Origin of the sequence: Nonomuraea indica (assembly GCF_002850745.1) — a bacterium.
Classification (GTDB): domain Bacteria; phylum Actinomycetota; class Actinomycetes; order Streptosporangiales; family Streptosporangiaceae; genus Nonomuraea; species Nonomuraea indica.
Window position 1 is genome coordinate 279,460 of record NZ_KZ559470.1, and the last position, 45,085, is coordinate 324,544.

Consider the following 45,085-nt stretch of genomic DNA (forward strand, 5'->3'; position numbering starts at 1 on the left):
GGGTGAACGCCCGCGCGGCCCCCGCGCTGATGCGGACCCGGAGCACGGCCGGCTCGGGCGCGTCGAGATCCTCCTCGTCGACGATCTCCTGCGCTTCGATGACGACCTGCGACGTCTCCGGGTCCCACGCCAGCGCCATGGTGCCGACCCGGAAGTCCTCGGCCAGGGGCACGTCGAGGGGGCCGTCGTCGGCCAGGTCGGCGGGTGCCAGGGCGGGCACGTGGGCGGTGCCCCCGCTGCGCCGCAGCACCTCGTCGAGCAACTCGTCCAGCCTGCCCGCGAGTGCGGCGACCTGGAGTTTCTCCAGCGCGACCGTGGTCAGTCTGCCCTCGGCTCTGGCCTGCAGAAAGAAGGCTCGGGCGCCCGGTTGCCCCAGGGCACCGGCCACGAACCTCTCTGGTGGGTCGTAGTCGAAGACCGGCATAGCCTGACCTTACGTGGTCCCGGGTCCGCCGCCGACGGCGGCATCGCTCCCGGTGATGTTTTCTCCCCCGTCTTTCTCCTCCGAATCCTCGGGTAGCCGCAATTCCCCCATATCGTTAAGCCTGCTGAGAAAGGGACGCAAGGGGGCATAGCGAATGACGGTGAGAGCGCCTGGATCGGCGGTTATCCGCTGAAAATGATCGAGGTGCAGGCCCAGGGCGTCGGCCACGATCGCCTTGATCACGTCCCCGTGGCTGCACACCAGGTAGACAGCCTTCTCCCCGAGGCGGCGGTTCCAGTCGCGGACCGCGGCCACGGCCCGGTGCTGCATGTCGGCCAGCGACTCCCCGTCCGGGAACGTCGCCGCGCTGGGGTGGGCCTGCACGACCTGCCACAACGGGTCCTGGGCCAGTTCCTTCAGCGGCCGCCCGGTCCACTGTCCGTAGCCGCACTCGACGAACCGCTCGTCGATGCGTACGTCCGTCTCCCGTCCCTCGGCGACCGCGCGCGCCGTCTCCACGCACCGCTCCAGCGGGCTGGAGACGATCGCGTCGAGCCGGACGCCGGCGACGCGTCCGGCGAGCGCGGCGGCCTGGGCGCGGCCCGCGTCGCTGAGATGGACTCCGGGGGTGCGGCCGGCCAGGACCGGCCCGGTGAGCGCGGTGAGCCCGTGGCGGGCGAGAAGCAGCGTCGTCACGGGCCCAGTGTCGCAGGCGAGGATCACGGCGTTTCACCGGCCCGGACGGTAACCTGGCGGGACCATGCAGCAACGCTATGTCGGCCGTAGCGGCCTGTCGGTGTCCCGCCTGGGGCTCGGCACGATGACCTGGGGGCGCGACACCGACGCCGAGGAGGCGTCGGCACAGCTCCGCACGTTCGTGGACGCCGGCGGCACGCTCGTCGACACCGCCGACGTCTACACCGGCGGCGACGCCGAACGCCTCCTCGGCCGGATGCTGCGCGACTCGGTGCCCCGCTCCGAGCTGGTGATCTCCACCAAGGCCGTGGTGACCCCGTTGGGCCGCCGGCCGCGCGACGCCTCCCGCCGCCACCTCATCGCCGCCGTGGACGCCTCCCTGGCCCGGCTCGGCGTCGACTACGTCGACCTGTGGCAGCTGCACACCTACGACGAGGAGGTGCCGCTGGAGGAGACGATGGCCGCGCTGGACGCGATCGTCTCCTCCGGCCGCGCCGTCTACGCGGGCGTGTGCGACTACACCGGATGGCAGCTCGCCGCGGCGGCGGTCACCCAGCGCGCCGTGCCCGGGCGCGTCCCCGTCACCTCGGCGCAGGCCGAGTACTCCCTGCTCGCTCGCGAGCCCGAGCGGGAGCTGCTGCCCGCCGCCGAGCACGTGGGCGCGGGCGTGCTGGCCTGGTCGCCGCTCGGCCGCGGGGTGCTGACCGGCAAGTACCGCACCGGCGTCCCGTCCGACTCGCGGGCCGCGACCCCGCACTTCGCCGAGTTCGTCCGGCCCTACCTCGACGAGCGCAGCCGCCGGGTGGTCGAGTCGGTGATGACGGCCGCCGACGGGCTCGGCGTCTCCCCGGTGGCGGTGGCGCTGTCGTGGGTGCGCGACCAGCCGGGGGTGGCGGCGGCCATCGTCGGCGCCCGCACCCGCGGCCAGCTCGCCGGGGCGCTGGCGGCCGAGGAGGTCGTGCTGCCGCGCGAGATCCGCGAGGCGCTCGACGACGTCTCCTCCCCCGACTGACGGCCCCGACTGACGGCCCCGGCTGACGGCCCCGACGACGTGCGCCCAGGCGAACGAGAGTCGGCCTCGCGTGTCACTAGTCCATACCAGATCGCGCCATTGACGAGAAACACCTGCCTCTCACGCTCGATGTCCGTAAAGATTTCCTTTGGAAGGCGAGGCGGGAGGGGACCGATGGGGAGCAGGACCGCGATCTCGGCTGGGGTCCTGGCGGTGGCGCTGGTGGCGATACCGCTCGCCCTGCCGGCTTCGGCGGCCCTGGCGCGCGACTGCCCCAGCGGCGGCGGCCTGCTCGGCGGCGTGACCGACGCGGTGTGCGACACGGTCGGAAAGGTCACCGGCACGGTCGACACGCTCACCGGCGACACGCTCAAGCCCGTCACCGACGGCCTCGACGACACGACCGGCAAGGTGCTCGGCAAGGTCGGCGAGGTGGCTCCCACCAGCCGGCCCGACAGCGGCGCGCGGTCCGCCGAGACCGGCGCCGAGACCGGCACCCGCCCGTCCGAGCCGACCCTGCTGCCCGAGCCGCTCCCCGACGTGTGCCTGCCCGTGCTGTCCTGCGCCGCCTACCGGCGCGGCGCCGGCGACCCGGCGACCCCCACGCCCGAGGTCTCCAGCTCCGCCCCCCGGCCCGCCCGGTCGTCCGAGCCCGACGACGACGGCAGGATGGAGCGGCGCGAGCGGGAGGAGACGGCGGTGGCGCCGCCCACCGGCGCTCCCCGCCATCCCGACAGCGAGCCGCACACGCTCAACTCCGAGCCGGCCGGCGAGCCGGTCACCGACGAGCCGACGGCCGACCCGGACGACGCGCGCATCGAGCTGCTGTGGCCCAACCCGCTCGTCAAGGACCTCACGCTGCCGCTGGGCGACCGGGAGGTCGTCCGGCCCAGCACGCCGGCCTCCGACGTGCTGGGCACGTCGCTGACGATCGCGCTGCTGGTGTCGGCCATCGCCGCCACCCGCATCGTGCAGCAGCGCCGCCAGCGGACCGAGCAGGCGGAGTCCATCCCCTTCGAGCCCGCCCCGGCCAACACCGGCCGCCACCGCCTGGCCTGACGCCCTGCCGCCCCTCGGCGGCTCACGCCCCACGAAGCACGCGGTCCCGGCGCACGCTCGTCCGTCCGGTCACCGCCCCCGGCTCCACGGGCTGGTCGTCGACCACCCGTACCCCCGAGCGCTCCGAGACGGTCATGGGGCGCAGCGACAGGACGGACCGAGCCCCAGAGCCCGGAACGCCCATAGCCCCCGGAACGCCGGTAGCCCCCGGAGCGCCCGAAGGGCCGGGGGCAGGGCGTGTCCCGCGTGCGCGCGGAGGCGCGTGGACGGGGCGGCGGAGCGCCGTGCGGTGGGGCCCGCCGCGTGTGGCGTCCCGGCGGGGCGGCGGGTCAGGCGCCGATGGCGTGCACGCCGCCGTCGACGTGGACGATCTCGCCCGTGGTGGCGGGGAACCAGTCGGACATCAGGGCGACGCACGCCTTGGCGGCCGGGACCGTGTCGGACAGGTCCCAGCCGAGCGGCGCCTTGTCCGGCCAGCTGTCCTCGAACTCCTTGAAGCCCGGGATGGACTTGGCGGCCATGGTGCGCAGCGGGCCCGCGGCGACCAGGTTGACCCGGATGCCCTGCTTGCCGAGGTCGCGGGCGAGGTAGCGGGAGGCGGACTCCAGGCCGGCCTTGGCCACGCCCATCCAGTCGTAGACCGGCCAGGCCTTGGTGGCGTCGAAGTCGAGGCCGACGACGGCGCCGCCCTCCTTCATCAGCGGCAGGCAGGCCACGGCCAGCGACTTGAACGAGTAGGTGGACACGTGCAGGGCGGTGGAGACGTCGTCCCACGTGGTGTTGAGGAAGTTGCCGCCGAGCGCGGTCTGCGGCGCGAAGCCGATCGAGTGGACGACGCCGTCGAGGCCGTCGACGTGCTCGCCGACGCGGGCGGCGAGGGTGTCGAGATGCTCGGTGTTCTGGACGTCGAGCTCCAGGACGGGCGCCGGCTGCGGGAGCCGCCTGGCGATGCGCTCGACGAGGCTCAGCCGGCCGAAGCCGGTGAGGACCACGGTGGCGCCCTCCTCCTGGGCCAGCCTGGCGACCGAGAACGCGATCGAGGCGTCGGTCAGCACACCGGTGACGAGGATGCGCTTGCCTTCGAGGATGCCCATGGTCAGTGCCCCATTCCGAGTCCGCCGTCGACCGGGATCACGGCACCGGTGATGTAGGAGGCGTCGTCGCCCGCCAGGAAACGGACCACGCGCGCGACCTCGCCCGGCTTGGCCTGCCTGCCGAGCGGGATGTTCTTGACGATGGCCTCGGAGTCGAGCCCGGCCGTCATGTCGGTCTCCACGAAGCCGGGCGCGACCACGTTGACCGTGATGCCGCGCGAGCCGTACTCGCGGGCCATGGAGCGGCCGAAGCCGATCAGGCCCGCCTTGGAGGCGGCGTAGTTGGTCTGGCCGGCCGATCCCGACAGGGCCACGACCGAGGAGACGAGGATGATCCGGCCGCGCTTGAGCTTCATCATCGGCCGGATGGCGCGCTTGGCGACGCGGTAGGCGCCGGTGAGGTTGGCGTCGAGGACCTCGGTGAAGGTCTCCTCCTTCATCATGGCGAGGAGGGTGTCCTTGGTGATGCCGGCGTTGGCGACCAGCACCTCGACCGGGCCCTGCTCGGCCTCGACCTTGTCGAAGGCGGCCTCGACGTCGGCCGTGCTGGTGACGTCGCAGCGCACCCCGAACAGCCCTTCCGGGGGCTCTCCCGATCGGTAGGTGACGGCGACGGCGTCGCCGGCCGCGGCGAGTTCGCGGGCTATCGCGAGGCCGATGCCGCGATTGCCTCCGGTGACGAGAACAGAGCGTGCCATGGCACCAGACGCTATCTCGTACCGGCCGGTAGGCGCTTGTCCGGGTGGCACAAGATCACAGGGTTAGGATCGTGGACATGCGCCAGATCGATCCCGACTTCCTGGAGCTGCCGCTGCGGCAGCTGGCCGACGCGGCCCTGCAACGCGCTCGCGACCTCGGTGCCGAGCATGCCGACTTCCGGCTCGAACGGGTCCGGTCCGAGACCCTGAGCCTCTACGACACCCGGCTCGAAGGCGCGATGGACGCCGACGACCTGGGCTACGCGGTGCGCGTGGTCAAGGGGGGCACGTGGGGGTTCGCCTCCGGCATCCTCCTGACGCCGCAGGCGGCCGCCGCGGTCGCCGAGCAGGCGGTGCGGGTGGCGGAGGTCAGCGCCCCCATCAACCGCGAGCCGATCGAGCTGGCCCCCGAGCCGGTGCACGGCGAGGTGACGTGGGTGTCCTCCTACGAGGTGGACCCGTTCACGGTGCCGTCGGCCGACAAGGTGGCGTTGCTGGCCGAGTGGTCGGCGGGGCTGCTGAAGGGCGCCGACCACGTCTCGGCCCGGCTGCACCAGGTCAAGGAGCAGAAGTTCTACGCCGACACGGCCGGCACGGTCACCACCCAGCAGCGGGTGCGGCTCCACCCGAGGCTCAACGCCATGAAGGCGGCCGACGGGCGTTTCGACGACATGTCGACGATCGCCCCGCCGGTGGGCCGCGGCTACGAGTACCTGACGGGCACCGGCTGGGACTGGGCGGCCGAGCTGGCCGAGCTGCCCGAGCTGCTGGCGGAGAAGCTGGCCGCGCCGTCGGTCGAGGCGGGCGAGCACGACCTGGTGATCCACCCGTCCAACCTGTGGCTGACCATCCACGAGTCGATCGGCCACGCCACCGAGCTGGACCGGGCGCTCGGCTACGAGGCGGCCTACGCCGGCACCAGCTTCGCCACGTTCGACCAGCTGGGCGAGCTGGTGTACGGCTCGCCGCTGATGAACGTGACCGGTGACCGCACCGTCGAGCACGGCCTGGCCACGATCGGCTACGACGACGAGGGCGTGCGGGGGCAGTCGTTCGACATCGTCCGCGACGGGATCCTGGTCGGCTACCAGCTCGACCGGCGGATGGCGCTGCTGAAGGGGTTGGGCCGGTCCAACGGGTGCGCGTTCGCCGACTCGCCCGGCCACATGCCGATGCAGCGCATGGCCAACGTCTCGCTGGCCCCGGCGCCGGGCGGCCCGTCCACCGAGGAGCTGATCTCCGGCGTGGAGCGCGGCCTGTACATCGTCGGTGACAAGAGCTGGTCGATCGACATGCAGCGCTACAACTTCCAGTTCACCGGGCAGCGCGCCTACCGCATCTCGGGCGGCAGGCTGGCCGGGCAGGTGCGCGACTTCGCCTACCAGGCGACCACGACGGACTTCTGGCAGTCCATGGAGGCCGTCGGCGGTCCGCAGACCCACCTGCTGGGCGGCGCCTTCAACTGCGGCAAGGGCCAGCCCGGCCAGGTCGCGCCGGTCAGCCACGGCTGCCCGTCCGCCCTGTTCAAGGGTGTCCGGATCCTCAACACCGTGCAGGAGGGTGGAAAGTGAGCATCACCGACGGTTCGCCGTCTCCGCAGGAGATGGTGGAGAGGGCTCTGAAGCTGTCCACCAGCGACGGCTGCATCGTGCTCGCCGACGAGGGCTCCACCGCCAACCTGCGCTTCGCCGGCAACACGCTCACCACCAACGGTGTCGCCCGCTCCGCCCGGCTCACCGTGATCGCGATCGAGGGTGACCGCGTCGGCGTGGTGTCGCGCGCCGCCGTACGGGCCGACCAGCTCGCCGACGTGGTCGCGGCGGCCGACCGGGCGGCGCGCGAGGCGCAGCCGGCCGAGGACGTCCGCCCGCTGGTCGAGGGGGTGCCGGCCAGCCCGTCGTGGGACGAGCCCGTCACGCCCACCGACATCGGGGTGTTCGAGGGGTTCGCGCCCGCGCTGGGCGAGGCGTTCGCCGCCGCGGAGGCGGGCGGCAGGAAGCTGTACGGCTTCGCCGAGCACTCCAGGACCACGACGTTCCTCGGCACGTCGGCCGGGCTGCGGCTGCGCCACGACCAGCCGACCGGCCGGCTGGAGCTCAACGCGAAGTCGGCCGACCTCAAGCGGTCGGCGTGGACGGGCGTGGCGACCCGTGACTTCGCCGACGTGGACGTGGCGGGCCTCGACTCGGCGCTGTCGCGGCGGCTGGAGTGGGCCAAGAACCGGATCGACCTGCCGGCCGGCCGCTACGAGACGCTGCTGCCGCCGAGCGCGGTGGCCGACCTGATGCTCTACATGCTCTGGTCGGCGGGCGCCAGGGACGCGCTCGACGGCCGGTCGGTGTTCGCCCGGCCGGGCGGGGGCACCCGGGTGGGCGAGCGGCTGGCCACCCTGCCGGTGACGCTGTCCGGTGACCCGTCGGCGCCGGGCATCGAGTGCGCCCCGTTCGTGGTCGCGCACGCCTCCAGCCGCGAGTCGTCGGTGTTCGACAACGGGCTGCCCCTGTCGCCCACCGACTGGGTGAAGGACGGCACGCTGGCGGCGCTGCTGCAGACCCGCCACTCGGCGGAGCTGAGCGGGCTGCCGGTGACCCCGATGATCGACAACATGATCATGACGGGTCCGGAGGGCGGGCGGTCGCTGGAGGAGATGATCGCCTCCACCGAGCGGGGGCTGCTGCTGACCTGCCTGTGGTACATCCGCGAGGTCGACCCGCAGACGCTGCTGCTGACCGGGCTGACCCGTGACGGGGTCTACCTGGTGGAGCACGGCGAGGTCGTGGGCGAGGTCAACAACTTCCGCTTCAACGAGAGCCCGGTCGACCTGCTCGGCCGGATCACCGAGGTGGGCGCCAGCGCGCAGACGCTGCCGCGCGAGTGGAACGACTACTGGACCCGGGCGGTCATGCCGGCGGTGCGGGTGCCGGACTTCAACATGTCGACGGTCAGCCAGGCGAGCTGACCGGGCTCGCGGCGGCTGCGATCGCGAAGGTGTGGACGCGGCTCCACCGCTGCCCGGTGACGATCCGGGCGGTGCCGGCCTTCAGGTCGTAGACGACCGACCAGCGGGTGTGCGGCTGGGCGACGCGGCGCAGCAGGCCGAGGGCGTCGGCGCGGGTGCCGATGCCCTCGGTGAGCGTGCGGTAGCGCGTGTCGGCGAGGCGGGCGCGGCGGTCGGTGCCGGCCATCGTGATGTTGGTGAGGACGCGGTCGTCGATCACGTGCATCCGGCCCTGCCCGTACTCGACGACCGCCGAGCGGCCCGAGCGGTCGGCCAGGAGGTAGTGCACCTGGGGGCCGCCGGTGAAGTCGACGTCGTAGCGGCGCATCAGCGTGAGGGCCTCCTCCACGGTGGCGGCGCGGTCGAGGACGAGGCGCATGATGCGCACGCTGCTCACCCGGGCGCGGCCGGGTGTGCGGGCCGGGAGCTCGGCGTCGGGCGTCTGGGCGAGGCCGACGGCCAGGCCCTGGTCGTTCATGCCGTCGAAGGGCGACAGGACGGCGTGGCCGAGCCGCCTGCGGTCGGCCGCGTCCTTCAGGTCGGCCGGGCCTGTGCCGCCGAGCAGGTAGGACACGTCCACGACGCTCAGGGAGGCGTGGCCGTCGGGCGGGTCGGCGCGCACCACCATGGCCGGGTTGGGGTCCCAGTCGAAGTTGCGGCCGAACTCCGCGCCCCGGTGGAACAGGGAGCAGGCCCAGCCGTCCTCGCCGCGGCCGAGTTCCTCGTCGGTGAGCGGCGCCTCGATGTCGTAGCCGCCGTGGTAGGTCATCTCGTACAGCGGCAGGTCGTCCACCTGGCGCAGGCTCGCGATCGTGCGGGCGCGCTCGGCGGGCGTCTGGCGCAGCAGCGAGGCGCTCCGTTCGGCCTGCCGCGGCGCGGGGGTCGGGGGCGGGCCGCCCGTGGGTGAGCCGCTCCCGGGCGCGCAGGCGACGGCTGACGGCACGGTCAGGATCAGCGCCGCCAGCAGCGCCGCGGTGGGGGAACGCATGGTCGCAGTGTCCCGTCCTGGGCCCGGCTTGTCAGCTCCCGTACGGGAAAGGCCGCCTACCGGGCCCGGCCGGTCAGGCGTCCTCGAGCCGGAATCCCACCTTCATGCCCACCTGGAAGTGGGCCACCTCCCCCGCGTCGATGTGCCCGCGGATCTCCGTCACCTCGAACCAGTCGAGGTGACGCAGCGTCTGCGCGGCACGCCTGACGCCGTTGCGGATGGCCTCGTCAACGCTCTCACCCGACGTCCCGACTATCTCGGTGACCCGGTACGTTCGATCCGTCATCTCCGCACCCTCCTTACTCGAAGGCCATGATCGCATGACCAGTCCCGCCCGTCGTGGGGGCCGTCGCAACCGGCATGTCCGAGGTCTACCGTGGGAAGCATGAAGTGGGGACGTAGGAAGCAGGACGTCCATCAGGTCACCGACGCCCGGCCCTCGCTGAGCGCGGACATCCACAGCCGCGAGATCCGCTACCTCATCAAGATGGGCATCCGGACGATCTGCCTGATCCTGGCGGTCGTGGTGCCGTTGCCGTGGCCGTACCGGCTGCTGTTCATCGCCGGCGCGGTCTTTTTGCCATACATAGCCGTAATCGGGGCCAATGAGAGGGGAAGGGATGCTCCTCCCCCGACCTTTCAGACCCCTGGAGCTAACCAAACCGAGATACCGATGCACCGACGCGAGATCGGGTCGTGACTAAGTCTTGACGCATCCCATGGGTTGTAGGTGTACGCTTTAGCCAAGCACTCCGGTCCCCCGTCGGAGTGCTGGTGCCGGCGTTCCGGGCCCCCGTCGGAACGCCGATGAAGCGACGCCGGGTGGTTTGCCCCCGTAACCACCCGGCGTCGCCCTTTTCCGGGGTTGATCCTTCTCGCGGACGATCGTTCCGTCGCCGCGACCCCGTCCGATAGGACTGCTTTCCCGAAATCGTTTACCTGCCGGCGCGTGCGAAATTCACAGGAAACTTTCAGGTTCGGACGGGGCTTGACATCGCGAGTTGAACCTGGTGTCAGTCTCCTGTCAGAGTCTGGGCGGTCGCCTCACCCCAGTTGGCCGCCAACGTCTTCAGCCGCGCCACGGCGTCCTGCGGCGCGGTGCCGGCCCCCTCGGCGAGGCCGAGCAGATAGGCGGTCAGCGGCGCGGCGGGCCGGGCGACGCCGTGCGCCACGTCCTTGGTGAGGTCGAGGATCAGGTCGCGGTCGACGCGGGCCGGGTCGACGCCCAGCTCCTTGCAGGCCAGTGCGGTCCACTCGTTCAGCACGTTCATCGGGGTGCCGGCGCGCGCCCGGGGCCGTCGGGGCCCGGGAGGCGCACCTCCTCCTGTCGTCGGGAAGGGACACGGGACGTGTCCGTGAGTCGGGCGTGGTTCAGGTCGTCCATTGTGTCGCAGTCGAACCAGGCCGGCTCGGGCAGCGGCACCCGGGCCGCCACGAGCGGGCCGAGCAGGCCGCGCAGCGACCGGCCCCGGTAGCGGCCGAGGGCGTCCCGCAGCGCGTCGGCGTCCCAGACGCCGAGAAGCCACTGCTCGCGCCCGTCGCCGTCGACGGCCACCGCTCCGCCGGGACGGCCGCAGGCGTCGAGGAGCGCGCCCACGTGGGAGGGGTCGAGGAAGGGCAGGTCCCCGGCCAGCAGCGCCACCCGCTCCGCCGTGACCTCGCGCAGCCCGGCTCGCAGGGCGGGCACCGGGCCGCCGCCGGGCGGGTCCTCCCGGGTGAACACGACGCCGGGCAGCTCGCGGGCGGGCCCGACGACCACCACCCGGCCGGCACCGGGCACGGCCGCCGCGACGCGCTCCAGGAGGGTCCGGCCGCCCACGGCCAGCCCCGGCTTGTCCACCCCGCCCAGCCGTCGCGCCTCTCCCCCGGCCAGGATCACCGCGTCGTACCCGCCGCCGGTTCCGTCACCCATGCCCCCACCGTACGCACAACCCGCCCACGCCGTACGCCCAACCCGCGCGTACCGTCCGCCCACCCCGCGCCGTACGCCCAACCCGCGCATACCGTCCGCCCACCCCACGCGCCGTACGTGGGGCTGGTGCCGGGGCGGGTTGTGCGGGACAGTGTCGTTCAAGATCGGTGTTTCCTGGTTCGAGGAGGCTGCGGTGCGGCTGGGGTTCAGCATCGGGACGTTGGGGCCGGTGGCGGCCGGGCACGAGGCGCAGCTCCGGCTGGTGCGGGAGGCCGAGCGGCTGGGGTTCGACTCGGTGTGGGCGTCGGAGGGCTACGGGGTGGATCCGGCCGCGACGCTGGCGTGGCTGGCGGCGGGCACCGAGCGCATCGGGCTGGGCAGCGGGGTGCTGCAGGTGTCCGCGCGGGCGGCGGTGGCGGCGGCGATGTCGGCCGCGACGATCGACCGGCTGTCGGGCGGCCGCTTCCTGCTGGGGCTCGGGGCCTCCGGCCCGCAGGTGGCCGAGGGCTGGCACGGGCGACGCTACGAGCGCCCGCTGGCGCACCTGCGGGACTACGTCGCGGTGGTGCGCACGGCGCTGGAGGGACGGCCGGTGGCGCACGACGGGCCCGAGATCACGCTGCCGTTGCCCGGCGGTGAGGGCAAGGCGCTGACGATGACGGTGGGGCCGGTCCGGCGGCCGTTGCCGGTGCACCTGGCCGCGATGGGGCCGAAGGCGGTGGAGCTCGCCGGGGAGGTGGCCGACGGGTGGCTGCCCATCCACTTCCCGCCGGAGCACGTGGCGGAGATGTCGGCGCGGCTGGCGGCGGGCGCGGCCCGCGCGGGGCGTCCGGCGGCCGAGGTGGAGGTGTCGCCGATGGTGATGGCCATGGTGGACGACGACCCCGACTACGCGCGGGACATGGTACGGCCGATGCTGGCGCTGTACGTGGGCGGGATGGGCAGCCGGGGGGTGAACTTCTACAACCGGCTGGCCGTCCGGCTCGGGTTCTCCGCCGCCGCCGAGCGGGCGCAGTCCGCGTACTTCGAGGGCGGGCTGGGAGCGGCCATGGAGGAGCTGCCGGACGAGTTGGTGGACGCGTTGTGCCTGTGCGGGGATCCGGGCCGGGTGCGGGAGCGGCTGGCCGCGTACCGGAAGGCGGGGGCGACGCGGCTGATCGTCGGCCTGAACGCGCCGACGGTGGAGGACCGGCTGGAGCAACTGGCGTGGCTGGCGGAGCTCAAGGACGGGACGGACGGGGGCTGAGCCTCCCGACGGCCGGACCGGCCCCGTGCGCGGGGCCGGACGGGCCCGGCCCCGCGCGCTGCGTCACGGCCGGGCCCGTCCGTCCTCGTCAGGCGCTGATGGGCGCCTCGGGGATGGCGCGCATCCTCGGGATGGGCGACAGCGCGAGCACGGCGATGGGGACCAGGGCGCCGACGAGGGCGGCGACGAGCACGACGGGGCGCATGCCGAACGCCTCCCCGAGGAGTCCCGCGGCGAGGGCGCCGAGCGGCGCGGGGACGAGCCCCATGGCCCAGATGGTGGCGATGACGCGTCCGGTCAGCTCCCGGGGGGTCGCCGTCTGCAGGACGGTGATGTTGTTGACGACGAAGACCTGGGTGCACAGGCCGACGAGAAGCTGGGAGACGACCAGCATGGCCACGGCGAGCCAGACGGGACCGCCGGCCAGCGGCACGAGGATCAGGGCGCTGTTGCCGACGACGGTGGACCACAGCATGGTGGGGCCGGGACCGAAGCGGTTCATGGCGCGGATGGACAGCCAGGCGCCGATGACGGCGCCGACGCCGCCCACGGCGAGCACGCCGCCGACCCAGGTGGCGGGGAGGTCCACCCCGTCCACGAGGTACGGGATGTACAGGGTCTGCAGGATGCCGATGTCGAAGAAGGAGTAGACGGCGCTGGCGATGGCGAGGGGGCGGATGAGCGGCTGGCCCATGACCCAGCCGAGCCCGTGGCGGATGGCGGTCAGCATGCCGGCGCCGCCGTCGGGCGCCGGAGGCTCCTCGCGCTTGCGGATGGTGAGGAGGGCGACGGCGGAGGCGATGTAGCTGGCGACGTCCACGAGGATGACGAGCGGGGCGGAGCGGGCGGCGATCAGCAGGCCGGCGAGGCTGGGCCCGGCCGCCTTGGAGATGGAGTCGCTGAGCTGCAGGTGGCTGTTGCCCTGCCCGAGGTGCTCGGGCGCGACGAGCGTCGGCAGGTAGGAGCGGTAGGCGATCTCGAACAGCACCCCGAAGACGCCCATGACGAAGACGACGACGTACAGCCACCAGAGGGTGAGGACGTCCAGGAGGAAGAACACCGGGACGGTGGCGAGCATGAGGGCGCGGACGCCGTCGCTGACGATGAGCACCGGCCGCCGGCGCATCCGGTCGACCCAGACGCCGACGACGAGGAAGAGGACCATCGGCAGCCGCGCGAGGGCGCCGAGGATGCCCATCTCGGCGACCGAGGCGCCCAGCATGAGGAACGCGACGACGGGCATGGCCAGCACGGTCACCTGAGAGCCGACGAGCGACAGGCTCTGCCCCGCCCACAGCTTGAGGAAGTCGTGGTTCTTCGTCAGCGTGGCGGGCTCCGCGGCGGGGTGGGTGCTGGGGTCAGTGCTGGGTGAGGCCATGGTCAGTGTGCTTCCTCAGCTCGGCGGCGGCGTGGGCGACGCGGGGTTCGTACATGACGGTGAAGCGTTCGCCGTGGATGGGCGAGATGTGCAGGTTTCCGGTGGCGACGGCGCGCCATCCCATGTCGTCGGGCGGCGCCCCCTCGGTGGTGGGTGAGAACAGCAGCAGGTCGCCGTCGTAGGGGTCGTGGCGGTAGTGGCCGACGGCGTGCGCGTTGGCGCGGAAGACGTCCACGAAGCGGCGGGCCTGGTTGAGGTCGGCCGTGTCGGGCTGGAGCGTGTCGGCGCGCGCGGCCGCGTCGATGACGGCGAGCAGCCGCTGCTCGGGGTCCATCCGGTGCAGGTCGTCGAGGTCCACCTGGACCCGGCCGCCGGCGAGGGCGTGGGTGAGCAGGACGGCGTCGTCCTCCAGCGAGGCGCGCAGCACCGGCTCGTCGGCGTCGGAGTAGAAGAGGACGACGAGAGGGACCTGGTGGCCGAGGCCGCGCAGGCGGCGGGCGACCTCCAGGGCGATGTTGCCGCCGATGCAGTAGCCGCCGAGGACGTACGGGCCGTGCGGGCGGGTGGCGAGGAGGTGCGCGGTGTAGTCGTCGACCATGTCGGCGAGGGTGGCGTGCGGTTCCTCCCCGGGTGCGAGCCCGGCGGCCTGGACGGCGTAGACGGGCTGGTCCGCGCCGAGATGGCGGGTGAGGGGGAGGTAGCGGAAGACCTGGCCGCCGAGGGCGTGGAAGAGGAAGACCGGAGGGCGGTTGCCGTGCGGGTTGAGGGGGACGATCCGCTGGGGCGGGGCGTCGTTGTCGTCGGGACGGCGCAGCTCGGCGGCGAGCCTGGCGACGGTGGGGGCGGTCAGGACGGTGGACAGGGGGACGGTGCGGCCGAGCTCCTTGCGCAGGCGCATGGTGAGGCGCAGGGCGAGCAAGGAGTGGCCGCCGAGGGCGAAGAAGTCGTCGTGGACGCCGACGGCGTCGACGCCGAGGGTGTCCTCCCAGAGGGTGGCCAGGCGGGCCTCGAAGGGGTCGCGGGGCGGAAGGTAGGGGGCGCGGCCGGCGGCGGTGTCGGGTACGGGCAGCGCGGCGCGGTCGAGCTTGCCGTTCGCGGTGACGGGCAGGGCGTCCAGGGTGATCCAGAAGGCGGGGATCATGTGGTCGGGCAGCTGCGTGCGCAACCGGGCGGCCAGGGCGTCGGTGTCGGGCGGCTCGACGCCTTCGGGGACGACATACGCGGCGAGGCGCTGGTCGTGGAGGGTGACGACGGCCGCGCGGACGCCGGGCTGGGCCAGCAGGTGGGTCTCGATCTCACCGAGCTCGACGCGCTGGCCGCGGATCTTCACCTGGAAGTCCGACCTGCCGAGGTAGTGCACCTGGCCGTCCGGCAGCCGGCGGGCGAGGTCGCCGGTGCGGTAGAGGCGGCTGCCGGGCGGGCCGTACGGGTCGGGGACGAACCGTTCGGCGGTCAGGCCGGGGCGGCCGATGTAGCCGCGGGCGAGCTGGACGCCGCCGAGGCAGAGTTCGCCGGGAGTGCCGATGGGGACGCGGTGCCCGGCGGGGTCGAGAATCTCCAGGCGGGTGTTGGCGATGGCGTGACCGATCGGGATGACGCTCTCGCCGGGGGCGCAGGGGTGCCAGGTGACGTCGACGGCGGCTTCGGTCGGCCCGTACAGGTTGTGGAGCTCGGCGGCGGGGAGCCGGTCGTGGAAGCGCTGGGCGAGGTCGGGGGCGAGCGCCTCGCCGGAGCAGATGACACGGAGGGGGCCGTCCGGCAGGTCGGTCTCGTCGAGGAAGACGTCGAGCATGGAGGGGACGAAGTGGAGGGTGGTGATCCGCCGGCCGGAGATGAGGGCGGCGAGGTGACCGCTGTCCCGGTGGCTGTCCGGCGGGGCGACGACGAGCCGCGCTCCGGTGATGAGGGGCCAGAACAGCTCCCACACGGACACGTCGAAGGAGAACGGCGTCTTGTGCAGGACGCGGTCGTCGGGGGTGAGGCCGAAGGTGTCCTGCATCCAGTGCAGCCGGTTGGCGATGGCGCGATGGGAGACCGCGACCCCCTTCGGCCGGCCCGTCGACCCCGAGGTGAAGATGACGTACGCCAGGCTGTCGGGATGCACCGCCACGTCCGGCGGCCCCACGTCCTCCGCTCCGGACGCGGCGCTCGCGTCGGCGTCGGCGTCGGTGTCGGTCTGGGTGTCGGCGCGGTGGACGGTGATGCCGGGGGGCAGCAGGTGGGCGGTGGCGGCGTCGGCGAGCGCCGCGCGGGCGCCCGCCGCGTCGAGCATGTAGGCCAGCCGGTCGGGCGGCAGGGCGGGTTCGAGGGGCAGGTAGGCGGCGCCGGCGCCGAGGATGCCGAGCAGGGCGGGCAGCAGGTCCGGGCCGCGGTCCAGGCAGACCCCGACGACGTCGCCGGGGCGCGTGCCGGTGGCCCGCAGCCGGGCGGCGAGGACGCGGGCGCGGGCGGTGAGCTGCCGGTAGGTGAGCCAGGTTCCGTCGAAGCAGACGGCGGGCGCGTCGGGGCTGCGATCGGCCTGCTCGGCGATGAGCCCGTGCAGGGTGGCGGCCGGGTAGGGGCGGACGGTGTCGTTCCAGCGGTCGATGGCGGCGCTGTCGTCCACCAGGTACGCGGCGCTGGGGCGGGGGTCCGTGTCCGGGGCCGCGGCCTGGTTCAGGGCGGTGAGGTAGTGGTCGGCGACCTGGCGGAGCTGGCCGGCGGCGAACTGGGTGCGGTCGTAGGTGAGGGTGAGGTCGAAACCGCCGTGGTGGCGTGAGCGGGTGAAGCCGGTGGTGAGGGGCAGGTCGGTCTGCTCGAAGAAGTCCTGGTCGACGATGTCGACACCGGGCATGCCCTGGTAGACGTGGAAGTCGCGGTAGTCGAACAGGACGTCGAGCAGGGGTGAGCGGCCGGCGGCGCGCTGGATCTCGAACAGCGGGTACTGCCGGTGCGGCAGGAGGGCCACCTCGGCGTCGAAGACCCGGCGGACGAGCGCGGCCCAGGTGGGCACGGCGGTGTCGACCCGCAGGGGGACGGTGTTGAGGAACAGGCCGAGGACGTCCGCGCCGGCCTCGCTCTCGGGGCGGCTGTGGGTGACCAGCCCGGTCATGACCTCGGTGTCGCCCGACAGGAGGGCGACGACGCGCAGGTGGGCGGCGAGCAGCACGGTGCGCAGCGGCACGGCGAGCTCGCGCGCCGTCCGCCGCAGCCGTTCGAGGAGATCGGGGTCGAGGGGCCGGCGCAGGACCTCGACGGTGCGTTCCCGCCCCGGGGTGTCGGGCTCGGCCGGGCGGGGGATGCGCGTGTCGGGGGCGTCCGCGACCTGGTCCCGCCAGAAGCGCTGCGCGTCGGGCGAGGCGACGGCGGCGCGCTCGGCGGCGACGAGGTCGCGGAAGGCGGCCGGCGGCGGGGTGGCGGGCAGCGGGTCGTGCCGCGTGTGGGCGTGGTAGCGGCGGAACAGCTCGGTGATGAGGGCGGCGACGCTCCAGCCGTCCAGGATGGCGTGGTGGAAGCTGAGGCTGAAGGCGAACTGCTCGCCGGGCAGCAGGTGCACGTGGGTGCGGGCCAGGGGCGGGCTCGCCCAGTCGAAGGGGCGGCGCTTCTCCTCCTCGGCCCAGGCGCGGATGCGGTCGCGGGGGCTGGGGTCGGCCGTGAGGTCGGTGACCTCCAGCGGGATGGCGGCGGCCCGGTGGACGAGCTGGAGGGGCTCGCTGAAGCCGGTCAGGTCGAACGAGGTGCGCAGGACGGGATGCCGGGCGGTGACCTCGGCGAGTGCGGCGGTGAGGGCGTCAGGGTCGAGGCGGCCGCGCAGCGTGATGGTGGTCAGGTCGTGGTAGGTGGGCGCGTCGGGCTCGTAGGCGCTGTGGTAGAGCATTCCCGCCTGGAGCGCGGCGAGGGGGTAGGCGTCCTCCAGACCGTGCGCCGTCTGGGTGGTGAGGGTCATCGCGCGCCGCCTTCCAGCATTCGGGCCAGGTCGTCGGGGTTGAGCAGGGCGAACGGGGTGGATGCCGCGGGTGGCGGTGGGGGGCCGGTCTCGGCGGGGGCGAGCCGCTGGGCGAGTTCGGCGATGGGCTGGTGCAGGAAGAGCTGTTCGAGCCGGACGGCGTAGCCGGCGTCGCGCAGGCGGGCCACGACCTTGAGGCTGCGGATGCTGTCGCCGCCGACGGCGAAGAAGTTGTCCCGGGTGGAGACGTCGGTGAGGCCGAGGACGTCGCGCCAGGCGTCCGCGACCGCGTGCTCGGCGGGGGTGCGGGGCGCGCTGGGCGGCGCGGCCGTGGCCGTGCCGGGGCGAGGCAGGGCGTTGCGGTCGAGCTTGCCGCTGCGGGTGACCGGCAGGGCGTCGAGGTGGACCCAGCTGGTGGGGATCATGTGGTCGGGGAGCTTGTCGCGCAGCAGCCCCGCCCAGTGGCCGGGGTCGGCGGGCGCGCCGGGGACGGGGACGACGTAGCCGGTCAGCCGCAGGCCGGCGCTGTCGGGTGTGGTGTGGACGGCGGCGGCGCGGACGCCGGGCAGTGCGGCGAGCGCGGCCTCGACGTCGCCGAGTTCCACGCGGATGCCGCGGATCTTGACCTGGTGGTCGGTGCGGCCGAGGTATTCGACGGCGCCGTCCGGCCGGCGGCGGGCGAGGTCGCCGGTGTCGTACAGGCGGCTGCCGGGCGGGCCGTACGGGTCGGGGACGAACCGTTCGGCGGTCAGGCCGGGGCGGCCGATGTAGCCGCGGGCGAGCTGCACGCCGCCGATCCAGAGCGTCCCCGGCACCCCCAGGGGCACCCGGTGCATCCGCTGGTCCAGGATCTCGACGCGGGTGTTGGCGATGGCGTGCCCGATCGGGACGGCGCTCTCGCCGGGGGCGCAGGGGTGCCAGGTGACGTCGACGGCGGCTTCGGTCGGCCCGTACAGGTTGTGCAGGCGGACGTGGGGCAGGGCGGCGGCGAACCGGTCGGCGAGGTCGGGGGTGAGCGCCTCGCCGGAGCAGATGGCGGTGCGCAGGCGGGGCAGCCGCTTGGCCAGGTCCGGCTCGTCGAGGAAGGCGTCCAGGAGCGACGGGACGAAGTGCACGGTGGTGACGGCCTCGCTGTCGAGGAGGTCGGCCAGGTAGGCGGGGTCGGTGTGGCCGTGCGGGCGGGCCACGGTGAGCTGCGCTCCGGTGACGAGGGGCCAGAACAGCTCCCACACGGACACGTCGAAGGAGAACGGCGTCTTGTGCAGGACGCGGTCGTCGGGGGTGAGGCCGAAGGTGTCCTGCATCCAGTGCAGCCGGTTGGCGATGGCGCGATGGGAGACCGCGACCCCCTTCGGCCGGCCCGTCGACCCCGAGGTGAAGATGACGTACGCCAGGCTGTCGGGATGCACCGCCACGTCCGGCGGTCCCGCGTCCTCGGCGGCGATCGCGTCGGCGTCGCGGTCGAGCAGCAGAGGCGTGACGTCGCCGGGCAGGTGGGCGGCGGTCCGGCCGGTGGCGATGACGAGGCGGGCTCGGGCGTCGCCGGTCATGGCCTGGAGCCGGTCGCGCGGGTGGTCGGGTTCGAGGGGGAGGTAGGCGGCGCCCGCGGTGACGACGGCGTGCACGGCGACGACGAGGTCGGGGCCGCGGTCGAGGCAGACCCCGACCACCTGGCCGGGGCCGGCGCCGAGGGCGCGCAGGCGGCGGGCGAGGCGGTTGGTCCTGGCGGCCAGGTCCCCGTAGGTGATCCAGCCGCGCTCGCCGGGCCGGCCGGGGATGTCGTGGCCGAGGGCGGCGGCGTGGGGGGTCAGCCGGGCCTGCGCGGCGAGCAGGGCGGGGAGGGTGCCGGGCCGTCCGTCGGGGGGCCGGGTGGTGGCGTTGGCGGAGGCGATGGTGCGCTCCTCCGCGGGCGTCAGGAGCGGGGCGTCCGTGACGGGCTGCCCCGGGTGGGCCAGGACGTGGCCGAGAAGCGCCCGGTAGTGGTGGGCGAAGCGCTGCATGCGGTCGTGGTCGAACAGGTCGGTGGCGTAGTGCAGGACGGCCGTGAGCCGGTCGCCGGACTCCTCCATGATCAGGTGCAGGTCGGCCTGGGTGACGCCGGGGTCGACGTCGAGGGTGCGCAGGCGGACGCCGGCGACCTCCGGAGGCGCCGGCGGCACGTTCTGGTAGGCGAACATGACCTGGAAGAGGGGGTTGCGGGTGAGGTCGCGTTCCTCGGCGAGCTCCTGGACGAGCAGTTCGAACGGCAGGCCGGCGTGGTCGTGGGCGTCGAGGACGCGTTCGCGGGTGCGGCGCAGCAGCTCGTCGAGGGTGGGGTCGCCGGCCAGGTCGCCGCGCAGGACGAGGGTGTTGAGGAACAGGCCGGCCAGGTTCTCCACGGCGGGGTGGGTGCGGCCCGAGACGGGGGTGCCGATGGGGATGTCGGTGTGGCCGGTGTAGCGGGCGAGCAGGGCCTGCAGCGCGGCGAGCAGCACCATGAACGGGGTGGCGTGGTGGCGGCGCGCGCAGGCGTGCACGGCCGCGACGGTGGGGGCGTCGATGGTGAAGGTGAGGCGGCGCCCGCGGTGGTCGGGCAGGCCGGTCCGGTGGCGGTCGGCGGGCAGGTCGAGGGTGGCGGGCAGGCCGGCGAGGGCGTCCTTCCAGTAGGCGAGGGCGGGACCGTGTCCGGAGGCGGCGGCGTGCTGCCAGGCGGCGAAGTCCCGGTAGCCGGCCGGCAGGTCGGGCAGGCCGGACGGCCGCGGCTTCCCGGTGGTGCGGGCCTGGTAGAGGGCCATGAGGTCGCGCAGCAGGATGGACAACGTCCACCGGTCGGCGATGACATGGTGCAGGGTGAGGAAGAGGTCGTGCTCGCCGGGGGCCCGGGTGACGAGGAGGGCGCGGGCGAGCGGGCCCCGCGCCAGGTCGAAGCGGTGCCGGGCCTCCTCGTGGCCCGCCGAGGCGGCGGCGCCGGGGTCCGCGGTGAGATCCCGCACGGTGAGGCGGGGCCGGTGGGCGCCTTCGCGGAGGCGCGGTTCGCCGCCGTCGCCGGTGATGACGAGGCGGAGCGCGTCGTGCCGGTCGACGAGGTCGTCGAAGGCCGCGGCGAGGGCCGCGGGGTCCAGCGGGCCGGTGAGGCGTTCGGCCCAGGCGATGTTGTAGGCGGGGTTGCCGGGGTCGAGCTGGTCGAGGAACCACAGGCGGGTCTGGGCGTGGGTCGGCGTGACGGGGCCGTCGCCGGCGCGCGGGACGGCGGTGGCGGACGCCTGGGGGGCGGCGGGGATCAGCGGGGCCAGGCCGGCGATGGTGGGGGTCTCGAAACAGCGGCGCAGCGGCACGTCGATGCCGTAGGCGTCCTTGAGCCGGGCGATGAGCCGGAGGGCGAGCAGGGAGTGGCCGCCGAGGGCGAAGAAGTCGTCCTCCCTGCCGATGTCGTCGCGTTGGAGCAGTTCGGTCCAGAGGCCGTGGAGGGCGTGCTCGGCGGGCGTACGGGGCGGCAGCCGGTGCGGTGCGGCGGTCGCGGGTCGCGGGGGCGGCGGCAGGGCGGCGCGGTCGAGCTTGCCGCTGGGCAGCACCGGGAGGGCGGCGACGGGGACGAACGCGGCCGGGATCATCGCCTCCGGGAGGCGGGCGCGCAGGTGGGCGCGCCACTCCCCCGCCGTCGCCGCCTCCTCGCCGCCCGAGCCGGTGTCCGGGCCGGTGTCGGAGGCGGTGTCCGGGCCGGTCGGCTCCACGTACGCCACCAGGCCGCGGCCGCCGGGGGCGTCGTCGCGGACGATGACGACCGCGCGGTGGACGCGCGGGTGCTCGGCGAGGACCGCCGCCACCTCCCCCGGTTCGATCCGCACGCCGCGCACCTTCACCTGGTCGTCGGCGCGGCCGAGGTACTCCAGCGACCCGTCGGCACGACGGCGCACCAGGTCCCCCGTCCGGTACAGCCGGCCGCCCGACCCGCCGAACGGGTCGGGGACGAACCGTTCGGCGGTCAGGGCCGGGCGGCCGTGGTAGCCGCGGGTCACGCCGGCGCCGCCGAGCAGCAGTTCGCCGGGCACGCCGACGGGGACGGGGTGCAGGGTGGCCGGGTCGACCACGTGGGCGGTGGTGTTGGCGACCGGGGTGCCGATGGACGCGCGGGCGTCTCCGGTGACCCGGTGCCCGGTGGACCAGATGGTGGTCTCGGTGGGGCCGTACAGGTCCCACAGGTCGTCCGTGACGGCCAGCAGCTTGGCGGCGAGCGGCGCGGGGAGCGCCTCTCCCGTGCTGACGACGCGCGGGACGCGGTGGGCGAGCGCGGGCAGGAGCGTTTCGAGGACGGAGGGGGTGGCCTGGACGGTGTGCAGGTCGCCGGCGCGGACGCGGTCGTGGACGGCGGCGAGGTCGGCGGTGGAGGCGACCACGACGGTGCCGCCGGTGGTGAGGGGGCCGAAGATCTCGGCCATGGCGATGTCGAACGACAGCGACGTGAGGAACAGGTAGCGGTCCCCCGCGGCGAGGCCGGGGCGGTCGCGCAGGTCGGTCAGCAGGTTGACGAGGCCGCGGTGGGGCACGACGACCCCTTTGGGGCGGCCGGTGGAGCCGGAGGTGTAGATGAGGTAGGCGGCCTGGTCCGGGTGGGTGGGGGGCGGGGCGAAGCCGGCGGGGCCGGCCTCGTCCGGCGGGTCCGGCGGGGCGTCGAGGAGGGTGCGGGGCAGGCCGGCGGGCAGGCGGTCCTGCAGGGCGCCGACCGTGACGGCCAGCATGGCGCCGGAGTCGGCGGCGATGTCGCCCAGCCGGTCGGCCGGATGGGCCGGGTCCAGCGGCACGTAGCAGCCGCCGGCCTTGAGCACCGCGAGCAGCGCCACGACCAGGTCGGGAGTGCGGGGCAGGCAGACGCCCACGCGGGTCTCGCGGCGCACGCCGAGCCGCCGCAGCCGCGCGGCGAGCCGGTGCGCGCGGGCTTCGAGCTCGGCATAGGTGAGCCGGCTCCCGCCCGCCGACCCGCCCGCCGTCCCGCCCGCCGTCCCGCCCGCCGTCCCGCCCGCGGTCCCGCCCGCGGTCCCGCCCGCGGTCCCGACGGCAGGCGCGGTGGCGGGCGCGGCGCCAGGCGCGGTGGCGGGCGCGGGGGGCGCGGGCTCGGCGGCGGGTCGGGTGGGCTCGACCGCGATGCCGTCGGGGGTGCGGGCGGCCTGCGCGGCGACGAGCTCGTGGACGCCGCCGCCGGGGTGGGCGGTCGGCGGCGGGCCGCTGAGGCGGAGGGTGGCGTCCCGTTCGCGGGGGTCCATCAGCGGCAGGTCCGACAGGCGCAGGGCGGGGGCGGCGACGGCCGCAGCCAGGAGCGTGCGCAGGTGGCCGGCCAGGCGTTCGGCGCGGTCGCGGTCGAACAGGTCGGTCGCGTAGTCGAGGACGCACAGCAGCGACCCGTCGGGCCGTTCCTCGACGATGAGGTCCAGGTCGAACATGGCGGTGCCGGGGTGCACGTCGAGGCGGCGCAGGGTCAGTCCTGGCGCCCCGGTGGGCAGCGGCGGGGTGTTCTGGTACGCGAGCATGACCTGGAACAGCGGGTTGCGCGACAGGTCCCGCCCGGTGGCCAGCTCGTCGACCAGCGTCTCGAACGGCAGGCGGGCGTGCTCGAAGGCGTCGAGGGCGCGTCCGCGGGTGCGCCGCAGCAGCTCGGCGAACGTGGGGTCGCCGGACAGGTCGCCGCGCAGGACGACGGTGTTGAGGAACAGGCCGACGGTCCGGTCGAGTCCGGCGTGGGGGCGCGCGGAGACGGGGGTGCCGATCGGGATGTCGGTCTGGCCGGTGTAGCGGGCGAGCAGGGCCTGCAGGGCGGCGGCCAGGGCCATGAACGGGGTGGCGCGTTCGGCGCGGGCGAGGTCGCGCAGCCGGGCGGCGAGCGGGGCGTCCAGGTCGAACAGGAGCCGGTCGCCCCGGTGGGTGGCGACGGCGGGGCGGGGCCGGTCGGCGGGCAGGTCGAGGGCGTCGGGCAGGCCGGCCAGCGTGTCGCGCCAGTGCGCGAGGTCGTCCCCATGGGGCTGATGGAGGCTCCACGCGGCGTAGTCGGCGTAGTCGACCGGCGGCTGGGGCGGGTGCGCGCCCGCGTACAGGTCGAGCAGCTCGCCGAGCAGGATGGTGATGGACCAGCGGTCGGCGAGGATGTGGTGGACGGTGAGCAGGAGCAGGTGCCGGTCGGCCGCGAGGCGGATGAGGCGGGCCCGGGTGAGGGGCCCGGAGGCCAGGTCGAAGCGGTGGCGGGCCTCGTCGCGGGCGGCGGCGTCGGCCAGGGCGTCGGCCTCGGCGTCGGTCAGGGTGTCGGCCAGGGTGTCCAGGCGCAGGGTGGGCCGGACGGGCCCGGGATGCTGGCGGGGTTCGCCGTCCTCGACGGTGATGACGTGGCCGAGGACGGGGTGGCGGTCGACGAGGGCGTCGAACGCGGCGGCCAGCGCGGCGGCGTCGAGGGGCCCGTCTACGCGGTACGCCCAGGACAAGGTGTAGGCGGGGTTGCCGGGGTCGAGCCGGTCGACGATCCACAGGCGGCGCTGGGCGGCTGACAGGGGCGCCGGCGCGGCCGGGTCGGCGCGGCGCGGGATGACCGGGCCGCCCTCCGGCCCCCGCGCGGCGCCGTTGTCCGGGCCGCCCTCCGGACCCCGCGCGGCACCGTTGTCCGGGCCGCGGTTGGCGGGGTGCCGCGCCGTGTCGGCGGGGACGGCCTGGGCGCCGGGGCCGGCCCGCCGGCCCGCCGCGAGGCGGGCCCCGAGGGCGGCGCGCTGTTCGGGGGTGAGCCGGGCCAGGCGTTCACGCGCGCGGTCCACGTCGGTCACCGGTCCTCCTCTAGCAGTTCCAGCAGGTCCGCGTCGGTCAGTTGGCGGTGCAGCACGGCCACCGCCTGCTCCTCGACGGTGGCGGCGTCGAAGACGAGGCGCAGGGGGAGGTCCACGTCGAACGCGTCGTTGATGCGGCCGATGAGGCGGACGGCGAGCAGGGAGTGTCCGCCGAGGGCGAAGAAGTCGTCGGTGGCCCCGACGCGGGGACGGCCGAGCAGCTCGGCCCAGATGGCGGCCAGGGACTCCTCCAGCGGGGTGCGCGGCGCGACGTGACCGGGGCCCGCGTCGGGGGCCGGTGGCGGGAGCGCGGCACGGTCGAGCTTGCCGCTGGGCAGCACCGGCAGGACGTCGAGGTGGACGAACGCGGCGGGGATCATCGCCTCGGGGAGGCGGGCGCGCAGGTGGGCGCGCCACTGCCCCGCGTCGCCCGCCCGGCCGTCGTGGGTGGTGAGGTAGGCGACGAGGCCGCGTCCACCGGGCGCGTCGTCGCGTACGGTCACGGCGGCGTGGCGGACGGCGGGGTGCTCGGCCAGGACGGCGGCGATCTCGTCGGGTTCGATGCGCACGCCGCGGATCTTGACCTGGTGGTCGACCCGGCCCAGGCACTCGATGGTGCCGTCGGGGTGACGGCGGGCGAGGTCGCCGGTGCGGTAGAGCCGCCCGCCGGGCGGACCGAACGGGTCGGGGACGAACTTCTCCGCCGTCAGGGCGGGGCGGCCGTGGTAGCCGCGGGTGACGCCGTCACCGCCGAGCAGCAGCTCCCCCGGTACGCCCACGGGGACGGGCTCCAGGTGGTCGTCGACGACGTGGGCGGTGGTGTTGGCCAGCGGGGTGCCGATCAGCATGGTGGGCGGGGCCGGCGGGACCCGCCAGGCGGTGGACCAGATGGTGGTCTCGGTGGGCCCGTAGAAGTTCCACAGGTCCGGGGTGACCTCGTGCAGCCGGGCGGCCAGGTCGGTGGGCAGGGGTTCGCCGCCGAGGATCAGGTGCGGGACGCCGCGGGGCAGGTCGGCGTGGACGAGGCCGGCGACGGACGGGGTGAGCTGGACCAGGTCGGCGTGCTCGGCGGCGCGGCGCAGCTCCTTGGGGACGCGGGAGGCGTCGTCCGGGGCGAGCAGGAGGGTGCCGCCGGACAGCAGCGGGGTGAAGATCTCCAGGGCGGCGATGTCGAACGACAGGGACGTCGCCAGCAGGGCGCTGGCGGGGCCGAGGCGGCGGATGACGTCGGTGACGAGGTTGACGACGCCGCGATGCGGCACCTCGACCCCTTTGGGGCGGCCGGTGGAGCCGGAGGTGTAGATGAGGTAGGCGAGGTGCCCGGGTGTGACCCGCGGCGGAGACCCGCCGTCCTGATCCCGGTACGGGTCCGGATCCTGGGGCGGATCGTCGAGCAGGAGCGCGGGCGGGCGGGCGGCGGGCAGCCGGTCCAGCAGCTGGGAGCAGGTGACGAGCAGGCGGGCGCCGGAGTCGGCGAGCAGGTGGGCGAGCCGGTCGGGCGGGGAGGCGGCGTCCAGCGGCACGTAGCAGCCGCCCGCCTTGAGCACGGCGAGCAGGGCGACGACGAGGTCGGGGGTGCGGGGCAGGCACAGCGCGACGCGGGACTCGGGACGCACGCCGAGCCGTCGCAGGCGGCGGGCCAGGGCGTCGGCGCGGGCGTCGAGCTCGGCGTAGGTGAGGTGGGCGCCGTCCACGGTGCGGACGGCCACGGCGTCGGGGTCCAGCGGCACGTAGCAGCCGCCCGCCTTGAGCACGGCGAGCAGGGCGACGACGAGGTCGGGGGTGCGGGGCAGGCACAGCGCGACGCGGGACTCGGGACGCACGCCGAGCCGTCGCAGGCGGCGGGCCAGGGCGTCGGCGCGGGCGTCGAGCTCGGCGTAGGTGAGGTGGGCGCCGTCCACGGTGCGGACGGCCACGGCGTCGGGGGTCGCGGCGGCCTGGCCGGCGACCAGGTCGTGCAGGCAGCGGTCCGGGTAGGGGGCGGCGGTGTCGTTCCCGGTGGTCAGCAGCTGACGGCGCTGCTCGGGGGTGAGCAGCGGCAGCCGCGACAGGGGCAGGGCGGGGTCCGCGGCGACGGCGGTGAGGATGAGCCGGTAGGCGGTGGCGAGACGTTCGACGGTGGCGGGGTCGTACAGGTCGGTGGCGTACTCGATCCAGACGCCGGCCCCGTCGGCGGTCCTGATGACGTCGAAGGTGAGGTCGAGCTGGGCGGTGCCGTTGGCGAACTGGCCGCGCTCGCGCATCGGCAGCAGGTTGAAGCCGACCTGGTGCAGGGGCGTGCGGCTGGGGTCGCGCCGGGGCTGGAGGGCTTCGACGAGCCGGTCGAAGGGGACGTCGGCGTGGTCGAGAGCGTCCAGGACGGTGGCGCGGACCCGGGCCAGCAGGTCGGTGAAGGCGGGGTCGCCGGACAGGTCGGTGCGCAGCACGAGCGTGTTGATGAACATGCCGATGAGCGGCTGCACCTCGGGCAGGTCGCGGCCCGCGACGGGGGTGCCGACGGCGATGTCGTGGGTGCGGGCATGTCGGGCGATGAGGGCTTTGAGCGCCGCCAGCAGCACCATGAACAGGGTGGCACCCTCGCGGCGGGCGAGCGACTCGAGGGCGTCGACGAGGTCGGCGGGCAGGTGGAGGTGGTGCTCGGCCCCGTCGTGGCCGCGCACGGGCGGCCGGGGGCGGTCGGTGGGCAGGCCGGTGTCGGCCGGCAGCCCGGCCAGGCGGGCCCGCCAGTAGGCGAGCTGCTCGGTCAGCACGCCGCCGTCGAGGTGGCGGCGCTGCCAGTCGGCGTAGTCGGCGTACTGGACGGGCAGGTCGGGCAGGCTGGGCGGGCGCCCGCGCGCGTGGGCGTCGTGGAGCTCGTGCAGCTCGGTGACGAAGTTCGTGGCGGAGCGGGCGTCGAAGACAGCGTGGTGGACGACGAGGACGAGCCGGTGCGCCGGCCGCCCCGGGTCCGGCGTGCCGGGCAGGCGGACCAGGCGGGCGCGCCAGAGCGGGGCCCGGTCGAGTCGGAACGGGGTGCGCGCGTCGGCGCGGGCGATGGCGTGGAACCGCTGCTCGGCCTGGTCGGGTGGCAGGTGGGCGAGGTCGGTGTGCTGGAGGGTGACCGGCAGGTCCGCGTGGACGACCTGCACGAGCGCGCCGTCCTCGGTGGTCAGGGCGGTGCGCAGGGTCTCGTGGCGGCGGACGATCTCCCGCAGGGCGTGCGCGCAGCGGTCGTGATCAGTGTCGGGCAGCTCGATCACGGCGTTGACGTGGTGGGCGGGCGCGTCGGGGTCGAGCTGGGTGAGGAACCACAGGCGTTGCTGTGCGTACGACGCGGGGAAGACGTATGTGCCGGTCACCCGGGGTTGCCCTCCTACTCCCCCATGGCCTCGCGCAGGCTGCGCGGGCGCATGTCGGTCCAGACCTGTTCGATGTGGTCGAGGCAGGTTTGCTTGGGTCCGTGGACGCCGGTGTCGTGCCATCCCTGCGGCAGGGGCCGTTCGGCGAACCAGATGGAGTACTGCTCTTCGTCGTTGACCACGACCTTGTAGTGGCCGTCGCGCATGTTCAGGCCCTTTCGGTGCGAGGGAGCCGGGTGATGGTGGGGCCGGTCGTGCCGGCCGGGGTGGTGCCGGTGGCGCCGGAGCGGAGTTCTTCGACGAGGGCGGCCATGCCCGCGACGGTCGGCACCTGGAACAGGCTGCGCATGGGCAGCCGGACGCCGATCTTCTTGCGGATCAGGGCGATGAGCTGCACGGCGACCAGCGAGTTGCCGCCCAGCTCGAAGAAGTCCTGTTCGACGCTGACCTGGCGGGCGCCGAGGACCTCGCCCCACAGCCGGGCGAGCGCGGCCTCCAGGTCGTTGCGGGGGGCGACGTGGTCGTCGCCGGCGTCGGGGCCGCCGTCTCCGGTCGCGGCGGCGGCGTCGAGGTCGCCGGCGACGGTGTCGTGGGTGAGGTCGCGTACGCCGGCGACGAACTCGTCCAGGCGGGTGGCGTTGACGACGACCTGCGGGCCGAGGTGGGCGGCCAGCAGCCGGCGGAAGGCGTCGGCGCCGTCGGCCGGGGAGATGCCGCGCCGGGCGCCGTCGATGTCGAGGGCGTTGCCCGCGGCGGCGGACTCCTCGTCGACGGCCGGTTCGGCGGCGGTGTGGCGGGCGCCCTCGCCGACGGTCTGGGTGACCGCCTGCTTGTCGATGCGGCGCAGCACGAAGTCGGAGATGGCGACGACGGGGTGGCCGGCGTCGTCGTAGAGGGTCAGGTCGGCGGCGAGGACCTCGTCGCCTCCGGTGTCGCGCAGGCGGGCGTGGCTCCACAGCCGGGCCGGCAGGGGGGCGTGCAGGGTGACGCGGCCGTAGCCGAGCGGCAGGTAGCTGTGCTCGCCGGTGACGGCGATGTAGGCGGTGGCCTCGTCGAGCAGCGCGGGGTGCAGCGGCAGCCGGTCGAGGTCGGCGCTGACGTCGGGGCCGGCTTCCAGGCGGGCGAGCTGTTCGCCGGCGCCGTGGTGGACGGCGCGCAGGCTGCTCCAGCGCGGGCCGAAGGTGACGAGCCCGGAGGCCGAGGCGAACGGGCTCGCTCCGTCGCCCGTGCCGTCGGCGGTGTAGGTGCAGCGGGCGCGGATGTCGGCCAGGGTGTCCGCGTGCCGGTCGGCGGGCGCCCAGGCGGCGGCTCCCCTGGCGTGCTGGGTGGTGTGGCCGGCGGCGACGCTGACGATCTCGAAGTCCATGCCGTCGCCCGCGGGGGTGAGCAGCACCCGGAGTTCGGCGGTGGCGTCGTCGGCCACCGGGAGGGGGGCGACGAAGGCGACGTCGCGCAGTTCGACCACGTGCCCGGGTCCGGGGCTGGGCACGGCCGCCTCGAACGCGGCGCGGGCGGTCTCCAGGTAGCCGGTGCCGGGCATGACGGGGACGCCGGCGACGCGGTGCTCGTCCAGCAGCCAGTGCGTGGCGGGGGCGAGGGTCCCGGTGTACCAGGGGTGGCGGCCGGTCGTCTCGTGCCGGTGGCCGAGGACGGGATGGTCGACCTGCACGATGCGGTCGCCGCGTTGCAGGGCGCGGAAGGCGGCGGGGGCGGCGATCTCGGCGGCCATGCCGACCTCGAGCCAGGCTCCCCAGTTGACGGACAGGACGGTGCCGGGCCAGGTGACGGCGTGGGCGTCGAGGTAGTTGTTGGCGGCGCAGTAGTCGACCTGCCCGAAGCCGCCGGCGACGGCGGTGACGGAGGAGCAGAGCAGGACGAAGTCGAGCGGCAGGTCGCCGAACGTCTCGCGGAGCGCCAGCGTGCCGGCGATCTTGGGGGCCATGACCTGCTCGGCGGCGTGACGCTCCTTGACCTCGGCCATGCCGCCGCCGGGCAGTCCCGCGGCGTGCACGATGCCGTCGACGCGGCCGAACCGGTCGAGTGCCTGCTCGCGGACGCGGCGCAGGGCGGCCGGATCGGTGACGTCGGCGGCGACGACGAGCACGTCGGCGCCGGCCGACTCCATGCGGCGGATGGCGGAGACGGCGCGGCCCTGCCGGTCGGCGGCGCCGTCGAGGGCGTCCCATTCGGCGCGAGGAGGCAGTCCGGAGCGGCCGATCAGGACGAGGCGGGCGCGCAGCCGGTGGGCGAGGTCTTCGGCCAGGGTGAGGCCGATGCCGCCGAGGCCTCCGGTGATGAGGTAGACGCCTTCGGCACGGAGCCGCGCGGGCGCCCGCCCGGGGTCGTCGTCGCCGGCGGGGAGCGGGAGGGGCTGGTAGCCGCGCAGCCAGCGGGTGTGGCCGCGCAGCGCGACCGGCGAGGGGGGTTCGCCGTACGGCGGGTCGGCGGGGTCCGCGGCCAGTTCGGCCAGCACGGCGTCGAGGTGGCCGAGCGCCTCGCCGGGGTCGAGGTCGATGTGGCGGGCGGTCAGCCAGCGGGCCTCCAGGGGGACGACCTTGGCGATGCCAGCGACGGTGGCGTGTTCGGGGCGGTGCAGGTCGGCGCCGGTGACCTGCTGGGTGCCCGCGGTCAGGACGTCGAGGTGGACGCCGCCCGGCTCGGCCTGGGCGAGAGCCTGGACGAGGGCGAGGAGGGAGAAGAAGCCGAGGTCCTGCGCGGCCTCGGTCTGCGGTATGCCGGCGGCGGGGGCGCCGTCGAGGGCCCAGGCGTGGATGACGCGGTCGGGGACGCCGGTGTCGGCGACGAGCCGGTCGTAGTCGTCGCGCTCGCCCGGCCGGAGGGTGACGCCGCGGGCGGGGTCGCCCGCCTCGTAGCGGTCGCCGGGGACGACGCGGACCACGTCGGCGCCGGCCGCGCGGAGGGCGTCCAGCAGCGGTTCGGCGGCCGGGCCGGCGAACGCCAGGCAGCGGGCGCCCGACAGCCGCGCCGCGAGGTCCGCGGCGGCGGCCCCGGTGACGGGCCTGGGTTCCTGCCGCCATGCCGGGACGGAGAACCACTCCTCCACCGGCAGCGCGCCGGTGCGCGGGGCGCGCGGGTAGACCAGCTCGGGGTCGAGGGGCGTGTCCACCCAGTGGCGGGCCCGCTCGTAGGGGTAGTGCGGCAGCGGCACGCGGCGGGCCGGTCCGGCGGGTGCCCCGGTGTCGAGCGGTACGCCCGCGGTCCACAGGGTGCCCGCCGCGGCGTACAGCACCTCCAGGTCCGTCCTGCCCTCGGCGGGGCCGGGCAGGCTGGGCAGCGGGGCGGGGCCGGTGCGGGGCAGCTGGGTGCGGGCCAGGCCGGTGAGCTGGCGGCCGGGGCCGCATTCGACGAGCCGCCACTCGCCCTCGGCGGCGAGGGTGGCCACGCAGTCGCCGAAGCGGACGGCTTCGCGCAGGTGGCGGGTCCAGTAGGCGGGGTCGGTGGCCTGTTCGGCGGTGATCCAGGTGCCGGTGACGTTCGACAGGAACGGCAGGGCGGGGGCGTGGCGCGCGGCCCGGGCGACGGTGTCGTGGAAGTCGGCGAGGACGGGGTCCATCATCGCCGAGTGGAAGGCGTGCGAGGTGCGCAGTTTGGTGTGCTGGACGCCCTCGCCGGTGAGGCGGGCGGCGAACTCGTCCACCAGGGGGGTGGGTCCGGCGACGACGCAGGTGCCCGGGCCGTTGATGGTGGCGATCGACAGCCCGTCGGGCAGCCGGTCGCGCACCTCGTCGGCGTCCTGCCGGACGGCCAGCATGGAGCCGGGCGGCACCGACTGCATGAGGCGGCCGCGGGCGGCGACCAGGCGCAGCGCGTCGGGCAGGTCGAACACGCCGGCGACGGTGGCGGCGACGTACTCGCCGACGCTGTGACCGATCATGGCGGCGGGTTCGACGCCCCAGGAGCGCCACAGCCTGGCGAGCGCCCATTCGACGGTGAACAGCGCGGGCTGGGTGAGCGCGGTCTGGCGCAGCCGCTCGTCGGCGTCCTGACGGGCGTCGGGGCCGGGGAACAGCAGGGTCCGCAGGTCCAGCCCGGCGAGCTCGTCGCGCAGGAGGTCGGCGCACTCGTCCACGGCGGCGGCGAAGACCGGTTCGGCGCGGTACAGGCCCGCTCCCATGCCGGCGTACTGGGCTCCCTGGCCGGAGAACAGCCAGGCGACGCGGGGGGTGCCGGCCTTGCCCTTGATGAGGCGCCGGGTGTCGGCGAGGGCGGCGACGGCGTCGGCGGGGTCGGTCGCGACGACGGCCGCGCGGTGGGGGAAGACGCGGCGGCCGGTGCGCAGGGTGTGGGCGACGTCCGCCAGGTCGATCTCGCGGTCCGTGAGGTGGTCGGCCAGGCGGCGGGCGGCGGCCTCCAGCGCGGCGGGGGTGCGGGCCGACAGCTGCAGCAGGTGGGCGGGGCGCGGCTCGGCGGACGGCAGCGGCGGGGGCGGCGCCTGCTCGACGATGACGTGGGCGTTGGTGCCGCCGATGCCGAAGCTGCTGACGCCGGCACGGCGGGGGAAGCCGTCGGTCTCCCACTTGGTGAGGGTGGAGACCACCTGGAAGGGGTTGGTGCCGAAGTCGATGCGCGGGTTGGGGGTGGAGTAGTTGAGGCTGGGCGGCAGCAGGCCGTGTTCGATCGCCAGGACGGTCTTGATGAAGCCGGCGATGCCGGCGGCCGGGCCCAGGTGGCCGATGTTGGTCTTGACCGAGCCGATGCCGCACCAGCCGGCCTGGTCGGTGCCGGCGCCGAACACGCTGGACAGGGCGGCCACCTCGATGGGGTCGCCGAGGGACGTGCCGGTGCCGTGGGCCTCGACGTAGGTGACGGTGCGCGGGTCGATCTGGGCGACGCCGAGCGCCTGGGCGACGGCGGTGGCCTGGCCTTCGGCGCTGGGCGCGGAGAAGCCGACCTTGGTGGCGCCGTCGTTGTTGATGGCGTTGCCGATGACGACGGCCCGGATGTGGTCGCCGTCGGCGACGGCGTCGGACAGCCGCTTGAGCACGGCGATGCCGCCGCCTCCGCCCCAGATGGTGCCCTGGGCGGCGGCGTCGAAGGCGCGGCAGTGCCCGTCGGGGGCGTAGATGCCGTCCTGGTGGTACTGGTAGCCCCACTCGGCGGGCATCTCCAGGGAGGCGCCGCCGGTGAGCGCCATGTCGCACTCGCCGGCGCGCAGCGCCTCGACGGCCAGGTGCAGCGCCACCAGGGAGGAGGAGCAGGCGGTGTGGGTGGTGAGGCTCGGGCCGCGCAGGTCGAGTTTGTAGGAGACGAGGGTGGCCAGGTAGTCGGGGTGGTTGCCGGTGTAGACGGCCAGGTTGCCGACGGAGGCGAACACCTTCTTGTTGGGGCGGATGTACATCCACTGGTACTCGTCGGAGCCGATGGTGCCGTACACGCCGATCTCGCCGCCGTAGCGGGCGGGGTCGTAGCCGGCGTCCTCGAGGGCGCTGTTGGCCAGTTCCAGGAACATGCGCTGCTGGGGGTCGCGCAGTTCGGCCTCGCGGGGTGACATGCCGAAGAAGGCGGCGTCCAGGGAGCCGTAGTCGGCGGCGATGGAGGCGGCCGGGACGAAGGTGGGGTCGTCGAGGAGGTAGTCGGGGACGCCGAGCTCCTCCTGCTGCTCGCGGGTGTAGAAGGTGACGGACTCGACGCCGTCGACGAGGTTGCGCCAGTAGGTGGGCACGTCGGGGGCGCCGGGCAGACGGCAGGCCAGCCCGACGACCGCGATCGGCTCGACCCCGTCGGCGGCGGTGGCGTCGTGCTCGTGGTGGTCCTCGTGGGGCGTGGCAGCGGTCATTCCTTACTCTCCCGTCTGGCCTGGGTGAGGCCGGTGCGTGGTGGGACGTGCCCGGCGCGCCGCGATCCGGCGGGCGGCACGCTGCGTTCCGGCCGGCCGGCGTTCGCCGTCGAGGTGTGCGGCCAGCGCGCGGATGGTCGGGAAGCGGAACAGGTCGACGATCGGCACGTCGCGGCCGAGCGCGGCGGCCAGCCGCGCCTGGACCTGTGCGGTGGCCAGGGAGTGGCCGCCGCTGTCGAAGAAGTTGGCGGCGGCGGAGATCCTCGGCAGGCCGAGGATCTCCCGCCAGATGCCGGCGAGGAGCCGTTCGGTGCCGGTGGCGGGTTCGTGGTCGCCGCCGGCGGCGGCCCGTGGTGGCGGGACGGGCAGGGCGGCGCGGTCGAGCTTGCCGTTGGGGGTCAGCGGCAGGGCGGGCAGCAGGACGACGTCGGCGGGCAGGGCGTGGTCGGGCAGGGTGGCGCGCAGATGGCGGTGCAGCTCCCCGGCCTGTACGGCGGGGCCGGCCGGGACGGCGTAGGCCCGCAGGACGGGCCCGCCGGGCTGACCGGCGGCGGGGGTGGCGGTGACGGCGGCGGCCCGCACGCCGGGGTGGGCGAGCAGCGCGTGTTCGATCTCACCGAGCTCGACGCGGTGGCCGCGGATCTTCACCTGGTCGTCGGCACGGCCGGCGAGGACGGCACGGCCGGCGGGGTCGTAGCGGCCCAGGTCTCCGGTGCGGTACCGGCCGGTGCCGTCGGGTTCGGTGGTGAAGCGGTCGCGGGTGAGGTGGGGGTCGAGGTAGCCGCGGGCCAGGCGGCGGCTGCGGATGACGACCTCGCCGAGTTCGCCGACGGCGGCCGGCTGGCCGCCGGGGGTGACGATGAGCAGTTCGGCGCCGTCGACTCCGTGTCCGGCCGGCAGGGGGTCGCCGCTGCCGGGTACGGGCTCGGCGATGTCGTGGACGGCCTGCACCTGGGGGGTCTCGGTGGTGCCGTAGGTGTTGAGCAGGCGGGCCGTGGGAGCGATGTGCCGGAAGCGGGCGGCGTCGGCGTGGGTGAGCCGGTCGCCGCCGAACAGGACGAGCCGCAGGTCGGGCAGCGGTTGGCCGGCGGCGGTGAGGAGGGTGGCGAGCTGGGGGGTGAGGTGGGCGGCGGTGATGCGGTGCCGCCGGAGCCAGCCGGCCAGCCGGGCGGGGTCGCGGACGGTGTCCTGGGCGGGCACGAACAGCCGGGCGCCGAGGGTGAGGGGGGTGAAGGCGTCGCGCAGCAGCGGGTCGTGGGCCAGCCCGGCCAGCAGGGCGAACCGGTCGTCGCCGGTGAGGTCGTGGGTGCGCGGGTACCAGTGGAGGAAGCGCGCGAGGGGGCCTTCGGCGGTGACGACGGGTTTGGGGTCGCCGGTGGTGCCGGAGGTGAAGGCCAGGTAGCCGCGCCGGCCGGGCGGCACGGCGGGGAACGCGCCTTCGGTGTCCGGGGGTGCGGCGCCCGCGCCCGCCCCGTCCACCGCCGCGGGGCCGTCCGTGGCGAGGGGGATGCGCGGGAGCCAGGCCAGCTCGGCGGGCGGGGTGAGGCCGTGGCAGGTGATCAGGGCGCGGGCACGGGCGGCGCGGGCCTGGGCGGCCAGGCGGGCGGGGGGCAGCGCGGCGTCGAGCACGGCCCATCGGGCGCCGGCGGCCAGCACGCCGAGCAGCAGCGCGGGCAGGTCGCTCTGCCGCGCCGCGAGCACCGCCACCGTGTCCTGCTCGTCCTGCGCGCCCGTGACCTTGTCCGGTCCGTCCTGCACGCCCGCCACCGTGTCCGGCCCGTCCTGCACGCGCGCGACCTTGTGCCGCTCATCCTGCGCGCCCGCCACCGTGTCCTGCTCGTCCTGCGCGCCCGTGACCTTGTCCGGCTCGTCCTGCGCGCCCGTATGCGGCTCCCCCGCTCCCCCGGGCCGCAGGGCGGTGGTGACCGCGGCGCCGGCCGCCCTCGCCAGGGCGGCCAGCTCGGCGTAGGTGAGGTCCCCGCCCTCGCCCGTGACGGCCGGCCGGTCGGGGTGGGCGTTCGCCTGCCGCAGGAAGCTCTCGACGAGGCCCGGCCCGTCCCACGGGGGCAGAGCGGCGCCGCCGTCGGGCAGCGCGGCGGCCGGCGGGGCCGGCCGGTCCCCCGCTCCCGCGTGCCCGTCGAGGGGGCGCAGGCGGGCCCGGCCCACCGGCCGCTCCGGGGTGGTGACCAGCTCTGACAGCAGGTGCAGGTAGCCGGACAGCAGCGCCTCGACGCGGTCGTGGCGGTACAGGCGCGGGTTGTAGACGGCCTGCAGCAGGTAGCGGCCGTCCCGTTCGGCGACGTACATGGTGAGGTCGAACAGCGATCCGGGCAGGCCGGGCGGCAGCGGCTCGGACCGCACGCCCGGCAGGTCCAGGCGCGGCTCGGCGAAGTCGTACATGTTGAACAGGACCTGCACGAGCGGGTTGCGCGACAGGTCACGGCCGGGCACCAGCCGGTCCACGAGCCGTTCGAGCCGCACGTCGAGGTGGGCCAGCGCGCCGGCCAGGGTGTCCTGGCAGCGGGTGACGTGCGCGTCGAAGCCGGCGTCGTCGTCGACGCGCAGCCGTACGGGCAGGACGTGGACCAGGCAGCCGGCCAGCGGTTCGAGGGCCGGGTGGCGGCGGTCGGCGACGGGCGTGCCGACGACGAGGTCGCGCCGTCCGGTCAGCCGGGCCAGGACCTGCGCGAACGCGGCGAGCATCACCGTGTACGGCGTGCCGCCCACGCGGGCGGCCAGGCGTCTGACGGCGTCGCTCAGCGCGGCGCCGGCCTCGGCGGTGACGCCGGCGCCGTCGAACGTCTGCACCGGTGGGCGTGGGTGGTCGCGCGGCAGGTCCAGCACCGTCGGGACGCCGTCGAGAGCGGCCGCCCACCAGTCGAGGTCGGCGGAGGTCTCGCGGCCGGCCAGCCAGGCGGTGTACCCGCCCGCCGAGGCGGGCAGCGCCTCCAGCCGCTCGCGGCGGTAGGCCGCGCTGATGTCGCGGTAGAGGACGCTCTGTGACCAGCCGTCGAAGACGATGTGGTGGACGGTGACGGCCAGGACGTGCAGGTCGTCGTCCAGGCGCAGCAGGCGGGCCCGCCACAGCGGCCCGCCCGCGAGGTCGAACGGGCGGCGGGCCTCCTGCTGGAGCCGGTCGGCGAGCGCCTCCGGGGTGACGTCCTCGACGGGCAGGGGGACGTCGCCCGGCGGGGCGACGGCGACGGCGGGCACGCCGCCGGCGTCGGGGACGCGCCAGCGCAGCGCCTCGTGGCGTTCGGCGACGGCGGCCAGGGCCGCGCGCAGCGCGGGCAGGTCGAGCGGACCGGCGAGGCGCTGCGCCATCGCGATGTTGTGGGCGGGCGAGCCGGGGGCCAGCCGTTCGACGAACCACATGCGCCGCTGGGTGGGCGACAGCGCGGCGGGGGCGACGGCGGGCGGCTCGTCGTGGACGGCCGGGCACTGCTCGGCCCGGCGGGCGATGCCGGCGACGGTCCGGCCGGCGAGCACGTCCTCGACCGCGACGCGGCGGCGCAGCGCGGCGCCGAGCAGGGCGGTGAGCCGCATGGCGAGCAGGGAGTGGCCGCCGGCGGCGAAGAAGTCGTCGTCGCGGCCGGGTTCGGCGGTGGCGAAGGCGCGCGCCCACGCGGTGGCGACGGCCCGCTCGGCGGGGGTGCGCGGCGGTCCGCCCGCCGGCGCGCCACCGTCCGCCGGGGTGGGGCGGCCGGTGAGCCCGCGCAGCGCGGCCAGGTCCACCTTGCCGGCGACGGTCATGGGCAGCACGGGCAGCCGCACGACGCGGGTGGGGATCATGTACGGGGGCAGGTGGTCGCGGCAGTGGTCGCGGACGCCGTCCAGGCCGGGCGCGTCCTGCGGCGTCAGGAAGGCGGTCAGCTCCTTCAGCCCGGCCGGGCCGGTGGTGACGTCGGCGACGGCCTGGCGGATCGCGGGGTGGGTGCGCAGCACCGCCTCGACCTCGCCGATCTCGACCCGCTGCCCCTGGATCTTGACCTGCCGGTCGAGCCGTCCGAGGAAGGCGATGCGTCCGTCGGCGTCGAGCGCGACCCGGTCGCCGGTGCGGTACAGGCGCGCGCCGGGCTCGCCGCAGGGGTCGGGGACGAAGCGTTCGGCGGTCAGGCCGGGCCGGCCGAGGTAGCCGCGGGCCAGCTGGGGGCCGCCGATGCACAGCTCGCCGGGCGTGCCGGGCGGGCAGGGCCGCAGGTCCTCGTCGAGGATGCGGGCGACGCAGCCGGGCAGGGCGTGGCCGATGGGCAGCGGCCGGTCCCAGGCGCCGTCGAGTTCGGTGCCGACGACGCACACCGTCGTCTCGGTGGGGCCGTACCAGTTGTGGAAGCGGCGCGGCCCGGGGCGGGTCCAGCGGGCGACCTGTTCGGGGCCGGCCGGCTCGCCCGCGGTGAGCAGGTCGCGGAGGGTGGGCAGGCCGGCGGGGTCGAGCAGCGGCAGCAGCGCGGGTGGGATGGTGCCCCAGGTGACGTGGTGGTGTTCGAGGAACTTCTGCAGGCGGGCCGGGTCGACCCGGTCGTCGTCGCCGATGAACGCGACCGAGCCGCCGCGGGCCAGCGGGGCGAACACGTCGAGCACGGACACGTCGAAGCCGAGCGCGGCGAAGCCGATCGACCGGCAGCCGGCGTCCAGGCCGAACACCTCGCCCGCCATGGTGACGAAGGCGACGACGGCGGCGTGGCTGACCGTGACGCCCTTGGGGCGGCCGGTCGAGCCGGAGGTGTAGAGGGTGTAGGCGGCGTTGGCCGGCCGGGTCAGCGGCGGCGGCGGGTCGTCCCGCCGGCCGTGGCGCGGGGGCAGCAGCCGTACGGGCAGCCCGGCCAGCAGGCTCTCGCCGGTGCCGTCGGCGACGACGGTGGTGATGCGGGCGTCGTCGATGACGGTGGCCAGCCGGCCGCGCGGGTGGGAGGGGTCGAGGGGGACGTACGCGGCACCGGACAGCAGGACGCCGAGCACGGCGACGAGCAGGTCGGGGGTGCGGCGGCCGCACACGCCGACACGCGTCTCGGGGCCGGCTCCGGCCTCGCGCAGCCGGTGGGCGAGCGCGTTCGCGGCGGTGGTCAGCTCCAGGTAGGTGAGGGTGTGCTCCCACTGCCGGATCGCCGGGGCGGCCGGGGTGCGGCGTGCCTGGGCGGTGATCAGGTCGTGCAGGAGCGGCCCGGTGGTCGCCACGGTCACCGCGGTCCCTCCGTGGGGTCGGCGGGCATGCCGGAGGTGTGCGCGTCACCGGGGTGCGCGCCGGCAGGGAGGTCACCGGTGTGGACGTCGAGGCTCAGCCGTACCGTGTCGTACGGCACCGCGACCGCGGCCAGCGCCTCGCCGCGCGTGGTGGGCAGGGGCAGGTGCAGGACCTGCCAGCGGGACGGGGTGTGCGGGCCGGGCCGGTCGTCCCGGGCGCGCCAGGGGCCGGGGTCGGCCAGGTCGGGGAAGGCCGCTCGCGCGACGTCCCGGGCGCCGGCGGCGGCGAGGGCGCGTTTCGACATGACGGTGCGCAGCTCCAGCCAGTGCCGGTCCTCTTCGGCCGCGTCCTCGATCTGCTCGCGTTCGGCGGGGCTCAGCTCGGCGGGGCTCAGCTCGGCGGCGCGCGGGGGTTTCGAGGGGGCGGCCAGGGCGATGGCGACGCCGACGCGCGGGTCGCGGGCGGTGGCGGCCAGCCACAGGTCGCCGGCGTGGCACACGCTCGCCCATCCGTCCGGGTCCGGGGGGAGCCGAACGACCTCGTCGGGGTAACGGCGCAGCGTCCCGGCGGGCGGCGCGGCATCCTGGCCGGGGTGACGGCGCAGCGTCCCGGCGGGCGGCGCGGCGGCTCGTGAGGGGTCCGGCGTCCTTGCGGGCGGGGCCGGGGCGGGCGGCTGGCGCAGGAGCAGGCGGACCTCGTCGGGCTCCGGCGCGGCGGCCCGCCCGGCCAGGTCGGCGGCGATGAGGCGCGCGAGGTCGGCGGGGGTGTCCTTGACGAAGAAGTGACCGCCGTGCAGCGTGCGCAGCCCGAACCCGGCCGTGGTGTGCCTGGCCCAGCCGAGCATGTCGGCCGCGCTCACCTCGCCGTCGTCGAGCCCGGTGAAGGCCATGATCGGGACGTCCAGCGGCGGCTCGGGCGCGTAGCGGTAGTTCTTGATCCAGGTGAAGTCGGCACGGAGCAGGGGCAGCAGCAGCTCGCGCAGCTCCGGCTCGTGCTTGAGCCCGGGGTGCGCGCCGGCGCGGCGGACGAGCTGGTCGATGAACGCGTCGTCCGGCAGGTCGGCCGTGACCGCCAGCGGCACCCTGCGGTGCGGCGGGTGCGCGCCGCCGACGTAGAGCCGCGCGGGAGCGGGCAGACCGCGGCGACGCAGCTCGCGGGCGACCTCGAACACGATCCGCGCGCCCATGCTGTGGCCGTACAGGGCGTACGGCTCGCCGGTGGCGAGGGCGATCTCGTCGGTGATGCGGCCGATGGTGAAGACGGGCGGTTCGGTGATGCGGCTCTCGCGGCCCGGCAGGTGCAGGGGGGTCACCGTGACGTCGGCGGCGAGTTCGCGCTGGAGGCCGGTGTAGGCGCTGGCGCCTCCTCCGGCGTACGGCAGGCAGAAGATCGTGCGGGGCCGCTCCGGGCGGGCGGGGTGGATGCCCTGCGGCACCGCGGTCAGCTGGCCGGTGATGGCCCAGCACCTCCCCGGAGGGAGGCGGTCGTGCGGGGGTCGCAGGGGGCGGGCGTCGGCGGGGGTGTTCGTCGCTGCTGAATGTGGAGGTGTTCAATCGCCATGTTACGGCGCTCCTCGACAAATGCCTAAAAGACGCTTAATGGGATTTCGACCGGACGACTATCACATTTTCTGTGATGCGCCGTCAACCACGGCAAGACTCTTATATCCACCACTTACGGGCGGCGTCAACAGCGTGTTTACGTGGCCCGCAACCTTGCCGAGGTAACGGTAGTCAATCCCTCCAGCGATCTTGCTTCACGCTGCTGCCGATGATAAAGCACCTGGACACATTACGGACATACGCGACTTCTTGTTCGGTCCGCCCGATACCGGTTTTGCCCCACTAGATATTGTTTGGGCTGTTTGGGGGCGTGTGCTGCCGCCTGTCCCCCGGGCACGCGATCACCGGCGAGGACGGCGCGGTGTGCGCCGGCCGTCGCACGGATGGCGCGGAGAATGCGCACAGGAGTTCTCGTGACGCCATTCCCGGATACCGGCGGCGTGTCAGCACCATCCGCCGCCCACGGTCGTCACAGCTCCGCGCAAATGCCGTCAGTCAAGAAGCGGACGCGAGGATTTCGGACCCCCTTGACAAAGCCCCACGCCCGGCCTGGGCAGCCTCGCTCCCGCGCCATCGGCTCCGCGAAGCGCGGAGGTATAACACAATTCTCCATTTCCTCGACTGGGCCCTGTCAGGGCCGGCGCCGCTTTTCCTGGAGAGAAATTCGCGCTCAGCCGCCGATGGCCGACATCGGCCGCGAGGGCTGCAGGAACGACGGGTCGTCGATGCCGTGCCCCGCGCGCTTGCCGGCCACCGCGGCGATCCACCGCTCGGTCAGCTCGTCGTCCGAGGCGCCCGCCCGCATGGCCGTCTTGAGGTCGGACTCCTCCCGGGCGAACAGGCAGTTGCGCACCTGCCCGTCGGCGGTGAGCCGGACCCGGTCGCAGGCGCCGCAGAACGGGCGGGTCACCGACCCGATGACGCCCACGCGCGCGGGCCCTCCGTCCACGAGGAACCGCTCGGCCGGGGCACTGCCCCGCTCCTCCAGGTCGTCGGGGGTGAGGTCGAACGCGTCCGACAGCAGGCCCAGGATCTCGTCTGCGGTCACCATGCCGTCACGGCTCCAGCCGTGCTGGGCGTCCAGCGGCATCTGCTCGATGAAGCGCAGCTCGTAGCCCTGCTCCAGGCAGAACCTCAGCAGCGGGACGGCCTCGTGGTCGTTGACGCCGCGCATCAGGACGGCGTTGACCTTGACGGGTCGCAGGCCCGCGTCGTGCGCCGCCGCGAGGCCGGCGATCACGTCGTCGTGCCGGTCGCGGTGCGCCAGCCGCTTGAACGTGCCGGGGTCGAGCGTGTCGAGGGAGACGTTGACCCGGTCGAGGCCCGTCTGCGCCAGCGGCACGGCGAGCCTGGCCAGGCCGATGCCGTTGGTCGTCAGCGAGATCTGCGGACGGGGTCGCAGCGCGGCGGTGCGGGCGACGATCTCGGGCAGCTCCCGGCGCAGCAGCGGCTCGCCGCCGGTGTAGCGGACCTCGGTGATGCCGAGACGCTCGACGCCGATCGTGACCAGGCGGACGATCTCGTCGGCGGTCAGCAGCTTGGCGTTGGGCAGCCAGTCGAGCCCTTCGGGCGGCATGCAGTAGGTGCACCGCAGGTTGCACTTGTCCGTGAGTGACACCCGCAGATCTGTCGCCACCCGTCCGAACGAGTCTCGCAACACGGGCGTCACCTCCTGTCCGATGGCCGGGACAGCAAGCCTACGGCCCACTCCGGGTCGCCCTCACAGCCGCCCATCCCTCATGACAACAGCTCCCCGGCGGGCGTGATTCCCCTCGGGCGCCGTGCGGGGGGACTCCCTCGATCATGCATCACCCCACCGGGGAGGGGCAGCATAAATGAGTGGGGTTCTCGTCATGATCGCGGCACACTGGGCCGCGGACGAGTAAGGAGATCCCGTCATGCCGCACCAGCCCGCACCCAACCTGCTGTCATGGGCCAGCGAGATCGACGAGGGCGCGATCGCGCAGGCCGCGCGCACCGCCCGGCTGCCGTTCGTGGCCGGTCACGTCGCCCTCATGCCCGACGCGCACGTCGGGATCGGGGCCACGGTCGGCTCCGTGATCCCCACCGAGGGCGCGATCATCCCGGCCGCCGTGGGCGTGGACATCGGCTGCGGCATGGTCGCCACCGAGACCACCCTGACGGCCGCCGACCTGCCCGACGACCTGTCCCGGCTGATGCCGATCGTGGAGCGGCGCATCCCGGCCGGCGTGGGCAAGGGGCACGACGACCCCGCCCTCGACCGGACGCTCGCCTCGCTCGGCCTGCCGCACACCAGCCTGACGCCCAAGCAGGAGAGGACGGTGGCGGCGCAGTTCGGCACGCTCGGTTCCGGCAACCACTTCGTCGAGGTGTGCCTGGACGAGCGGGAGCGGGTGTGGACGGTCCTCCACTCGGGCTCGCGCGGCATCGGCAACCAGCTCGCGACCAAGCACATCGCCGGGGCCCGCGCGTTGATGCGCCGTCTGGCGATCGGCCTGGAGGACCCGGACCTGGCGTACTTCACCCAGAGCACCCCGGAGTTCACCGCGTACATCGAGGACATGCTGTGGGCGCAGCGCTACGCCATGGCCTCGCGGGCGCGGATGGACAAGGTGCTGGTCGAGGCCCTGTTCCGGGTGGTCGGCAAGGGCGCGCGGGTGCGCACCATCAACTGCCACCACAACTACTCCGAGCGTGAGACGCACGCCGGCAAGGACCTGTGGATCACCCGCAAGGGGGCCATTAAGGCCGACTCCGGCGACGAGGGCGTGATCCCCGGCTCGATGGGGACGCGGTCCTACATCGTGCGCGGGATCGGCAACCCGGCGTCGTACAACTCCTGCTCCCACGGGGCGGGGCGGCGGATGTCGCGCGGACGGGCCAAGCGGGAGCTGTCGGCGCAGTCGCTCAGCGAGGCCATGCGGGGCCGCACCTGGAACTCCGACCGGGCCGCCGCGCTGGTGGACGAGCACCCCGAGGCGTACAAGCCGATCGACCAGGTGATGGCCGACCAGCGTGACCTGGTCGAGGTGCAGCACACGCTGAGCCAGGTGTTCAACTACAAGGGGTGATTCGACCAGGTCACCGCGGGTATGCGACGGTCCGGGAAACCGTCGAGAGGGGGCCCGGTCATGCGCCGTGTCGTGGCGTCAGCCGCCGTCGCGCTCGCCCTTGCCGCCGCGGGCTGCGCCAACCTGTCCAGCGACTACAACGACCCGACACAGCTGCACCGCCCGCAGAACGACGGGGCCAACGGCACCGTGGACCAGGTGCACGTGCGCAACGCGTTCATGCTCGGCCCGGAGGGCGCCGCGTCGCGCCGGCAGGCCACCGGCCGGCCGACCGGAGAGCCGGGCGCGCACCAGCCCGGCGGGCAGCCGACGGCCACGCCCGGACAGCCGACGGGACAGCCGGGTGGTGGGAAGGCGGCGGCCGGGGAGCTCCCGTTGTACGCGGTGCTGGTGAACGACCGGTCCGAAGCCGTCCGGCTGGAGCAGGTGACGATCGAGGGTGGCGGCACGGTGCGGCTGGCCGGCGCGGTCGAGGTGCCGCCGGGCGGCATCGCGGGGGCCGACCGGCCGATCGGCACGGTCAGCGGCGCGTCCACGCGCACGTGGTTGCCGATGACGTTCACCTTCGCCGCCGGCCCTCGCCTGAAGCTCATGGTGCCGGTGCTGGCCAGGAGCGGCATGTACGCCACCTACAGCCCGTCGCCGCAGGGCGTCCCCACGGGCTCGCCGCCACCGGCCACGGCGACGCCGAGCCCCGCGCCCACCGGCTCGCCGTGATCGCGGCGCGGCCCGGCGGGCGGTACGGTCACCCTTGTGCCGTCCGCTTCGACCGACTCCGCTGACGGGCGCGGCCGGGCTCCCCTGGTGATCGCCCACCGCGGCGCCAGCGCCCACCGCCCCGAGCACACGCTCCTGTCGTACGAGGCCGCCATCGCGATGGGGGCCGACCACATCGAACCCGACCTGGTCGCGACGAAGGACCACGTGCTGGTGGCCCGGCACGAGAACGAGATCTCCGGCACCACCGACGTGGCCGCCCGGCCGGAGTTCGCCGGCCGGCGGACGACGAAGGTCGTCGACGGGCGGCCGGTCACCGGCTGGTTCACCGAGGACTTCACGCTCGCGGAGCTGAAGACGTTGCGGGCCAGGGAGCGGGTGCCGGAGCTGCGGCCGGGCAACACCGCCTTCGACGGGCTGGCCGAGGTGCCGACGTTCGAGGAGGTCGTCCGGCTGGCGCGGCGTCACGGCGTGGGCGTCTATCCGGAAACCAAGCACCCGAGCCACTTCGCCGCCCTCGGGCTGCCGCTGGAGGAGCCGCTGCTGGCGGTGCTGGAGGCGGAGGGGATGGCCGAGGTGTTCGTCCAGTCGTTCGAGACGGCCAACCTCATGGCGCTGCGCTCCCGCACGCGGCTGCCGCTGATCCAGCTCATCCCCGTCGCGGGTGCCCCCTACGACCGGGTGGCGGCCGGCGATCCGCGCACGTACGACGACATGGTGACGCCGCGGGGGCTGCGCGAGGTGGCCGCGTACGCGGACGGGATCGGCGTGGACACGCGGCGCGTCGTGCCGGCCGGCCCGGACGGGCGGCTGCTGGCGCCGACCACCCTCGTCGCCGACGCGCACCGCGCGGGCCTGCAAGTGCACGTCTGGACGATCCGCAACGAGAACTCCCAGCTCCCCCTCGACCATCGGCTGGGCGACCCCGCGAGTCCCGAGTTCGCGCGGGCGACCGGCGACGTGGCGGGCTGGCTCGACCGGCTGCTCGAACTGGGCGTGGACGGCGCGTTCTGCGACGACCCGGCGATGGGCCGCGCCGTCGTCACCCGCCGACGCCACAGGTAGCCGGCACGGCGGTCACCCGCCGACGCCGCAGCCCGACCGGACCGCCGTCACCCCGCTAGCACCGCAGGCGGACCGGACCGCCGTCACCCGGCCGCGCCACAGTGAGAAGGAACCGCCGTCACCCCCGCCGCACCGCAGGCGGACCGGACCCCCCCCCCCCCCGCC

At 74.8% G+C, this 45,085-nt stretch carries 26 protein-coding genes; 9 read left to right on the top strand and 17 right to left on the bottom strand.

Features of this window, described 5'->3' with window-relative positions; translation table 11 throughout:
* The coding region (locus CXR44_RS16080; RefSeq protein WP_245899199.1) for a DUF3090 domain-containing protein at positions 1-424 on the bottom strand (424 nt) is incomplete at its 3' end.
* A 9-nt stretch (positions 425-433) separates the two neighbouring features.
* Entirely contained in the window at positions 434-1,120 is a 687-nt protein-coding gene (locus tag CXR44_RS16085) for an MSMEG_4193 family putative phosphomutase (RefSeq protein WP_101786992.1), read from the bottom strand.
* 64 nt (positions 1,121-1,184) lie between these two features.
* On the opposite strand from CXR44_RS16085, the gene CXR44_RS16090 reads away from it, so the two are divergent.
* Together CXR44_RS16090 and CXR44_RS16095 are read left to right on the top strand one after the other, a co-directional pair.
* Positions 1,185-2,132 carry an aldo/keto reductase gene (locus tag CXR44_RS16090; protein WP_101786835.1) on the top strand — a complete coding sequence of 316 codons (948 nt, stop codon included), beginning with the start codon at positions 1,185-1,187 and terminating at the stop codon, positions 2,130-2,132.
* 174 nt (positions 2,133-2,306) lie between these two features.
* Complete coding sequence (locus CXR44_RS16095) at positions 2,307-3,191, top strand: hypothetical protein (protein ID WP_101786836.1); 885 nt, start codon at positions 2,307-2,309, stop codon at positions 3,189-3,191.
* 329 nt (positions 3,192-3,520) lie between these two features.
* On the opposite strand, the gene fabI is transcribed toward CXR44_RS16095, so the two are convergent.
* Positions 3,521-4,285 carry an enoyl-ACP reductase FabI gene (gene fabI, locus CXR44_RS16100; RefSeq protein ID WP_101786837.1) on the bottom strand — a complete coding sequence of 255 codons (765 nt, stop codon included), beginning with the start codon at positions 4,283-4,285 and terminating at the stop codon, positions 3,521-3,523.
* Positions 4,286-4,287: 2 nt separating this feature from the next.
* Entirely contained in the window at positions 4,288-4,983 is a 696-nt protein-coding gene (gene fabG / locus CXR44_RS16105; RefSeq protein WP_101786838.1) for a 3-oxoacyl-ACP reductase FabG, read from the bottom strand.
* A 77-nt stretch (positions 4,984-5,060) separates the two neighbouring features.
* Here fabG and CXR44_RS16110 point away from each other — a divergent pair, with 77 nt between their 5' ends.
* Both CXR44_RS16110 and CXR44_RS16115 read left to right on the top strand, forming a co-directional pair.
* Positions 5,061-6,554, top strand: a complete 1,494-nt coding sequence (locus tag CXR44_RS16110) for a TldD/PmbA family protein (protein WP_101786839.1) — start codon at positions 5,061-5,063, stop codon at positions 6,552-6,554.
* A gap of 32 nt (positions 6,555-6,586) precedes the next feature.
* Positions 6,587-7,942, top strand: a complete 1,356-nt coding sequence (locus CXR44_RS16115; RefSeq protein WP_101786993.1) for a metallopeptidase TldD-related protein — start codon at positions 6,587-6,589, stop codon at positions 7,940-7,942.
* Here CXR44_RS16115 and CXR44_RS16120 read toward each other — a convergent pair.
* Both CXR44_RS16120 and CXR44_RS16125 read right to left on the bottom strand, forming a co-directional pair.
* Complete coding sequence (locus CXR44_RS16120; RefSeq protein WP_101786840.1) at positions 7,926-8,969, bottom strand: linear amide C-N hydrolase; 1,044 nt, start codon at positions 8,967-8,969, stop codon at positions 7,926-7,928. The two genes, CXR44_RS16115 and CXR44_RS16120, sit on opposite strands and share 17 nt — an antisense overlap.
* Positions 8,970-9,042: 73 nt before the next feature.
* Complete coding sequence (locus tag CXR44_RS16125) at positions 9,043-9,255, bottom strand: dodecin (RefSeq protein ID WP_101786841.1); 213 nt, start codon at positions 9,253-9,255, stop codon at positions 9,043-9,045.
* A 99-nt stretch (positions 9,256-9,354) separates the two neighbouring features.
* Between CXR44_RS16125 and CXR44_RS16130 the strand changes: the two genes are divergently transcribed.
* Positions 9,355-9,669 carry a DUF3099 domain-containing protein gene (locus CXR44_RS16130; protein WP_101786842.1) on the top strand — a complete coding sequence of 105 codons (315 nt, stop codon included), beginning with the start codon at positions 9,355-9,357 and terminating at the stop codon, positions 9,667-9,669.
* Positions 9,670-9,982: 313 nt separating this feature from the next.
* Here CXR44_RS16130 and CXR44_RS16135 read toward each other — a convergent pair whose 3' ends face one another.
* Positions 9,983-10,240, bottom strand: a complete 258-nt coding sequence (locus tag CXR44_RS16135) for a DUF6457 domain-containing protein (protein WP_101786843.1) — start codon at positions 10,238-10,240, stop codon at positions 9,983-9,985.
* Positions 10,237-10,881, bottom strand: a complete 645-nt coding sequence (gene mobA, locus CXR44_RS16140) for a molybdenum cofactor guanylyltransferase (protein WP_101786844.1) — start codon at positions 10,879-10,881, stop codon at positions 10,237-10,239. The genes CXR44_RS16135 and mobA overlap by 4 nt, the downstream gene beginning before the upstream one ends.
* A 193-nt stretch (positions 10,882-11,074) precedes the next feature.
* Between mobA and CXR44_RS16145 the strand changes: the two genes are divergently transcribed.
* On the top strand, positions 11,075-12,127 hold the full coding sequence (locus tag CXR44_RS16145) for an LLM class F420-dependent oxidoreductase (protein ID WP_101786845.1): 1,053 nt from the start codon (positions 11,075-11,077) through the stop codon (positions 12,125-12,127).
* Between the two features lie 88 nt (positions 12,128-12,215).
* Here CXR44_RS16145 and CXR44_RS16150 read toward each other — a convergent pair whose 3' ends face one another.
* The 9 genes from CXR44_RS16150 to moaA all read right to left on the bottom strand — a co-directional run bounded on the left by CXR44_RS16150 (position 12,216) and on the right by moaA (position 41,745).
* On the bottom strand, positions 12,216-13,505 hold the full coding sequence (locus tag CXR44_RS16150; protein ID WP_101786846.1) for an MFS transporter: 1,290 nt from the start codon (positions 13,503-13,505) through the stop codon (positions 12,216-12,218).
* Positions 13,486-17,430, bottom strand: coding sequence for an amino acid adenylation domain-containing protein (locus CXR44_RS16155; RefSeq protein ID WP_101786847.1), 3,945 nt, complete (start codon positions 17,428-17,430; stop codon positions 13,486-13,488). Before CXR44_RS16155 ends, CXR44_RS16150 begins: the two co-directional genes overlap by 20 nt.
* The gene (locus CXR44_RS16160) at positions 17,427-24,206 is read right to left on the bottom strand and encodes a non-ribosomal peptide synthetase (RefSeq protein ID WP_101786848.1); all 6,780 of its coding nucleotides are present in this window, start codon (positions 24,204-24,206) and stop codon (positions 17,427-17,429) included. Before CXR44_RS16160 ends, CXR44_RS16155 begins: the two co-directional genes overlap by 4 nt.
* A complete protein-coding gene (locus CXR44_RS16165; protein ID WP_180903459.1) occupies positions 24,203-27,544 on the bottom strand; it encodes a non-ribosomal peptide synthetase in 3,342 nt (1,113 codons plus the stop codon). The genes CXR44_RS16160 and CXR44_RS16165 overlap by 4 nt, the downstream gene beginning before the upstream one ends.
* A gap of 14 nt (positions 27,545-27,558) precedes the next feature.
* Complete coding sequence (locus tag CXR44_RS16170; RefSeq protein WP_101786850.1) at positions 27,559-27,750, bottom strand: MbtH family protein; 192 nt, start codon at positions 27,748-27,750, stop codon at positions 27,559-27,561.
* A gap of 2 nt (positions 27,751-27,752) precedes the next feature.
* Positions 27,753-33,341: a type I polyketide synthase gene (locus CXR44_RS16175; RefSeq protein ID WP_101786851.1), complete on the bottom strand. Its 5,589-nt coding sequence runs from the start codon at positions 33,339-33,341 to the stop codon at positions 27,753-27,755.
* Between the two features lie 3 nt (positions 33,342-33,344).
* A complete protein-coding gene (locus CXR44_RS16180) occupies positions 33,345-38,522 on the bottom strand; it encodes a non-ribosomal peptide synthetase (RefSeq protein WP_101786852.1) in 5,178 nt (1,725 codons plus the stop codon).
* A complete protein-coding gene (locus CXR44_RS16185) occupies positions 38,519-39,958 on the bottom strand; it encodes a thioesterase domain-containing protein (protein ID WP_101786853.1) in 1,440 nt (479 codons plus the stop codon). The genes CXR44_RS16180 and CXR44_RS16185 overlap by 4 nt, the downstream gene beginning before the upstream one ends.
* Positions 39,959-40,755: 797 nt before the next feature.
* Entirely contained in the window at positions 40,756-41,745 is a 990-nt protein-coding gene (gene moaA, locus CXR44_RS16190; protein ID WP_101786854.1) for a GTP 3',8-cyclase MoaA, read from the bottom strand.
* A 238-nt stretch (positions 41,746-41,983) separates the two neighbouring features.
* Between moaA and CXR44_RS16195 the strand changes: the two genes are divergently transcribed.
* From CXR44_RS16195 to CXR44_RS16205, 3 genes are read left to right on the top strand one after another with little or no spacing between them, the layout of a single operon-like run.
* Entirely contained in the window at positions 41,984-43,138 is a 1,155-nt protein-coding gene (locus CXR44_RS16195) for an RtcB family protein (RefSeq protein ID WP_101786855.1), read from the top strand.
* 60 nt (positions 43,139-43,198) lie between these two features.
* Positions 43,199-43,855, top strand: a complete 657-nt coding sequence (locus tag CXR44_RS16200) for a hypothetical protein (protein WP_101786856.1) — start codon at positions 43,199-43,201, stop codon at positions 43,853-43,855.
* Positions 43,856-43,891: 36 nt separating this feature from the next.
* Entirely contained in the window at positions 43,892-44,920 is a 1,029-nt protein-coding gene (locus CXR44_RS16205; RefSeq protein WP_245899200.1) for a glycerophosphodiester phosphodiesterase family protein, read from the top strand.
* The last annotated feature ends 165 nt before the right edge of the window (positions 44,921-45,085 follow it).

Excerpts from the sequence above, each read along its gene's own strand:
- CXR44_RS16090 (WP_101786835.1), top strand. The coding sequence starts at position 1,185 with ATGCAGCAACGCTATGTCGGCCGTAGCGGCCTGTCGGTGTCCCGCCTG.
- CXR44_RS16095 (WP_101786836.1), top strand. The coding sequence starts at position 2,307 with ATGGGGAGCAGGACCGCGATCTCGGCTGGGGTCCTGGCGGTGGCGCTG.
- fabI (WP_101786837.1), bottom strand. The coding sequence starts at position 4,285 with ATGGGCATCCTCGAAGGCAAGCGCATCCTCGTCACCGGTGTGCTGACC.
- fabG (WP_101786838.1), bottom strand. The coding sequence starts at position 4,983 with ATGGCACGCTCTGTTCTCGTCACCGGAGGCAATCGCGGCATCGGCCTC.
- CXR44_RS16110 (WP_101786839.1), top strand. The coding sequence starts at position 5,061 with ATGCGCCAGATCGATCCCGACTTCCTGGAGCTGCCGCTGCGGCAGCTG.
- CXR44_RS16115 (WP_101786993.1), top strand. The coding sequence starts at position 6,587 with ATGGTGGAGAGGGCTCTGAAGCTGTCCACCAGCGACGGCTGCATCGTG.
- CXR44_RS16120 (WP_101786840.1), bottom strand. The coding sequence starts at position 8,969 with ATGCGTTCCCCCACCGCGGCGCTGCTGGCGGCGCTGATCCTGACCGTG.
- CXR44_RS16125 (WP_101786841.1), bottom strand. The coding sequence starts at position 9,255 with ATGACGGATCGAACGTACCGGGTCACCGAGATAGTCGGGACGTCGGGT.
- CXR44_RS16130 (WP_101786842.1), top strand. The coding sequence starts at position 9,355 with ATGAAGTGGGGACGTAGGAAGCAGGACGTCCATCAGGTCACCGACGCC.
- CXR44_RS16135 (WP_101786843.1), bottom strand. The coding sequence starts at position 10,240 with ATGAACGTGCTGAACGAGTGGACCGCACTGGCCTGCAAGGAGCTGGGC.
- mobA (WP_101786844.1), bottom strand. The coding sequence starts at position 10,881 with ATGGGTGACGGAACCGGCGGCGGGTACGACGCGGTGATCCTGGCCGGG.
- CXR44_RS16150 (WP_101786846.1), bottom strand. The coding sequence starts at position 13,505 with ATGGCCTCACCCAGCACTGACCCCAGCACCCACCCCGCCGCGGAGCCC.
- CXR44_RS16155 (WP_101786847.1), bottom strand. The coding sequence starts at position 17,430 with ATGACCCTCACCACCCAGACGGCGCACGGTCTGGAGGACGCCTACCCC.
- CXR44_RS16170 (WP_101786850.1), bottom strand. The coding sequence starts at position 27,750 with ATGCGCGACGGCCACTACAAGGTCGTGGTCAACGACGAAGAGCAGTAC.
- CXR44_RS16175 (WP_101786851.1), bottom strand. The coding sequence starts at position 33,341 with ATGACCGCTGCCACGCCCCACGAGGACCACCACGAGCACGACGCCACC.
- CXR44_RS16195 (WP_101786855.1), top strand. The coding sequence starts at position 41,984 with ATGCCGCACCAGCCCGCACCCAACCTGCTGTCATGGGCCAGCGAGATC.
- CXR44_RS16200 (WP_101786856.1), top strand. The coding sequence starts at position 43,199 with ATGCGCCGTGTCGTGGCGTCAGCCGCCGTCGCGCTCGCCCTTGCCGCC.